The organism is Blautia stercoris, assembly GCF_054657695.1.
The window spans coordinates 115,172-172,842 of sequence record NZ_BAAHYF010000002.1 but is presented as its reverse complement, the minus strand read 5'-3'; the positions used below and the strand labels follow the sequence as shown (position 1 = coordinate 172,842).

General features: G+C 38.2%; 60 protein-coding genes, 1 pseudogene and 1 other annotated feature (2 of these 62 running past the window's edge). Of the genes and pseudogenes, 6 read left to right on the top strand and 55 right to left on the bottom strand.

What is annotated here, in order from left to right; all coding sequences use genetic code 11:
* Positions 1–949: the 5' portion of a DUF4367 domain-containing protein gene (locus tag ACYQ2D_RS10605; RefSeq protein ID WP_459785392.1), read on the bottom strand. The gene continues 512 nt to the left of window position 1, outside the view; 949 of the gene's 1,461 nt are visible here — the first part of the coding sequence; the start codon lies at positions 947–949; the stop codon falls past the left edge of the window.
* A complete protein-coding gene (locus ACYQ2D_RS10600) occupies positions 946–1,428 on the bottom strand; it encodes a sigma-70 family RNA polymerase sigma factor (RefSeq protein ID WP_459785391.1) in 483 nt (160 codons plus the stop codon). The genes ACYQ2D_RS10605 and ACYQ2D_RS10600 overlap by 4 nt, the downstream gene beginning before the upstream one ends.
* A 364-nt stretch (positions 1,429–1,792) precedes the next feature.
* Between ACYQ2D_RS10600 and ACYQ2D_RS10595 the strand changes: the two genes are divergently transcribed.
* Both ACYQ2D_RS10595 and ACYQ2D_RS10590 read left to right on the top strand, forming a co-directional pair.
* Positions 1,793–2,275 (top strand): RNA polymerase sigma factor, encoded by a 483-nt coding sequence (locus ACYQ2D_RS10595; protein ID WP_459785390.1) that lies wholly within the window; start codon positions 1,793–1,795, stop codon positions 2,273–2,275.
* Positions 2,265–2,855, top strand: a complete 591-nt coding sequence (locus ACYQ2D_RS10590; RefSeq protein WP_459785389.1) for a hypothetical protein — start codon at positions 2,265–2,267, stop codon at positions 2,853–2,855. Before ACYQ2D_RS10595 ends, ACYQ2D_RS10590 begins: the two co-directional genes overlap by 11 nt.
* 114 nt (positions 2,856–2,969) lie before the next feature.
* Here the strand turns inward: ACYQ2D_RS10590 and ACYQ2D_RS10585 are convergent, their stop codons facing one another.
* On the bottom strand, positions 2,970–3,830 hold the full coding sequence (locus tag ACYQ2D_RS10585; protein WP_459785388.1) for an FKBP-type peptidyl-prolyl cis-trans isomerase: 861 nt from the start codon (positions 3,828–3,830) through the stop codon (positions 2,970–2,972).
* A gap of 311 nt (positions 3,831–4,141) precedes the next feature.
* Here ACYQ2D_RS10585 and ACYQ2D_RS10580 point away from each other — a divergent pair, with 311 nt between their 5' ends.
* Complete coding sequence (locus ACYQ2D_RS10580; RefSeq protein ID WP_459785387.1) at positions 4,142–4,792, top strand: YczE/YyaS/YitT family protein; 651 nt, start codon at positions 4,142–4,144, stop codon at positions 4,790–4,792.
* Between the two features lie 222 nt (positions 4,793–5,014).
* The gene (locus tag ACYQ2D_RS10575; RefSeq protein ID WP_459785386.1) at positions 5,015–6,175 is read left to right on the top strand and encodes a class I SAM-dependent methyltransferase; all 1,161 of its coding nucleotides are present in this window, start codon (positions 5,015–5,017) and stop codon (positions 6,173–6,175) included.
* Between the two features lie 131 nt (positions 6,176–6,306).
* Here the strand turns inward: ACYQ2D_RS10575 and ACYQ2D_RS10570 are convergent, their stop codons facing one another.
* The 33 genes and pseudogenes from ACYQ2D_RS10570 to ACYQ2D_RS10410 all read right to left on the bottom strand — a co-directional run bounded on the left by ACYQ2D_RS10570 (position 6,307) and on the right by ACYQ2D_RS10410 (position 33,195).
* On the bottom strand, positions 6,307–6,618 hold the full coding sequence (locus ACYQ2D_RS10570) for a YbjQ family protein (protein WP_022302632.1): 312 nt from the start codon (positions 6,616–6,618) through the stop codon (positions 6,307–6,309).
* A complete protein-coding gene (locus tag ACYQ2D_RS10565; RefSeq protein WP_459785385.1) occupies positions 6,599–7,240 on the bottom strand; it encodes a MerR family transcriptional regulator in 642 nt (213 codons plus the stop codon). The genes ACYQ2D_RS10570 and ACYQ2D_RS10565 overlap by 20 nt, the downstream gene beginning before the upstream one ends.
* Before the next feature lie 181 nt (positions 7,241–7,421).
* Positions 7,422–8,726, bottom strand: coding sequence for a Na+/H+ antiporter NhaC family protein (locus ACYQ2D_RS10560; protein WP_022302630.1), 1,305 nt, complete (start codon positions 8,724–8,726; stop codon positions 7,422–7,424).
* A gap of 113 nt (positions 8,727–8,839) precedes the next feature.
* Positions 8,840–9,826: a bile acid:sodium symporter family protein gene (locus ACYQ2D_RS10555; RefSeq protein WP_117457577.1), complete on the bottom strand. Its 987-nt coding sequence runs from the start codon at positions 9,824–9,826 to the stop codon at positions 8,840–8,842.
* A gap of 3 nt (positions 9,827–9,829) precedes the next feature.
* Entirely contained in the window at positions 9,830–10,669 is an 840-nt protein-coding gene (gene panC, locus ACYQ2D_RS10550; protein ID WP_459785383.1) for a pantoate--beta-alanine ligase, read from the bottom strand.
* Positions 10,670–10,805: 136 nt separating this feature from the next.
* Positions 10,806–11,201, bottom strand: a complete 396-nt coding sequence (gene panD, locus ACYQ2D_RS10545) for an aspartate 1-decarboxylase (RefSeq protein ID WP_117457603.1) — start codon at positions 11,199–11,201, stop codon at positions 10,806–10,808.
* 671 nt (positions 11,202–11,872) lie between these two features.
* On the bottom strand, positions 11,873–12,331 hold the full coding sequence (locus ACYQ2D_RS10540; RefSeq protein ID WP_117457575.1) for an NUDIX hydrolase: 459 nt from the start codon (positions 12,329–12,331) through the stop codon (positions 11,873–11,875).
* Between the two features lie 271 nt (positions 12,332–12,602).
* On the bottom strand, positions 12,603–13,457 hold the full coding sequence (locus tag ACYQ2D_RS10535; protein ID WP_117457574.1) for a YitT family protein: 855 nt from the start codon (positions 13,455–13,457) through the stop codon (positions 12,603–12,605).
* An 807-nt stretch (positions 13,458–14,264) separates the two neighbouring features.
* Complete coding sequence (locus tag ACYQ2D_RS10530) at positions 14,265–14,435, bottom strand: putative signal transducing protein (RefSeq protein ID WP_243182792.1); 171 nt, start codon at positions 14,433–14,435, stop codon at positions 14,265–14,267.
* 119 nt (positions 14,436–14,554) lie between these two features.
* On the bottom strand, positions 14,555–15,322 hold the full coding sequence (locus ACYQ2D_RS10525) for a nucleoside phosphorylase (RefSeq protein ID WP_022302619.1): 768 nt from the start codon (positions 15,320–15,322) through the stop codon (positions 14,555–14,557).
* An 81-nt stretch (positions 15,323–15,403) separates the two neighbouring features.
* On the bottom strand, positions 15,404–15,820 hold the full coding sequence (locus ACYQ2D_RS10520) for a YjdF family protein (protein ID WP_117457573.1): 417 nt from the start codon (positions 15,818–15,820) through the stop codon (positions 15,404–15,406).
* Positions 15,821–16,164: 344 nt separating this feature from the next.
* Positions 16,165–16,263: a TnpV protein gene (locus ACYQ2D_RS10515; protein WP_443651268.1), complete on the bottom strand. Its 99-nt coding sequence runs from the start codon at positions 16,261–16,263 to the stop codon at positions 16,165–16,167.
* Positions 16,264–17,383: 1,120 nt separating this feature from the next.
* On the bottom strand, positions 17,384–18,109 hold the full coding sequence (locus ACYQ2D_RS10510; RefSeq protein ID WP_459785381.1) for a putative signal transducing protein: 726 nt from the start codon (positions 18,107–18,109) through the stop codon (positions 17,384–17,386).
* Positions 18,110–18,239: 130 nt separating this feature from the next.
* A complete protein-coding gene (locus tag ACYQ2D_RS10505) occupies positions 18,240–19,853 on the bottom strand; it encodes a recombinase family protein (protein ID WP_002303255.1) in 1,614 nt (537 codons plus the stop codon).
* A 111-nt stretch (positions 19,854–19,964) separates the two neighbouring features.
* Positions 19,965–20,174 carry a hypothetical protein gene (locus ACYQ2D_RS10500; protein WP_002303258.1) on the bottom strand — a complete coding sequence of 70 codons (210 nt, stop codon included), beginning with the start codon at positions 20,172–20,174 and terminating at the stop codon, positions 19,965–19,967.
* A gap of 988 nt (positions 20,175–21,162) precedes the next feature.
* A complete protein-coding gene (locus ACYQ2D_RS10495; RefSeq protein ID WP_002303260.1) occupies positions 21,163–22,377 on the bottom strand; it encodes an XRE family transcriptional regulator in 1,215 nt (404 codons plus the stop codon).
* Positions 22,378–22,504: 127 nt separating this feature from the next.
* Positions 22,505–22,975, bottom strand: a complete 471-nt coding sequence (locus ACYQ2D_RS10490) for a GyrI-like domain-containing protein (protein ID WP_002303261.1) — start codon at positions 22,973–22,975, stop codon at positions 22,505–22,507.
* Complete coding sequence (locus tag ACYQ2D_RS10485; RefSeq protein WP_002303262.1) at positions 22,972–23,214, bottom strand: DUF3781 domain-containing protein; 243 nt, start codon at positions 23,212–23,214, stop codon at positions 22,972–22,974. Before ACYQ2D_RS10485 ends, ACYQ2D_RS10490 begins: the two co-directional genes overlap by 4 nt.
* A 545-nt stretch (positions 23,215–23,759) precedes the next feature.
* Positions 23,760–24,290 carry a dihydrofolate reductase family protein gene (locus ACYQ2D_RS10480; protein ID WP_002303421.1) on the bottom strand — a complete coding sequence of 177 codons (531 nt, stop codon included), beginning with the start codon at positions 24,288–24,290 and terminating at the stop codon, positions 23,760–23,762.
* Between the two features lie 181 nt (positions 24,291–24,471).
* Positions 24,472–25,128, bottom strand: a complete 657-nt coding sequence (locus ACYQ2D_RS10475; RefSeq protein WP_002303420.1) for a hypothetical protein — start codon at positions 25,126–25,128, stop codon at positions 24,472–24,474.
* A gap of 104 nt (positions 25,129–25,232) precedes the next feature.
* A pseudogene (gene dfrF / locus ACYQ2D_RS10470) lies at positions 25,233–25,728 on the bottom strand (trimethoprim-resistant dihydrofolate reductase DfrF).
* Positions 25,729–26,122: 394 nt separating this feature from the next.
* The gene (locus ACYQ2D_RS10465) at positions 26,123–26,269 is read right to left on the bottom strand and encodes a helix-turn-helix domain-containing protein (RefSeq protein WP_330422841.1); all 147 of its coding nucleotides are present in this window, start codon (positions 26,267–26,269) and stop codon (positions 26,123–26,125) included.
* Positions 26,270–26,419: 150 nt separating this feature from the next.
* Positions 26,420–26,740 carry a DUF3784 domain-containing protein gene (locus ACYQ2D_RS10460; RefSeq protein ID WP_008373564.1) on the bottom strand — a complete coding sequence of 107 codons (321 nt, stop codon included), beginning with the start codon at positions 26,738–26,740 and terminating at the stop codon, positions 26,420–26,422.
* A 41-nt stretch (positions 26,741–26,781) separates the two neighbouring features.
* Positions 26,782–27,114, bottom strand: coding sequence for a DUF3784 domain-containing protein (locus ACYQ2D_RS10455; protein WP_227209619.1), 333 nt, complete (start codon positions 27,112–27,114; stop codon positions 26,782–26,784).
* A 58-nt stretch (positions 27,115–27,172) separates the two neighbouring features.
* On the bottom strand, positions 27,173–27,370 hold the full coding sequence (locus ACYQ2D_RS10450; protein ID WP_459785380.1) for a hypothetical protein: 198 nt from the start codon (positions 27,368–27,370) through the stop codon (positions 27,173–27,175).
* A gap of 47 nt (positions 27,371–27,417) precedes the next feature.
* Positions 27,418–27,834 (bottom strand): YjdF family protein, encoded by a 417-nt coding sequence (locus tag ACYQ2D_RS10445; protein ID WP_349067409.1) that lies wholly within the window; start codon positions 27,832–27,834, stop codon positions 27,418–27,420.
* A gap of 240 nt (positions 27,835–28,074) precedes the next feature.
* Entirely contained in the window at positions 28,075–28,449 is a 375-nt protein-coding gene (locus tag ACYQ2D_RS10440) for a TnpV protein (RefSeq protein ID WP_118049259.1), read from the bottom strand.
* A 3-nt stretch (positions 28,450–28,452) separates the two neighbouring features.
* Positions 28,453–29,871, bottom strand: a complete 1,419-nt coding sequence (locus ACYQ2D_RS10435; protein ID WP_459785379.1) for a plasmid recombination protein — start codon at positions 29,869–29,871, stop codon at positions 28,453–28,455.
* Between the two features lie 197 nt (positions 29,872–30,068).
* A complete protein-coding gene (locus tag ACYQ2D_RS10430; protein ID WP_008373529.1) occupies positions 30,069–30,296 on the bottom strand; it encodes a DUF5348 domain-containing protein in 228 nt (75 codons plus the stop codon).
* 150 nt (positions 30,297–30,446) lie between these two features.
* On the bottom strand, positions 30,447–30,680 hold the full coding sequence (locus tag ACYQ2D_RS10425) for a complexin-2 (RefSeq protein WP_330412578.1): 234 nt from the start codon (positions 30,678–30,680) through the stop codon (positions 30,447–30,449).
* A gap of 115 nt (positions 30,681–30,795) precedes the next feature.
* Positions 30,796–31,797 (bottom strand): AAA family ATPase, encoded by a 1,002-nt coding sequence (locus ACYQ2D_RS10420; protein ID WP_459785378.1) that lies wholly within the window; start codon positions 31,795–31,797, stop codon positions 30,796–30,798.
* Complete coding sequence (locus tag ACYQ2D_RS10415) at positions 31,769–32,986, bottom strand: site-specific integrase (protein WP_117598188.1); 1,218 nt, start codon at positions 32,984–32,986, stop codon at positions 31,769–31,771. Before ACYQ2D_RS10415 ends, ACYQ2D_RS10420 begins: the two co-directional genes overlap by 29 nt.
* A 14-nt stretch (positions 32,987–33,000) precedes the next feature.
* Positions 33,001–33,195 carry a helix-turn-helix domain-containing protein gene (locus tag ACYQ2D_RS10410; protein WP_008373524.1) on the bottom strand — a complete coding sequence of 65 codons (195 nt, stop codon included), beginning with the start codon at positions 33,193–33,195 and terminating at the stop codon, positions 33,001–33,003.
* A gap of 159 nt (positions 33,196–33,354) precedes the next feature.
* Between ACYQ2D_RS10410 and ACYQ2D_RS10405 the strand changes: the two genes are divergently transcribed.
* Entirely contained in the window at positions 33,355–33,969 is a 615-nt protein-coding gene (locus ACYQ2D_RS10405; protein WP_242998900.1) for a helix-turn-helix domain-containing protein, read from the top strand.
* Positions 33,970–34,820: 851 nt separating this feature from the next.
* Here the strand turns inward: ACYQ2D_RS10405 and ACYQ2D_RS10400 are convergent.
* The 10 genes from ACYQ2D_RS10400 to ACYQ2D_RS10355 form a co-directional block, all read right to left on the bottom strand.
* On the bottom strand, positions 34,821–35,876 hold the full coding sequence (locus ACYQ2D_RS10400; protein WP_055281939.1) for a helix-turn-helix domain-containing protein: 1,056 nt from the start codon (positions 35,874–35,876) through the stop codon (positions 34,821–34,823).
* 220 nt (positions 35,877–36,096) lie between these two features.
* Positions 36,097–36,684: a DUF2812 domain-containing protein gene (locus ACYQ2D_RS10395; protein WP_055056226.1), complete on the bottom strand. Its 588-nt coding sequence runs from the start codon at positions 36,682–36,684 to the stop codon at positions 36,097–36,099.
* Positions 36,681–37,004, bottom strand: a complete 324-nt coding sequence (locus ACYQ2D_RS10390) for a PadR family transcriptional regulator (protein WP_055056227.1) — start codon at positions 37,002–37,004, stop codon at positions 36,681–36,683. Before ACYQ2D_RS10390 ends, ACYQ2D_RS10395 begins: the two co-directional genes overlap by 4 nt.
* A 132-nt stretch (positions 37,005–37,136) precedes the next feature.
* Positions 37,137–37,511, bottom strand: a complete 375-nt coding sequence (locus tag ACYQ2D_RS10385) for a TnpV protein (protein ID WP_055258600.1) — start codon at positions 37,509–37,511, stop codon at positions 37,137–37,139.
* 4 nt (positions 37,512–37,515) lie between these two features.
* Positions 37,516–38,934, bottom strand: a complete 1,419-nt coding sequence (locus tag ACYQ2D_RS10380) for a plasmid recombination protein (RefSeq protein ID WP_117854834.1) — start codon at positions 38,932–38,934, stop codon at positions 37,516–37,518.
* A 235-nt stretch (positions 38,935–39,169) separates the two neighbouring features.
* Positions 39,170–39,397: a DUF5348 domain-containing protein gene (locus ACYQ2D_RS10375; protein WP_055258605.1), complete on the bottom strand. Its 228-nt coding sequence runs from the start codon at positions 39,395–39,397 to the stop codon at positions 39,170–39,172.
* Positions 39,398–39,571: 174 nt separating this feature from the next.
* Entirely contained in the window at positions 39,572–39,811 is a 240-nt protein-coding gene (locus ACYQ2D_RS10370) for a hypothetical protein (protein WP_055258607.1), read from the bottom strand.
* 67 nt (positions 39,812–39,878) lie between these two features.
* Positions 39,879–40,955 (bottom strand): AAA family ATPase, encoded by a 1,077-nt coding sequence (locus ACYQ2D_RS10365; RefSeq protein WP_055258609.1) that lies wholly within the window; start codon positions 40,953–40,955, stop codon positions 39,879–39,881.
* 169 nt (positions 40,956–41,124) lie between these two features.
* Positions 41,125–42,210: a site-specific integrase gene (locus tag ACYQ2D_RS10360; protein ID WP_270227535.1), complete on the bottom strand. Its 1,086-nt coding sequence runs from the start codon at positions 42,208–42,210 to the stop codon at positions 41,125–41,127.
* An 11-nt stretch (positions 42,211–42,221) separates the two neighbouring features.
* Positions 42,222–42,416, bottom strand: coding sequence for a hypothetical protein (locus ACYQ2D_RS10355; protein ID WP_055258613.1), 195 nt, complete (start codon positions 42,414–42,416; stop codon positions 42,222–42,224).
* 232 nt (positions 42,417–42,648) lie between these two features.
* On the opposite strand from ACYQ2D_RS10355, the gene ACYQ2D_RS10350 reads away from it, so the two are divergent.
* A complete protein-coding gene (locus ACYQ2D_RS10350; protein ID WP_015541737.1) occupies positions 42,649–43,131 on the top strand; it encodes a helix-turn-helix domain-containing protein in 483 nt (160 codons plus the stop codon).
* A gap of 258 nt (positions 43,132–43,389) precedes the next feature.
* Here ACYQ2D_RS10350 and tuf read toward each other — a convergent pair whose 3' ends face one another.
* The 9 genes from tuf to rplA form a co-directional block, all read right to left on the bottom strand.
* Entirely contained in the window at positions 43,390–44,583 is a 1,194-nt protein-coding gene (gene tuf / locus ACYQ2D_RS10345; RefSeq protein WP_117457572.1) for an elongation factor Tu, read from the bottom strand.
* Between the two features lie 175 nt (positions 44,584–44,758).
* A complete protein-coding gene (fusA, locus tag ACYQ2D_RS10340) occupies positions 44,759–46,879 on the bottom strand; it encodes an elongation factor G (protein ID WP_117457571.1) in 2,121 nt (706 codons plus the stop codon).
* 20 nt (positions 46,880–46,899) lie between these two features.
* Positions 46,900–47,370, bottom strand: coding sequence for a 30S ribosomal protein S7 (gene rpsG / locus ACYQ2D_RS10335; protein ID WP_022302580.1), 471 nt, complete (start codon positions 47,368–47,370; stop codon positions 46,900–46,902).
* Between the two features lie 246 nt (positions 47,371–47,616).
* Complete coding sequence (gene rpsL, locus ACYQ2D_RS10330; protein ID WP_018596937.1) at positions 47,617–48,030, bottom strand: 30S ribosomal protein S12; 414 nt, start codon at positions 48,028–48,030, stop codon at positions 47,617–47,619.
* Between the two features lie 302 nt (positions 48,031–48,332).
* Positions 48,333–52,037 (bottom strand): DNA-directed RNA polymerase subunit beta', encoded by a 3,705-nt coding sequence (rpoC, locus tag ACYQ2D_RS10325; RefSeq protein WP_187559139.1) that lies wholly within the window; start codon positions 52,035–52,037, stop codon positions 48,333–48,335.
* Positions 52,038–52,052: 15 nt separating this feature from the next.
* Positions 52,053–55,889, bottom strand: a complete 3,837-nt coding sequence (gene rpoB, locus ACYQ2D_RS10320) for a DNA-directed RNA polymerase subunit beta (RefSeq protein ID WP_022302582.1) — start codon at positions 55,887–55,889, stop codon at positions 52,053–52,055.
* Positions 55,890–56,149: 260 nt separating this feature from the next.
* Positions 56,150–56,524 (bottom strand): 50S ribosomal protein L7/L12, encoded by a 375-nt coding sequence (gene rplL, locus ACYQ2D_RS10315; RefSeq protein WP_022302583.1) that lies wholly within the window; start codon positions 56,522–56,524, stop codon positions 56,150–56,152.
* An 80-nt stretch (positions 56,525–56,604) separates the two neighbouring features.
* Positions 56,605–57,105 (bottom strand): 50S ribosomal protein L10, encoded by a 501-nt coding sequence (gene rplJ / locus ACYQ2D_RS10310; protein ID WP_117457569.1) that lies wholly within the window; start codon positions 57,103–57,105, stop codon positions 56,605–56,607.
* Positions 57,106–57,169: 64 nt separating this feature from the next.
* Positions 57,170–57,311 (bottom strand) — a sequence feature (ribosomal protein L10 leader region).
* A 113-nt stretch (positions 57,312–57,424) separates the two neighbouring features.
* On the bottom strand, positions 57,425–57,671 hold the 3' end of the coding sequence (rplA, locus tag ACYQ2D_RS10305) for a 50S ribosomal protein L1 (protein ID WP_022302585.1). Its footprint extends 449 nt past the window's final position; the window shows 247 of its 696 coding nt (coding positions 450–696); the start codon falls outside the window, past its right edge; it ends in the stop codon at positions 57,425–57,427.

Sequence of the window (57,671 nt, the reverse complement as noted above, 5' to 3'; positions counted from 1 at the left end):
ATTCTTCCGGAATCTTATTTTCATCTAACAAACTTAAATCATCTGAAATTTGAACCGAATCCACTTTTACCGATACATCTGCCGATTCGATTGAATTGCCATTTTCATCTTCTGCAGAAACATATGGGGAAATCTTAAATTCTTCTCCTGTTTTCCAGAGTTTCAATTCATCCGATGACACACTCGTTACCATTTCTCTGGTTTCTGTTTCCGGCTCCGTTGATACAAAATCACTCCAGCTGTACATATCTTTTGTCGCAATCATCTTATTTGTTTCAACAAGAGAAATATTTTCAGCAAATTTCACTGCTTCCTCCTTTGACATATCATCTCCCACATAAATGACTGCCATCCGGTATTCATCCGGACACATCAGATAAATCCTCTGGTTATACGAACCACTCTGCTCCAAATCCTGATACCGAAGATAAACACCCTCGTATTTCCCAAAATTCCTTTCTTCACTTTCTACCACATGATTGTCCGTTAATACGCTTTCAAAATCCTGTTTATCCAACAGCATCAGGCTCATTGAAAACCCACCCTGATACGGTGTTTCCAAATTAGAAAATTTTCCTTCTTCTACCTCTTCCATCCCATCCGGAAGGTAGTCTGCCTGAATTTTTACGTCTGGAATCTCATCCGGAATTGCGGTCATCTTGCTCTGTTCATTGGCTGAAATCTTTGTTGCCACCTGATAAGTTCCCTGTTTTTCCAAATGCATCGCATACCATTTGGAACCGGCATAAACACTTGTCGATACGCCTAAAATACAAACTGCGGCGACTGCTGCCACACGAGTTCTTCTCCATTTTGTTTTCTTAGCATTTTTTGTTGGAAATACCGCAATCTGCTCATTTTCCATCTGTTTTTTTATTTCATCCTGAATCCGATTATGAATCATTTCCGGAGTTTTTGGCATTTCTTTCTTGATATCTTCTAATTTCATACGAACACCTCCTTATGTTCAAATGCTTTTTTTAACTTTCCACGGGCTCTTGCCAGACGCTTTTGCACTGCACCTTCTGTTATTTCTAAAATCTCTGCAATTTCTCTGATACTAAAATCTTCCGCATAATATAAAATAACCGGAAGTTTTAACTCATCCTTTAGTTCAGAAACCGCCTGATACAATTCACTGTAATCTTGCTTTTCAGGCTGTTTTTTCTCCTTCACTTGCACCGTTTCAAGTGCCACATATTTCTTTTGCCTTCGAAGCAGACTATAACACTCATTAATCAAAATCCGAATCAGCCAGGTCTTCGCATAGTTTTCTTTTTTCAGCGTTTCCCTCTTTTCAAATGCCTTCACAATGGTTTCTGAAATTGCATCTGCACAATCCTCATCATTTCCAAGAATGATTTTTGCAGTAGCATATAATTGATTTTCTGAATTTAAAATCAACTCTCCTAAATTTTCTTTCGTCAAAATATCACCACCCTTTTCTCGCCGGCTGTTCAATTTCAAGTCGAACACTCGTGAGACTTGGCGCGCGATTCTAGTCAGCACAAGCTGACAAATTCTTCTTAGAATCGCTGCGGTCTACACTTCGTTACGGTCCGCGCAGAACCATTGTCCATTGGACAATGTGCGCCCCACAGAGTGTTTATCTCAGTCGTAGTCTTATCGACTGAGATAAATTTGAATGCAATGTTTTCTTACATAGATTAGACGTTTATGAAAAGAAAATATCCCTTTTATTCTATTATTTTTTTATTTTGTAACCTTTTTCCTTTCTCATTTGTGTTATAAATGAAAGGACCTTTCAAAATATAATAGGAGTAAAAAACTCATGAGACAATCCATTCAGGAATTGATTGAACGTTATCAGAATAATCTTTATGCAATTGCATTTAACATCTGCAAAAATCCATCCGATGCGCAGGATGTCGTTCAAGATACGTTCATTCAATATTATACAAGCAAAAAAGAATTTGAAGACGAACAACATCTGCGAGCATGGCTGATTCGCGTTGCAATTAATAAAGCGAAAAATATGACTCTTACTTTCTGGCATCAGCATAAAGTTTCTTTGGAAGAATACATGGAAACTTTAACTTTTGAAACACCGGAATCAGAAAATCTTTTTGAAGAAGTCATGAAGCTTCCAAAAAAATATCGAATCGTCATTCATTTATTTTATTACGAGGATTATTCCATTAAGGAAATCGCAGAAATTTTAAATCTGTCGCAAAGCAATGTAAAAGTTCGTTTATCACGCGCAAGAGCACTGCTCAAAGAATCATTAAAGGGGGAATGGAATTATGACGAATAAAGAAAAATATAAACAGGCTTTTTCTGGATTGCATCCCTTAGAACCAATTTCTCTGGAGGTAACACAAATGGTAAAAATGCAAAAGAAACACAAATTTCAAGTCGCTGCTGCAATCCTTACCGCATTCATTTTAGTCGGAGGCACCGGAACTGTATACGCAGCAAATGTTGGCGGAATCCAGCGTACCATTCAGCTCTGGATTCACGGAGACCAGACTGATTCCACACTCGATATAAAAGAAGATGGCTCTTATAGCTTGAATTATTCTGATGAAAATGGAAATACAGTAGAGCAGGGCGGTGGCGGAGTCGCATTTGATGCCGACGGAACAGAACGCCCGCTTACAGAAGATGAAATCATGGAACAGATTAATATGCCTGAAGTAGAATACGAAGAAGATGGAAGTGTCTGGGTTTATTACGAAAATCAAAAAATCGAAATCACCGATAAATTTGATAATGATAAAATCTGCTATGTGAAAATTAAAGGCAAAGAAAAGACTCTTTATTTAACTGTAAAATACCAGAATGGCTACTGCATTTCAGAAGATAAATACCCAAACCCTGCTTCTTTTAACTGATTTTTCATTTTTCACACAAAGCAAGAGCAGTTCAGAAAAATCATTCTGAACTGCTCTGCTTTATTTTTACAAGCTCTCTGTAAGAGACTGTAAATTAATTCACCAATTTTTTTCTTAGCAGATTTCTACTAATTCAATCTTAAAGTTTAATTCTTTTCCTGCCATTTCATGGTTCGCATCAAAAGTAATCACACCATTTTCTTTTGAAACAACTTTAACCGGGAATGGCTGTCCCATTGCGTTCTGAAGATAAACCTGCTGGCCTGCTTCTAATTCTTCAGAACCTGGAAGTTCACTGATCTGAACACTGAAAACTGCATCCGGATTTGCCATTCCATAAGCCTCTTCCGGCATCAGATGAATGTCTACGACATCGCCAACTTCCATATCTACAACCGCTTTATCAAATCCTTTAATCATCATTCCAGCTCCGCTGATAAATTCAAGCGGTTCACCACGGTCATAAGAAGAATCAAATTTTGTTCCATCATTAAAAGTACCTGTATAATGTACTCTTACTGTTTTTCCTGCATTTTTTCCCTCTAAAATAATCTGCGGAGTTCCACATCCATGGCATCCGCCACCGCAATCTCCACCACAGCTATGACCTTCTTCATGGTCTCCACAGCTGTGACCTTCTTCGTGATGATGATCACAAGTTACACCGGCATCTTCCAGAGTTCCATCTAAATAATCCTGAACTGCTTTATCTGTGTCACCTGCTGCACCTGCACACACTTCAATTCCTGCTTCTGCAAGAGCAGTCTGCGCTCCACCTCCAAGACCTCCGCAGATTAAAACATCTACACCATAATCAGCCAATACGCCTGCAAGTGCACCGTGTCCGCTTCCATTTGAGCTAACTACTTCACTGGAAATGATTTTGTTGTCTTCTACTTCATAAACTTTAAAGTTTTCTGTTTTGCCAAAATGCTGAAATACTTCTCCGTTATCATAAGTTACTGCGATTTTCATTATTTGTATTCCTTTCATTCTCATATAATTCTGATATTTTTTCTATAGTTTATATGATAACATAGATTGTAAGGAAAAGCTATTTGTTATTTACATTTCAATATGTTTCTATTATTCTTCAATATATTAATTGTAACAAACTCATCATATCGCTTTTTTCTTTTCACAAAAACAACAATTTTCACTATAATCTCCCTTCCCATTTTCCCTCACATTTTTCACTATCTCCCTCACACATATCCATAGATTTTTTGCTACTACTCATTATAATGAAACTGATATTAAAAGTATTTTTTATTGGGGGAAAATCAATGAATTCATCTACTATAAAACGAATCATTATGACTTTTGTTGGAATTTTTCTTACTAGCATTAGTGTTTCTATCTTTAAAGCGTCCCTGTTTGGAACTGACCCTTTTTCCTGTTTTGCAATTGGAATCTGGAATCTTTCTCAAATTAAATTCAGTATTTCCTATATGATTACGAATGCTGTCCTTTTACTTGGGGTTTTTATTTTTGACAAGCATTATATTGGTCTTGGAACTCTTTTGAATCTATTTCTTGCTGGATATGTTGTTGAAAAAGGAATGCAGCTTCTTGATTTTTATCTTCCACAGAGAACCCTGACCGTACGAATTTTATTACTGATTGTCGCAATTGTTCTGATGTGTTTTGCATCTTCCCTTTATTTTACGGCTGACATGGGGGTTTCTCCTTACGATGCCTGTGCACTCATTATTACAAAGAAAACTAAATTTCCATTCAGAGCATGCCGAATTGGAACTGACCTTCTCGTCACAACACTGGGATTCTTCATGGGAGCAACTGTCGGTATTGGAACACTTGTCACAGCTTTTGGCATGGGTCCTTTAATTGAATTTTTCAATCGTACCTGTGCAAGACCGATTCTTTATCACAAAACATCAGAAATTTCATTATTAAAACGCTCTGCAATGCATTAAGCTTTTTACACCATATCAAAATCCGTGTGCCTCTTTTTTGGGAGACACACGGATTTTTTTACTCTTTTTTTGACATTACCATTTGACTTTTTGGTATTACCAGTGGTAGAATACATAAAAAATAAAGGAACCTCATATCCTATATGCTGCCTGCGACATATACCATACAATATTCCCTTATCATTTATAAAACAGCAAAACATAGATAGGAGACTTTTTAGAATGTTTGAACAACAATTTATTAACTTCATGGAAAAATTTGACTCTGTACCTTTTACAATCAAAACACAAGATCACACCTATCAAATTGGAAAAGGAGAGCCTACATTTTCTGTTTTCTTTCACAAAGTGCCAAGCATGTCTGATTTGCTTACCAGCACTTCTATTGCCTTAGGCGAAGCGTATATGAACGGTGATATTGAAATCGAGGGTGATTTATATAATGCCCTAAATATGTTCTTAGGTCAGCTTGGAAAATTTTCAACTGACTCTAAAAAATTAAAACGCCTTATTTTTCCTTCTCTTTCTAAAAAAACACAAAAAGAAGAAGTTTCTTCCCACTACGATTTGGGAAATGATTTCTATAAGTTATGGCTAGATGATACTTTGAGCTATTCCTGCGGCTATTTTGCCAAAGATAGCGATACCCTATACGACGCGCAGTGCAACAAAGTTGACCGAATTTTGGAGAAATTATATTTAAAAGAAGGAATGACGCTCTGTGATATTGGATGTGGATGGGGCTTCTTATTAATTGAAGCCGCCAAAAAATACCATATTCACGGTGTGGGAATCACATTGAGCCAGGAACAAAAGAAAAAATTTGAGGAACGAATTCATGAAGAACATTTAGAAAATCTGCTGGAAGTTCATTTACTTGACTATCGTGATCTTCCAAAATCTAAAAGAAAATTTGACCGAATTGTCAGCGTCGGTATGCTGGAACACGTTGGACGTGGCAACTATGAAGAATTTATGTCCTGTGTAAAAAGTGTTTTAAAACCAGGCGGTTTATTCCTGCTTCATTATATCAGCGCCCTGCAGGAACATCCTGGAGATGCATGGATCAAAAAATACATTTTCCCGGGCGGAGTTATTCCAAGTCTTCGTGAAATTATTCAGATTGCCGGTGACATGCGTTTTTATACAATTGATGTAGAAAGTCTCCGCAGACACTATAATAAAACGCTTCTTGAATGGAATAAAAACTTCCAGGCTCATAGAGCAGAAGTTGTAGAAATGTTCGATGAAAAATTTGCCCGTATGTGGGAATTGTATTTATGCGCCTGCGCTGCTACTTTCCAAAATGGCATTATTGATTTGAGCCAGATTTTATTTACCAATGATGTGAATAATGATTTGCCAATGACAAGATGGTATTAAATTTTCAAAAAATCCCTAAAGAGAAATGCTATTCTTTCTCTTCAGGGATTTCTTTTTACTTAAAAAACACAGCATCATTATAGGTGGTATCGTATATGGTGTCAATTAATTTATTATTTTAATTGCACTATTTACTTATATTTCACAGCCGTTCCATAAGCAATCACTTCTGCTGCTCCAGCCATAACCTGTGAAGAACCATATTTCACACCGATAACCGCATCGGCATCCATCTCTTTTGCTTCATCCACCATACGCTTCGTTGCAATCTGTCTTGCTTCGTTGAGCATTTCCGTATAACCTACGATTTCTCCACCGACAAGAGTTTTCATTCCTGCCATAAAATCTCTTCCCACATTTTTTGTCTGTACAACAGTTCCTTTTACGATTCCCAGCGCTTCAAATTCCACTCCCGGAATATATTCAATACTTAGAAGCTTCATCTTCTTCTCCTCCTTCAATCTCTTTCATTCTGCCTGCAAGTGCAATCCAAAGTCCAATTATCAATGCCACAGGTATTGCAATTAAAAATACCAGAAGCCCAAATGGTATTGGGTCCTGCGAATTTCCCCACAGCATAAATCCAATGGTAAGTGCCATAAGTACAGTCATAACCACTGCCCCAATGATTGCACCTTTTCTTTTTTTCTTATGAACATCCATTTTGTTTACGCTCATAAACTTTGCACCCTCTTTCTCCATCTGTTCAATTTCTTCCAGACATTCTTCCGCATTTAGAGTTTCCAAAGATTGATGTTCCGAGATGAGGCGTTCACAGATATCCTGCATTTTCGTAAGTCCTTCTTTGCGATATTCCAGTTCTTTTAAATGCTGTTCAAGGCAAATCTGCAGGCTTTTCTTCTTTTCAAAAAGAGCTTTCATTTCTTCAATAGAGAGATCCATTTTCCGAAATAACTTAATTTCCTGAAGTCTGGCAATATCTTCTTTATGATATTCCCGATATCCGTTTTCTGCACGTTCCACATCAAGAAGTCCCTGTGATTCATAAAAACGAATATTCTTTTTTGTAATCCCTACCAGTTCTTCCACCTGTTTGATTTTCATTTTTATTCCGTCCCTTCTCTTCCGACATTTTTTGAAAATCTGTCTGCGTTGTTTCTTTGTCTGTACCTTGTTTATACGACTTCCATAAGGTGGAAGGTCAAGTATTTTTTGAGAAAATTTTGAAAAATAAAACATTCCAGTCAGCGTACACTTAGAAATCTATGCGGTTTCACATTTTACTTCACACTTTTTTACTTCTCATAATTGCAAAAATAGAACTAAGCAGAAGTAACATCGGATAAAACAATTTCGGCATAATCTGAAATGCAGAAATTTCTCCACCCAGTTCATTTACCGCTGAAATTGCCACAAGCATCTGCGCACCGTAAGGAATGACTCCCTGAAAAATACAGGAAAACGTATCCAGAATCGAAGCTGTCTTTCTTGGAGTAATTCCATATTCCTCTGCCATCTCTTTTGCGATTGGATTTGCCATGACAATCGCTACGGTATTATTTGCCGTTGCAATATCCATCGTTCCAACCAAAAGTCCCATTCCAATCTGACCGCCTTTTTTTCCTCGGAAAATTTTATGAATCCAGCTAAGCAGAGCATCAAATCCGCCATATTCTCGGATTAATGCACACATTGCAGCCACTAAAATCGCTACCATGCAGGTTTCAAACATTCCGGATACTCCAGAACCCATGTTGGTAAGTAAATCAACCGGCGTCGTATGTCCGCCTATCAGCATAATAAATGCCCCGGAAACAATACCTGTCAAAAGCACGACAAATACATTAATTCCAATAATTCCTCCAATTAATACCAGTACATAAGGCAATACCTGAACCAGATGATAAGACTGGCTGACATGCCCCTGAATTTCTGTCTGAAAAGATAAAACCAAAATCAAAATCAGTGTTGCTACTGCTGCCGGAAATGCAATCCAGAAATTTTCACGGAATTTATCTTTCATTTCACAGCCCTGTCCATTACAGGCGGCAATCGTTGTATCGGAAATAAATGAAAGATTGTCTCCAAACATTGCTCCTCCCATAACGGACGCCACACAAAATGCCAGATTAAATCCTGACGCCTGCGAAACTGCTGCCGCAATCGGAGTCAACAAAGTAATCGTTCCAACCGAAGTTCCCATTGCCACTGATACAAAACAGGCAACTACAAATAATACGGCTACTGAGAACCTTGCCGGAATCAGACTCAACATAAAATATGCCACACTCTCCGCACTGCTTCTTCCGACAACACCGACAAAAGAACCTGCTGCCAGAAAAATCAAAAGCATCGTGATAATATTTTTATCTCCGACTCCCTGTGCCATAACTTCCAGTTTCTTATCAAAACTCAACTCCCGATTTTGCAGACATGCTACAAGAATTGCAGCAAGAAATGCAACTACAATCGGCACATTATAAAATCCCATCGGAATTTTCATCACATACTCAAATAAAATTCCAAGACCGAGATATAATACAAGAAATACACCGATTGGCAATAACGCAATTCCTTTTCCTTTTTTCATCTACTCTCTCCTTCTCTTTTTTCTTAATCTTGTCTTATTGTACCACATCAAAGAAAACTCTTCAGCAAAAAAAGAAAAACCCATAGAACAAAAATTCTACAGGTTTTCCAAATTTATACAAAATCTATTTTTCTACTCCCTACTGCTTTCTCTCTTCTCTCTGCACCTGAGCGTCTGATACTTGCAAAAATCGAACCGGAAATATTATGCCATACACTAAAAATTGCTCCCGGAAGTGTTGCCAGTGGATTTCCTGCAAAATTTGCAGCAGCAAGTGACACCGCAAGTCCACTGTTCTGCATTCCCACTTCAATTGCAATCGCAGTCGTTCTTGAGTATTCCACATGAAAAATCTTTGCGACAAGAAGTCCAAGCATCATTCCAAAGAAATTATGAATTGCCACTACAACAAGTACAAGCACTCCACAGCTTAAGATTTTCTCTGCATTTACCGCTACGATTCCTCCAATAATCATTACAATAGCGATAACAGAAATAAGCGGCATAACATCAGACACCTTATCTACATGCTCCCCAGCAAGACTTCTCAGTAAAATTCCAAGCAATACCGGCACAAGAATAACTTTAATCACGGACAATACCATTGCCCAGAAAGAAACTTCTACCCATGCTCCTGCCAGTACATAGACCAGAAATGGTGTCATAAGCGGTGCTGCCAGAGTGGACACAATCGTCATTCCCACAGAAAGTGCCACATCTCCCCCTGCAATATAGGTAATGACATTGCTTGCTGTTCCGCCCGGGCAGCAGCCCACCAAAATTACTCCCAATGCCAAATCTGCCGGAAGATGCATCACTTTGCAAAGCACCCATGCAGCCAATGGCATAATTGTATACTGCGCTACCGCACCAATAATCACTTCTTTTGGTCTGGAAAATACCACTTTGAAATCATTCATCCGTATCGTAAGACCCATTCCAAACATAATGACGCCTAAAAATACTGATGTATAATTTGTCATCCATGCAAATCCATCCCGCCAGAAAAATGCAAGGCAGGAAAATGCAATAATAATAATTCCAATATATCTGGATGCAAAACTACTGACTTTTCCGATTTTATTTAAAATATTTTTCATGCATTATACCTCGTAGCTGAAGTTGTCAATCAATCTGGTTTTTCCAATATATACTGCCATTGCTACGAGTACATTTTTGTCAATTTTTTCTACCGGCTGCATTGTCAGTGCATCTACAACAGAAACATAATCAATTTTTGAAAGTGGTTCTGCTTCGATTACTGCACGCATTTTTCCAAGAAGTTCTTCTGCCATCATTCCTGTCTGAATGATTTCCTGCCCTGCTTTTACTGCTCTCGACAGGCAAAGAGCTGCTTTTCTTTCCTCTTTACTTAAATAAGTATTTCTGGAAGATTTCGCAAGTCCATCCTCTTCACGGATGATCGGGCAGCCCACAATTTCAATGTCAAAATTTAAATCTTCTACCATTTTGCGGATAATTGCCAGCTGCTGTGCATCTTTCTGTCCGAAATATGCCTTGTCCGGTGCTACGATATGAAATAACTTAGACACAACCGTGCAAACACCTTTAAAATGAATCGGTCTGGTTTTTCCACAAAGGGTTTCAGATAATGTATCGATACTTACAAAAGCATGCGGGTCATGGTACATTTCCGATGGTTCCGGACAGAAAATCATATCTGCACCAAGGCTTTCACAAAGTTTACTGTCACGCTCAAAATCTCTTGGGTATGCCTCTAAATCTTCTGTCGGTCCAAACTGGGTTGGATTTACAAAATCTGATACAACTACGATATCATTTTCTTCTCTGCATTTTTTAATCAGACTTGCATGTCCCTCATGAAGAAATCCCATTGTCGGAACAAGTCCCACGGTCTTTCCTTCTTTTTTCCATGCTTTAATTTGTTTTCTTGTTTCTTCTACTGTTTTTGTTACCTGCATAGTTTGCTCCTCTTTCTTCAGTTACATTTCACTGATGTCCTGATTTTATAAACTCAGAGATAGCCTCTTTTCTGAAATTCACTTTCCTCTTACTTGCAATACTGTTAATCCTATTGCTTCTGCTGACTTCTCAGCCTTACTCTTCCATGTCTTTTAATAAGCCATGTTTCTCATAATTGGTTACTCTACTGATTTTATTCTCTTCATTTACAAATACAACTGCAGGTTTATGTGTACGTGCCTCTTCCGGCTCATACTGTGCATATGCCATGATAATAATCTTATCACCTGTACTTACACATCTTGCTGCTGCTCCATTCAGACAGATCATACCGCTCCCGCGTTCCCCGCTTATGGTGTATGTCTCGAATCTGCTGCCATTGTTTACATCTACAATCTGGACTTTTTCATATTCCAGTATGTTTGCAGCTTCAAGCAGTTCTTCATCCACAGTAATACTTCCTACATAGTCCAGTTCCGCCTGAACAACGGTTGCTCTGTGGATTTTTCCTTTTAACATTTCTATTGTCATCTTATATAATCCTTTCCCATAAGGAAATAAAAAAAGCATTTAAGGACGCACTCCGACCCCAAACACTTCTGATTGATTTCCTGTATATCCGAGTCCTGTTTTCCTTAAATACACAATACAGGCTCTTATCTTTTTATACTTTTGACATTTACGTCATAAATTATAAATTCTATATAAGATTCCAGTGATTTCAGCCAGAGTATAGTTTTGAGTTCAAATACTATCTCTGGCGTTATTATCACATTTAAAGATTTGTTTGTCAAGAGGTTCATTTAGGACGATAGCCCCACAAGTCTACACAGCTAGTTGTAATTCCAGAAAAGCCTTCTTTAATAATAAAAAGCTCCTGTTCTTCTGATTCATCAGGAGTATGTTCAGAATCAGGGTTCATGGAATAAGTTGGCCAGACTTCTTTTTTTAAGCAAAAAAATATGCGACTAAAAAACTATAGTTTTCACTATAATTCTTTAATCGCATTCCATTCACCATACAATTTATTATTTTGTTGTTGTAGAGTTTTACAACTCTATTATGATTATGTACAGATAATACCATTTTATTTCATATTAGTCAATTATTCTTTATTTATTTATTTTTTTTGTGAACATTTCACATTTTTCTAATTTTACATTTAGCATTTATTACAGATAGCTTTAGATAAATTTGAATGATTATCTCCACACTCCTATCGTTTTTTCAAAAAAATCTTGAATTGCCTGCTCATGTTGTGGATGAAAAATTTCGGGCAGATTTCTTTCGTCAAAAAATTTCACCTCTACGGTTTCTTCTTGATCTATTTTCACTTCTCCGCCAACCATCTTTCCTCTAAAAAAAATACTACACATCTGAATAGTATCACCATTTTCGTATTTATGAAAATATTTGCTGTAAACTCCTAGCATATCTATAATAGCAACATCTACTCCTGTTTCTTCATGTACTTCTCTGATTGCCGCCTCTTCAGCAGACTCTCCGTAATCTAACATTCCCCCAGGTATTCCCCATTTATTTGAATCTGATCTTTTTTGCAATAAAATTTCTCCTGCTTTATTCTGTATAATTACACCTGCTGCCATTAACATAATTGGCATGTTCCCTACTTTATCTCTTAACATTTTCCAATATTCCATACTTGTTCTCCTTTTATCTTGCACAAATAAAAAGATGCGATTAACAAACAGTTTCCTCAACTGTTTTTCTTAATCGCATCTTGTACTCTTCGCCTAAAAATATTTTGTTGTTTTTTCTTAACTTAAATTATAACTTCTTATTTAACTGATTGCAATATTTTCTTTTAGAAAAAGTCAGGGCTTTTTTTACGAAAACTCAGTTTCAGTATTTTATTTTTTGAACTAGGTATTTTGCCCAATCAACCTTTTTTAGTTACAACACACTAATAATCTACATTTTCGGCTGATATCTCATATTCGATACATTATATACCGTCACAAATGCTTTTGGATCTTCTCGATTAATAAAGTTCATCAATTTTTGATATTCTGTCTTATCTACAATTGTGATAATTTCATTTCTTTTTTGCATCTTATATGCACCGGTCGCCTCGTAGATAGTTGCTCCACTATGCAAATCTTCAATAATAAATCTACGTAACTCTTCTTCTTTGTTTGTAATCACACAAACTCGACGCTTGATATTATGATCAAAGATAAAATGATCTAACACCATTCCATTAAAATAAGTTCCCAGAATACTTAAAACTACTGTTTTTTTATCATACACTAACGCAGCTGAAAGTGCTACGCACATTCCGGATAAAGACATTGCCCTTCCAAGTTCCATATTCAGATACTTATTCATAATTTTTGCTACAATATCAAGTCCACCGGAAGAGGCATTTCGATTAAATAAAATGCTAAGTCCTATGCTTACCACTAAAATATAACAAAGGACATCTAATTCCTGACTATTGGTCATCGAACCGAAATTTGGCGCAATTTTTTCAAACAAGCCAATAAACAGCGGTAAGACAACACTGGTATAAACCGTCTTTGCTCCAAATTCTCGACCACAAGTGAAAAAGCCAATTATCAAGAGCACTACATTTAAAATCATTGTAATGGCAGATAACGGCAATGGCACAAAGTTTGATATTACAATTCCAAGACCGGAAATACTACTCACTGAGGTGTGACTTGGCACTAAAAAGAAATAAACCGCTGCTGCAATAATGGCAACTGCCCAGGTTAAAATGATGATTTCTTTTATGAAATTTTTGTAATTTAATTTTTCTTTCATAGCTTCTTTGTTCCTCCAATAATCAAAACTCGAATCCTCAAAATAATACCCAACAGAAAAACCCCGGAAACCTTATGGTTCCGGAGTATCTTACGTTTGGGCACAACATTATCTTGCGATAACAGATCTATATTCAGTAGTCGACTAAACTCAAACTGCGTCTTATGACTTGCTTTCGTTAAGTTCTCTGCCTAATTACTCGATGATTATAGCAACACGACCTGCTCCTACAATACGTCCACCTTCACGTTTGTGAGGTTCTTAAAATCTCATTATTTTCTGTGATTTTCGTGTCTTTATTGTCCTGTGTTATAGGATTTCTACGCTATATTTCTGTTCTCTTCATTTTTTAGTATCAAAACGGTATCACAGCCAGATTTTCATGAGCTGTCAACTTTCCGGTTGCAGATTCCTGTCCTGACTTTTATAATCGAAACATGGGTGTTACCATAACGGTAGGCGGTTAGTCCTTCTCCAGATGGTTGCAGAGTGCCAATGGCACTCGTTTTGCAACGACCGAAGTGAAACGGAGACCTGTGACCCTCTGATTACATAGAAACTCGAAAGAGAATCCACTGGAAAGGAGGGCTAAGCCATGAGTATTGTTGATTTTATAGCAGTAGTGAGCTTCGGCTTAACCTGCTTTGGTCTTGGATATACCTTTGGCAAGGATAATAATAAACCACAAAAATAGCCGCCCTGGTCTGGTAAACTAAGCGGCAATTTTTGTCAAAACATATATCGGACTAAGCGTCTATCGGTAACACTCTTTTTCTATAATTATATTAGCACGCATCTGTGGAAATGTCAAAAATTTTCTTCTTTCTCTTGGTTATTAATCTCCTTGATCAACTTTACTGCCTTCTCTACATCATCGGTTTTCACGAATATATCCACACCATATATTTCAGCCCCATGCATTGCAACATTAGCACCTGATTCCTGCGAAAAAACTGCTATTCCATTTTGCTTCAACATTTCTACGAGTTGTTCTGTCTCTACTATATTCTGTGCATTATAATTTGATTTTTGTATTGCAAACTACCTTTAACTAATTTTAATGCCATGAATTTACTCCCTCCAAATTCCACTAGAAGCTATATTTCTAATACAGCGTCAAGACATAATGTAAGGGCATACTCATCTGCATTACCACCCCAATGTCGTTCATCATATCTTTCAACATCCGCTAGACTATCTGCAGTATACAGTATCATTCCCCATATTACTTTTCTGAAAGCTGCACACGCTGAAAGTGCTGAACACTCCATTTCCACAACAGCACAGCCTTCTTTTTTACGATATTCAACTTTTTCTTTTGTTTCACGAAAGAAACCGTCTGTCGACCATGTAATAACCTCTTGATATTTCATGTTGTGTTGAACTAACGTTTTCTCAATAGCCATTCTGGCTCTTTCGTTGGTTTCCATAAAACGGGATGGAGGAGCATAATGATATGAAGTCCCTTCATCACGCAATGCTTTGGCTGGCACAAGAAATGTACCTTCTTCAAAATATTCAAGTGCACCACAACTACCGGCTGAGATAATCTCACAAACACCATAACCAATTAGCCAATCAAGGATTTGCGTAGCAGCAGCCGCACCGACAGGTGCCTGACAAAGAACAATTTTCTCTCCTTTATATTTTGTTACATAAATAGGGTAACTCTTTGTTACACTGATAAAAGAAGATACTTGTTTAGTATCAGATTTGTCCGCATACTCATCTATACAATTACCAAGAAATGCGAATACACACTTTTTCGGAAGATTGAGTTGTAAATTTTCATGTACAGGACTTATGACAGCTGTCTGTTCTGTATCAAACTCCAATATTGGTATAGCATTTTTTATAATTCCCATATTCTTACCTCACGCATATTTCATTAAGACCAAAATCAATCACATCAATAAAGCCCGATTTAAGAAAAAGCCCAAGGAGTTTTAATGCCCCTTATGCTTTTCTCTTTTCTTTCGCTGTTTCAGTTCAAACATTCGCTGTTCTTCCGCCTCTTTTTTCTTTCGGCTTCTCTCTTTACGCTCCTGCTTGTTCTGTTCCTGCTGTAATTTCAATGCCTGTTGAGATTTTGTTCCAATGCCAGTTTCCAGTATCTGTTTTTTTGCTGCACGCTGCATCCGTTTCGTATTTCTTTTTATATTCTTTACAATAGCTTCAACAGCTGGACTGAATTTCAAACCGAAATAGTATTTTTGAATATATTCCTGCACTTCATAATCTTTTGTTTCTACGCCAAATGTTACCTTTGCCACAGATAATTTACCATCTTCAATATGCTCAAATATGCCTACCCAAAATGGTTCTTCAAAATATACCGTCAATCTTCCATTTACTTTGTCCATAATTTCTCCACTCCGTTCCGGTCGGCTCAGAGCAATCGTCCACTGGACGATTTGAGCCCCTCCTAAAATTTATTGAACAAAGAATGGACAACCCGGAGGGGCAGGTTACTTACCCTATTTATATAGGACGGCCGGGCTACCTACCGGCTCTAGCACATCAAAGATGTACGTTGCGTTTTTATCTTTGTTTTGATAATCAAGCCATACGGCACGATTAACTTAATTCGGTAACTTTCGATTCACCTTCACTTTATTTTACCATAGTGCTTTCTAAAGTGCTATTCTAATCTATACAAAAAATGTTAAAAATGTAAAAGAGCGATCTTATCAACCGTCCATCACAATTACACATATACCATGTTTTTCAATACAATTTCTTCTGCACTGGCTTTTATATTATTCATTAATCTGATCCACTTCATCTGATTCTGTTCCTTTAAAATCTGAATATCTTCCCTAGATTCTGCAATTTGTGCTGTTAATTCTTCTTTTTCTGCAGTTAGATACTCTTTCTCCTACTCCAATTCCTGTACTTCCTTTTTCCGTTCTTTTTTCTTGAAGTTATAGACATCCAGATGTTCCTCATGAGTACCTTTCTGTTCCCATTCAATATTCTATCAGCTTAATGATGAAATCAGACCGGAAGTTGTGGAAACAATCCGTCTGAAACTACAATATCATCGTGATCCGAAACGTGCTGAACAGATCAAACAAATCAAAGGCTGGTAAAAAAATCACTCCTGTGAATAGCAAACATTCGCAGGAGTTTTTTTTTTGCACCGTTTTGGCACCGCTGGTCTTATTTTTCAATTTTAAATTTATCTTTACTTAGTCTTATTGATAAATTTCCTTTAATCTCCGCATTGAAAATTCATAGGTGATTTTACTTTCCGCCCAACAGAAAAACCCCGGAAACCTTACGGTTCCGGGGTATCTTACGTTTGGACACAATGTACCTTGCGGTACTCAATATATATTAATCAGTGATTACTCGATGATTGTAGCAACACGTCCTGATCCTACAGTACGTCCACCTTCACGTTTGTGAGGTTTTTAAAATCTCATTATTTTCTGTGATTTTCGTGTCTTTATTGTCCTGTGTTATAGGATTTCTACGCTATATTTCTGTTCTCTTCATTTTTTAGTATCAAAACGGTATCACAGCCAGATTTTCATGAGCTGTCAACTTTCCGGTTGCAGATTCCCACCTTGACTGTTATAATCGAAACATGGGTGCTATCATAACGGTAGGCGGTTAGTCCTTCAGCAGAGGGACTGTGACCCTCTGATTACATAGAAACTCGAAAGAGAATCCACTGGAAAGGAGGGCTAAGCCAATGAGTATTGTGGACTTTATTGCAGTCGTGAGCTTCGGCATCACCTGCTTTTGTGCCGGATACACATTCGGCAAAGATAATAACAAGACACAAAAATAACCGCCCCAGCCTCGCAAACTGAACGGTTATTTTTAATCAATTAAGTATGTGGACTAACCGTCTATCGGTAGCACTCTTTTTCTATAATCATATTAGCACGCATGTATGAAAATGTCAAAAATTTTCTTCATTCTTGGTTATTAATCTCCTTGATCAACTGTACTGTCTTCTCTGCATCATCGATTTTCACAAATATATCCACACCATATATTCCAAATCCTGGTGCCCCATGCATTGCAACATTCGCACCTGCTTCCTGAGAAAAAGCTGCTATTCCATTTTGCTTTAACATTTCTACAAGTTGTTCTGTCTCTACTATATTCTGTGCATTATAAATCTTTGTCCATTCTGTCTTAGATTGGGAAGTTTCTTTTCTCTCCTGAACATTTGGTGAATTCTGATTTCTTTTTCGATTAATAAATGCTAAGGTCCTAAGAATAATAAATGACACAATAGTAATACCTATCAGAAATCCCAATGCCAATCGTGTTATCTGTGTTTCTGTAGCTCCCATTCTAAATAAACATATACCATAGATGACTGTAAAAATTCCTGCACATATTACACTGGTGAGAAAATTTCGCCATATAGCAGCACTTTTGGGCAGACATTTATCCCATATTCCATTATACACCATAATAGCTACATATAGGATTCCTCCTACTAAGACAGTTACTATTTCTCCCAAAACCAAACGAGTATCCACCATTAATAGCATCTGAATAATAATCGCTAACACACCAATCACAAACATTGATGCAAATGCAAGATTTCCAGCCTTTAATGCTTTTTGTTTCACCCATTCTTCATACACCGCAACTTTGTCCAGTGTTTCTTTCATCTCTTTATTCATAGTCTGGCTCCTTTCTCCATCCAGGAGCTCTCTTAGCTCAACATCGTAATATTCAGCAAGTTGAACAAGTATACTGAGATCTGGCATATTTATTCCGGTTTCCCTTAGTTAAAAATATTACTCTTGTTGATTACTCAACTCTTCCAATAAATCGGTAATATATCTCAATTTCCTGTATTCTTTCGTTATCCTCATTCGTTGTTGCTTCATGTATGAGGATTTTTTCTATCATGGCATTTAATAATGGTGCTGTCAGTTCCTTTGGTACGGAATATTCCTTGATTAACTCAATCCACTTTTCAGCACCTATCATATCCTGTTCCATTTTACTTAGTTCTTCTCTTAGGCTTGTTATCTGCTGTTCCAGTTCTATCTGTTCTTTTTGGTACTTGCTGGACAACATCACAAAATTTCGCTCTGTTATCTTCTCACAGGCTCTATCTTCATACATTTTCGCAAATAAACGGTCAATCTCATTTTGTCTGTTCTCGGCTTTCTTCAATGTACTTGCCTTTTTCTTCTTTTCCCGTATTCTCTCTGCATTGCCAGCTTTCTGTATCTTGTTCAATACCTTTTCTTCGTCCTGCTGTACTGCCTTAGCCCAATACTGCAAGCGTTCCAATACGGCTTGATACAGCACATCATAACGAATGTAGTGCATAGAACAATTACCTTTGCCAAACTGCCCGTAGTAACTGCAAGCATAATAACTGTAAGGCGTTTTATTTGTCTTATTCGTTCCAAATCTCATAGACCAACCACAATCCGCACACTTGACAAGCCCTGCAAAAATCGGCGTTGCCTTTTCCTTTGTCTGTCTGCGTCTTGATTTTATCTGCTCCTGCACACGATAGAACACTTCCTTGTCAATAATCGGCTCGTGAGTGTTTTCTACTCGAAACCATTCACTTTCGGGCTTACGCACTTTCTTTTTGCTCTTGAACGATACCGTAGACTGCATATTGTGAACACTGTTTCCGATATAAACCTCACTTTTCAATATCGCCTTGACATGAGCAATCGTCCACTCATAACGCTTACTTTCGGGTTTTCCCTCAAAGATATGTGCAAAAGTACCGTATCTTGTAAAATTTAGCCATGACGCTGTCGGAACTTTTTCTGCTCTTAACTGCTTTGTGATTTTTGCACTTCCGTAACCTTGATAGGCTAGGGAAAAGATTTTTTCAATAATCCATTTTGTTTCATCATCAACCAACAGTTTTCCTTTGATGTCAGGGTGTTTCTTATATCCTAACGGAGCATAAGCACCGTAATGAGCCCCCTCCGCAAACTTTGTCTTAAATGCTGATTTGACTTTACGGCTTGTATCTCTTGCCACCCATTCATTGATGATGTTCTTAAATGGTGCAATCTCACTTTCGCCTTTTTCGCTGTCTACACCGTCATCAATCGCTATGTAGCGGACATTATGACTAGGGAAATACAATTCTGTATATTGTCCTGTCATAATATAATTTCTGCCAAGACGGGAAAGGTCTTTCGTTACAACACAGTTGATTTTTCCTGCCTCTATATCCTCAATCATTCTTTGAAAACTCGGTCTGTCAAAATTTGTTCCCGACCAGCCGTCATCAATATATTCATCAATGACATTCAAATGATGTTCTTTTGCATATAAACGCAACATACTTCTCTGTGTGGTAATGCTGGAACTTTCGCCCTGTAATTCATCATCTCGGCTTAACCTAAGATAAAGTGCAGTATTGTAAATCTGTTGTTTCATTGTCAGTTATCCTCCTTTATAACTAACCCGTGTTTACAATACCTGCTTGCAAGTAAAGTATAACACGGGTACTTTTTGTCATTCAATCTATTTCTTACAACTGCACCGATTTTATGCGATTGTCTGCTTTGCTTTTTCCAGCATGACATCAGTTAGAAGTTCTTCCATTGTTTTGCCCTTTTCGGAAAAATGCTCTTTTACTACAATCTTTGTCTTTCCTCTGTTGCCAATGCCACACTTGCCATTTTTCTTTTGAATTGTTTTTACAGCATTATCAATAACACATACCCCCTTTCTGTAAAATCTTTCTAAGCAATTCAACGGCTTTTGTCATAGCCCACAGGAGTTCCACCTCTGCATAGTTCTTATGTAGCCGTACCCATTGCGTGCGACGCTCTTAATGCTCAAGCTGTGGCTGTACGGGAGTATCATTATCTGACAGTACAGGTCATGGCGATAAAAGAGGACAAATCTTTTACAAGAACACAAATAGGTTTTCGCTCGCTCTTGCAGGGGAAAGGTCGTGGCGTATTTGTTTCAACGGCTAGCTGTCTGTCAAACGTATTGAATAGCTTTATTCAGTTGTCAAAGAACGATTGAAAGAAAAAAATCGTCTTTCCTATATATCGCGTTGGAAAAGAGGAGAAACGTAACCAAAATCCAAAACTTTTTCCATTATTAGTACAAATGGAACGGTTCATTTTGGCAATCAACGGTTGATTTTCTCCTTTTTCACTACTATCTGTACAGCAAACGTCCATTTGCTAAGTTTAAATGGAAAAATTTTAACTTCTTTTCATGCACCATATAGGGATAGAAAATGTCATTTTGCTAAGTTGATGATGAAAAAAGAATATTTTCCTTTTCACACCCTAACTACCCAAACCATACCGTTACTGCCAACAATAGAATGAAATATTTTCTTTGCACCATATAGGGAACGGAAACCTTAAATTGTTAAGTTGAGAACAAAGTATTTTCATCTTTTCACATCAACACTCAACTGCTAATGCCTGTTTGAATACAAAATGATGATGTTTTTCCTCTTTTCACAGAAGACTGTCCACTAATCACGAATTTCCGTCATTTTTTCAAAACTTTTTTCTTCTTTCACTTCATATAGGGACAGCAAGCCCCGATTTAATGACCTATTTTCAAAAAAAGTTTAGATTTCCTTTTCTCGCACCATATCTGTACGCAAGTAGCCATTTTGTTGCAGATTTAATAAAAAATTTATTTTTCTTCTTTCACTTCACATAGGGAATGAAAACAGCTCTTTGCTGACTAAATCTGAAATTTTTCAATTACATTAAAAAATACCGTCATTCTCTTGTGGAACAGCGGTATCTATACGTTCTTCTATGGTTGATTTCTCTAATTGTAATAAATGTTTATGCTTGTCTTTTAGTTCTGCCTGCTCAATCATATCTTTCAGTATCGTTGTACGATTTTCTCTGTCTAATGCCTGTACCATTTTTATGGTTGGTGCGACTTGTCTTTGTAGCCAATGCAACGCTTTTTGTAAAGTGTAAGGCTCTGGCTTTGTGGTTAAGCGTATCGGCTCTCTGTTTTCCCCTACAAACCATGCCCAATCATCATTTGTTATCCATTGACTTTTTGGCTTGTCGTCCTCTCTGTCAACAAAGCGGACATAATGATTGATGATAGAAAAAGCGGTGCGTTCAGCGTCCCGATAGGTCAGTAAATCTACAACCGCATAATAGGCTCGTTCGTTCTTCATGCGTATTTCAAAACGGTTCTTAATCTCCGTATCTTCAATTTCTGTGCCATTCTTGACATACTGCTCATAATTTTTCTGATAAGCACACATATATAATTCGCTACTTGTTGAACCGAGATATAAGGTTTCTCCTGTATTCTTTGGTAAATCGCTACCGCATTTTTCTGTACCGCTGTAATCTTTCTGCATACGGAAGTAGGACATACATTCGCCAGCCTTGTATTTTTCCTTTAACTTTGGAATATCCAATATTCCTGCTTTATCATTGATAGCCAAATCAAGCCGTTTCATCACACCACCAGCCGTCATACAATCCAGCATGAAGTCATACCATGAGCGTTCCTGTGCCAGCAGATAACATTCCATTTGCCGACAGCCTTTGCCTTTCAGTTCCAATAAAACACCTAAATGCTCCTGCATGGAACACATGATATTGATGTCGCCAAGTACATATTTGCTTTCATATCCGTATTTTCCATAATCTTCATAAAGCATGTAATTAGATTTCAGTTGTAATACATCACGGATAATCGCCAATGCGTCCGTAGTAGGAAAGCGGACACGAAAGTAATCAATCAATAAGAATAGTGGTTCTTGCGGATTGAAACGCTCAATCTGTTTTTCTATGATTTCTCTTAATTCGTCATTCAATGGCTGTTTTCCTTTTTCAATGCGGTTGTAATATTCACGGCTGATACCACAGGCAACAGCAAGCCTTGTTTGTGTTACTCCGTATTCCTCACGCTTTTGTCTTAGTTCTTCAATAAAGTTTTTATCATTCATTCTTCAATTCCTCCAATCAAAAAAGGCAACTACCATAATTGATAATTGCCTGTCATTAAAAATCTGTATAGAAAAAGCAGTCAATCCTAAGACTAACTGCTTTGTGTGTATGGATATAAAATTGCTTCTAATCTTGAATAGGTATCCAAATTTCAATAACTGAATTATCACTATTCCAATGAAAACGATAATCGTATTTTTCAAAGTGTAGGATAATATCTTTTATAGGAATATACGATGTACTAGGAATAATTTCTTCATAAATCTTGCCATAAGTTTCATATATTTTATCCATAGCACCAATATGCTCCACAACCAAATATTTATAAGACGGTATTTCTTTATACAGAAAGCCCTCTGGGGTAATGGTTCTTTGGGGAATAGAACAGAAATAATAAAGTTTTCCATTTCTTCTTTCCATAAAAGCATATTTTACCCAATTTCCTGATTGTGAAAGATACGCTTTTTTCAAACTACTGTTAAACTTTCTCCAAAACTGTGTACTAATCTGAATATTCTTTTTTTGATAATTAGTCAGTTCTACTTCCTGCCCAATAACTGCAAATGCGTTTAATTCCTTTATAGAAAAATTTATCATTTTACCTTGTGAGCAGTGATAACGGTATAACTGTACGCATTTACCGTTATAATACAATTATCAATCGTTATATACCAGTTTTTTCCTTTTCTTGTGATTTCCGCATTAGAAAGGCTAATTTTTTCTTTGCACCATTCAATTACATTTTCTACATTCAAAGATAAGTTCTTTTTAATTCTAATAACGCCAAGTTCAGTTGTGTGAAGTCTTCCTAAGTTTTCCAGTAATTCATTTTCCATATTTTGATACCTCATTTTTCAGCAAATTTATTTGTATGTTTTATACCCCAATTATAACATTCTCATATCAGCACTACAATAAAAATAATTAAGCACCAATAATCTTATTGAACATCTCCAACCGTAAATCTTTCACACCATCAGTGATAAACACTGAGCTGACAGCAATTACGACAACTACCATAATTGCCTGCACTTAAATTTCTGCAAAAGAAAACGACAATCAATTTCTTATTTTTTGAAATCAACTGTCTTTCTCATATTTACTATTCAATTTTCATAGTGATATAGGTACAATTTATATCACTACTGTAAAAATGGGGTTTTGCCTTATAAATACAGCGTTTTCCGCTTGTTAGTGTATAGTGTTTCTTGTTTTTTGTGCCCCCCTTGTTAGATAACGGGGGCTTTGAACGGCTCGCAAGCTCGCCGAACCGCCGAAGCGAACCGCCCCCTTGCAAGCATGGCGGAAAAATCTTAAGGATTTTCCCGCCAACGTGGTCGGATCGCTCCGTCGGTTTAACAGCTTTTCTGTTTCTCTCTAGTTATCTACGCATATAAATCAAATCGGTTATTCCGTTATAAGTCTGTGTTTTACAAAGCCTTAACTTTATTTCCCTGTCTATGTTGCCCAAAAGACGAACCCCATTTCCTAACAGAGTAGGAATAACAGAAATGTAATATTTATCAATCATATTTTTGCTTACCAACTGCTGAACAAGATTTGCTCCGCCACAAATCCAAATATCCTTTCCTGCTTCTTGTTTTAGCCGTTCCAATAATAAAACAGGATTTTCACTTGTAAAATGAATTTGTTGGGAAGAATTGCACTCTTTATGTGTTAATACATAAGTTGTAAATTTATTATATACCCATTCTTGCGGAGAAAGTTCAGTAACAACCTGATGAGAAGTATTCCACCCCATTAAGACAGTATCTATATCTTTGGTAAATTCTGTATAAGTGTCGATGTTTTCATTGTCATTTCCATGACCATTTAGCCAAGCTACTCCACCATTACCGTCCGCAATATATCCGTCAAGGCTCATGGCAATAAATAAAACTACTTTTCTCATTTTTTCTCTTTTATAAATACAAACAGGAATTTATTTCTCTTTTTTACTCATAAGGGAACAACTGATTGCTACAAATAAACCCATTAAAATCCATGGAAATGCTGCTCTTATAAAATCACTAACCATACTTTATTCCTCCTTAAATTCCAATTTCCTTAGTTCTACAAACTGAAATTTTTGCCTATGAATGTATCTTGTTCTTTATACGCAAACAGGCTTCTGTGTGCATAATCCAATGTCTTGAAAACGGCATTTGAATTAGTCCACAAATATCTTTATTACACCAATAATCAATCAGCCAAATTGCTTTTTCATTGTCGTTTACTACATTCAACGATTCTAAGTATCCTTTTCTTTCTTTCGGTATTTTTCTTTTCAATTCATCATAAGATAACCGTTCAAGCATTTTCTCAGTGCTTTCCCATACTTCGAAAATATATAAATATAATTCTTCCAGATTAAGCTGTTTTGAAAAGTCTGCAATCTGCTGTTTCATGAGTTCATTTCCTGTTGTAATGATAGGTGAATTGATACGCTCTTGATAATTGCCTGCAAAAAATACTTGTTCATCTTCATTTATCACTGTATGCACAACTATATCTTCAATGCGGAAAATATGCCAAATAGAATAAGCAATCGTCTTACTATGATAACCATCAGCGTTTATGAAGGGGATTGAGTTAAAATCTTCTCTGCATAATTCTTCTTTGAAAGATACTAAGGTTTGTATTAACTGACTTCGTAAAGTAAGTAAAGTATCAATACCCCTCTTATAAGTATCTTTCTTTTTTATTTGTGCCTGCATTGTTTTATTAAGTTCAGACCATTCCTTATTCATATTCAATCCTCTCTCAAATTCTGATTTTATCGCCCCATACAAACTGGAATTTGTCTTACAACAATTTATATATGCATAAAAAGCAATATATTTATGAAAACACCCTAAATCCAAAATTTACTCAATTCATTTTTTCCTTACATAAAATGTTCTCGTATATTTCACTTCCTCACCAAGTGTTTCCCCTATCAAAACTTCAAAATCATTGATATCAAATTCTGGAAAGAATGTATCTCCATCTTCAATATTTAAATCTACTTCTGTGATATACATTTTATCTACTATTTGCAAAGCTTCCTTAAATAGTCCATATCCACCAGATATGTATACATCTCGTCCTTTAGCCAATAATAATGCATCTTCTAATGATTTAACTGAAACTAAATTATCTCCTTGATACTCTGTTGTGGTGGAAACAACAATATTCATTCTATTAGGCAACGGATGACCGATTTCTTCATAAGACTTTCGCCCCATAATAACCACATTACCCGTTGTTAACTCTCTAAATTGCTTTTGTTCTCCCTTTATTTTCCATGGTATATTACCATTCTTGCCTATAACATTATTCTTTGACCTCGCAACAATCAAACCTATCATCTATTTCATCCTCCATAATATGATGTCGTACCTGTGATTCCATCAAGTGCACCACATCTTAACAAACTCAAAATTATCTCGAACTAACCAGCTCGACAAATTCCTTTTTTGTCTTCATCTGCATTATATCATATTGTTATAAGCATTGCCATTTCTTTTCTGCTTTTGAAAAGTTACTTATCAGCCTATGTTTTGTAAAGGGTGATATTCAGCATTTCTCACGCAACAAGCCCTTGACAAACCATAGACTAATAAGTTTTAAGGTAATCAAGCAGAAATGAAATAGTCTGCTGTTTCACGGCAACAAAAAAGAGATACCAACACACTTATGTAGTATCTCTTAGTCTAGTAGCAATATTCTTTTGTTTGCAAGCAGGTAAACATGGGCTGTTTCTTAATATCTTTTTGTTTGGGAAACACCTGTTTCCCATCTGGAAACTGTTCTTGCAGATACTCCAAACTTTTCAGCAAGCTGCTCTTGTGTAAGATTCTTTTCTTTACGACATTGCTTTAAAAAAGCTCCAATCTTTTTTGTGTCCATGTCTCTACCTCTCTTCCACTTACAGCTTACCAATATGTATCAAAATTACCACGACATAAAACGAGAATCCGCTAATTTTCAACCAGACATCGTATGTCTAAAACAAATAAACGGTATTTTCACCCCAAAAGCATTCTATTCCTCTATAAATTAACCTTCTCTTTTATGTCTATCCATAAGTAGCAGAATAAACATAACAAACCATATCACCCATGCAATTAAACAACCGATTCCTATATGCCAAATATCTATAATCATTCCAGCAATAAAAGGAATTGACATAAACATCATTCTCTTCCCATATGCCTTACACATAGCATTTTCATCATATTTTTTTCGTTCTTCTGCTGATTTCATATTATAACCAGACAAGAATTTGGATGCTTGTCCTTTTGACCTATAAAACCATATTCCAAATAAAAGCATAATCACTGCCATTGCAAAGTCAAAAATAATATAAATATAGAACATATAATGCCTTCCTTTCAGTCAATTCCTCAAACCAGAAGTTATTACTTTTTGCATAGTGTGTTTTCTAAAATGATAATTACCACGACATCAATCAAAATAATCCCCAATGCAATATATACAAAAAATGCAGGCAAAATATTTTCAAGCAAGCCCATAATTAATGCAAGAATTGCTATAATAGACATTCCAACTCCCATTGTCCTGCATAACTTCTTTTCATCATATTTTTTCTTTTCTTCTTTTGAAGCTGTATTATATCCAGAAATAAACCAGCTTCCGTGTCCAGAAAGTAAAACTATAGAAAGTACAGCAAATATTACAAAGACAATCCACACTATCCAATCAGAACCTGTTGCTAAATCTGCTAATTTCAATTATAGACCCCTCCCTAAATTCCGTTTTTCTTAATTCTAAAAATCTGAAAGTTGTCTTTTAAGATTTCAATTTCGTTAAATCCTCTAAATACATTTCTGTATAACCACATTCTGGGCAGACTGCAACTCTAACATCATCTATAGTTGTCGCCTTTTGTTTTTCATCTACACGAACAACCATCCCATAGCCACCGCCATTAACTTTAAGTCTTAAATCTAATTTCATACTTGCTCCACACTTTTCATATTTCCTCATTGTTTATACCTCCAAATCCCGAATTTGAGAAAAAGCTCAAAGGACTTTTAATGTCCCTTATGCTTTTCTCTTTTCTTTAGCTGTTTTAGTTCAAACATTCGCTGTTCTTCCGCTTCTTTTTTCTTTCGGCTTCTCTCTTTACGCTCATGCTTGTTCTGTTCCTGTTGTAATTTCAACGCCTGTTGCGATTTTGTGCCAATGCCAGTTTCCAGCATCTGCTTTTTTGCTGAACGCTGCATCCGTTTCGGATTTCTTTTTATATCCTTTACAATAGCTTCAACAGCTGGACTGAATTTCAAACCGAAATAGTATTTTTGAATATATTCCTGCACTTCATAATCTTTTGGTTCTACGCCAAATGTTACCTTTGCCACAGATAATTTACCATCTTCAATATGCTCAAATATGCCTACCCAAAATGGTTCTTCAAAATATACCGTCAATCTTCCATTTACTTTGTCCATAAAAATCCCTCCTAAAATTTATTGAACAAAGAATGGACAACCCGGAGGGGCAGGTTACTTACCCTATTTATATAGGACGGCCGGGCTACCTACCGGCTCTGGCACATCAAAGATGCACGTTGCGTTTTTATCTTTGTTTTGATAACTTTCAATTTACCTTCACTTTATTTTACCATAGTGCTTTCTAAAGTTCTATTCTAATATACAAAAATGTAAAAAAGCGTTCTTATCCCCTCGCAATCACACATATATCATGTTTTTCAATACAATTTCTTCTGCACTAGCTTTTATATTATTCATCAGCCTGACCCACTCCATCTGATCCTGTGCCTTTAATTCTTCAGTTACACCCTGTTTTTCTGTCATCTGTTTCATAAGCGTTTCCACCTGTTCTCTAGCTTCCTGATCAGTCTGATTCAGATGTTCATTCAGCTTTCCAGTCAATAACAAATACTGATACCTTGCTGATCTGTGTTCTTTTAAGAACTGCTTTCGTAACATTCCATATTTTCCATATGTCGGTTCTTCTTCTCTTAAAACCAGATCCGGCAAATAGTAATCTCCATGCAACGTATAGCTCATTCCATTTTTTTCATCATAAATTTGTTTTTTCATAGTCTAAATCTCCAATCCTTTGTATTTTGTTCTATTTTTCTTACGTTGTTGGTTTTCAATCTGACTCTTTTGAGTCGCCCATTTCAACTGTTTCAGAACGCTTCCCTTTGGCATTTGCTCCATTCGCCGTTTTTCTTCCAGTGCCCTTTGTTCTTTAATGTCCTGCTGCACCACATCCTCTACAGTTTCCATTCCCAGAATACGCACCACTCTGTCATATCTGTCCGAAATCTCTTGTAAACGTTGATTATCATTTGATAATTTTCCATTTTCTTTACGCACATCATCTAACTGCGTTTGGATATCATCACATTTCTCCGTAGATTTTTGATATTTGTTTTTCCAGCTTTCTATCGTTTTGTTAAGTTCTACAACCTTTCCAGCTAATGTAGCAATCTGATTCTTCATCTTGATAAACAATGGCTTGATTTTATTTTCTCTGTAAGGTACTGCACGTTCAAATGTTCCTGCCTCCGGTAAAAACGTCTTAATCATTCCATATTCTTTTATTTCTTTACTGGCATTATCCATAATCGGCTGCAGCACATCTCGACGCTCTTCCAGACTTTTTACTTCTTTTTCTGCGTCCTCTGCCCTTTGTTCTGCTTCTTGTTTCTCCCTGTTTGCCTGTTCCTTATCGTCTTTTAAAATCTGGATATCTGCTCTGAATTCCGCAATTTGTGCTGTCAGTTCTTCGTTTTCTGCAGTTAGATACTCTTTCTCCTGCTCCAGCTCCTGTACTTCCTTTTTTCGCTCTTTCTTCTTGAAGTTATAAACATCCAAATGTTCCTCATGAGTACCTTTCTGTTCCCATTCAATGCCATGCTGTTTTGCAATCTCTGCCAGGACCTTTTTTTCATGGTTCATCCACTGGTTCAACTCTGTATCATGCTTATTTCCACCTTGAAATCCAAGACTTTTTAATGCCTGTTTCAACGAAACTCTGGTGTCCATTCCTTTTCCTTTCCAATCAGTCACATAAGGAATAAAATCAATATGTAAATGTGGAGTAGACTCATCCTGATGTAGATAACACCCAAATACCCGTAACGTTGCATTCCGCTTCTGGAAGTCCTTTACATATTCATCCAGTATTTTTACAGCCAGATCTCCTTCTGCTGTTCCGACAGCCATATCTTCTCGATTTCCAATTTGAAAAATTACTTCGTGGAACAACTTCTCTTGTTTTCCCTGCCGAATTTTTTCATAGTAATTTGTAATCTGCCGATCTTTTCTTTTTCCGATGTTGTATCTCCCCACAGCATCATCAAATAACTCTTTATAGACTTCCTTCAGATTTTCATTCTGGTAACAAATATTTAATTGTACTCTGTCCGGTTCTACATTCTCTGCGAAAAACTCTCTCCTGTTATGGGCCAAAGAACCTTTCCCTATCATACCGCTAATTGTTCGTTTTATCATAATGTTTCTCACCTCTTTTCTGAGCAAGTGCCAGATAGCACATAATTTTTATTTACGCCAGTCATGGCGATATTAAGAAATTTTCGCCGGATACGGCGGTTTTGTTACTTTTGTCAAAAGTAACGCAAAAGCACTTTCGACAGCCGTACCGTCCATCAAAAGTACCCTTGCGCCCTGCCGGGGGCTATCCAATCAAATTATTCCGGTATTCTTGCCTGTACATATTCCAGATCTCCGCAATATGATGTTCCCACCAGATACCATTCTCTTGCCGGATTCATCTCCATTCTTGTCCGTACCCACTTATCATCAACCAGCACCTCAAGACCTTCTCCACAGTGAAATCCCGTATCAATCCATAAGTCTGATGCCAACAATCCATATCTGTCATTACTGCTGTTATATCCTAATCTTCCCTGTTTCATTGTATCTTTCTCCCTTCTTCACAACTATCAAATTTACAGTAATCTCACATTCCAGCCATAGTTTTCCGTCTGCACCTTACCAACTTTCTTCTTGTTTACTTCTCACAGGGGCGTGACACGCTCCTGTAAAAAGGTAATCAACACGAACTGTTACCATCGAAAGCTCTCTTGCATTCCTTTTCTGTCCAGATACTCCTGCCGGAACTTTTCCCGTTCTTCTTCTGTTGGTGCAGTTTTGGATTTACTGTATACCTCACGATTTACCATTGCATCCAGCTTTTTCTCCAAACCTTTTCTTATATCATCTGCTTCCTGTTCCTGATCCAGTAAATGATATTTTATAATCTTTCCAAATAACTCCTCTGGAATCATAACGTTTTTCAAGTTCTCACCTTCTTACAATTTATGTAAGGACGCAACACTGCAATGTCTTTACAGATTGCAACCTTGCATTTTAATTCCGCATTTTCTATATACTCTGCAATGTTGCACCCTTAATTTATTCCGGCTTAACTTTATCTAAATCCCAATACCAGGAATTACCGATTCGTCTTGCCTTAATTCCAAGTTCCTTTTTTGCATTTTCCAGTGTTCTTTTAGAAATATTCAAATCTTCTGCCATATCAAAGATTTCTCTGCTTTGTACAGAAGTTGATGTTTCTGCCAGTTCCCTCAGCATCTTTTTTGCCTGTTCCAGTTTATTTACCTTTGGAGCAATTCCACCAAGCACCTCATCTGCTGTGATTTCATAGTCACCTATCCACTCAAATCCGGTTTCTGTCAGGCGAAATGCTTTGGAATGTCCAAATGCAGCCAGATTATTTTTAATCTGAACCACTGCTCTTAAGTCCGGTTCTCCCTCTATTCTTCCTACCAGTAATACGCTTCTGGCTACTGCAAAAAAGTCAATCGAACCCATTCCTCTATATGCAGCTTTATTTCCACCAGCTTTATTCATATGTCCGATTAATAAAATTGCACATTTATACTTTTCTGCCAGCAAGCTCAATCTTTTTGTCATATCCCTTGCTTCATTTGCCCGGTTCATATCCATTGTTCCTCCAAGGTATGCCTGAATCGGATCTAAAATAAGCACTCTCGCACCAGTCCGTTTGATAGCAGTTTCCAGTCTCTCATCTATCATGGAAAGTGATTTTTCTGTTTCATCTATAACCATGATTCTTTCACAGACCGCTTCTGCCAGCTCCAGTCTGGGTTTTACCGTATCTGCCAGCCCATCTTCCGCTGTCTGATAAATAATATTTACTGGTTCTGTTACTTTCATATCGTTATCCAGACCTTCTCCTTTAGACAATCTCGCTGCAATATTTAATATCAGCGTAGTTTTTCCATCGCCCGGATCACCCTGAATGATTGTTAATTTCCCATAAGGGATAAATGGATACCAGAGCCAGTCCACTGTCTGGGACTGGACATCTGACATCTTTATCATTTTCAATTCTGTTTTATTCTCATTTCTCTGTTCCATCAATTCCTCCATTTTCCCAACTGTTCTCGCCAATTCTCTGTTGTTCTCTGGAAGAATCCCTGCTATAATCAACTTGTCTAGGGTTGACATTTGTGGATTCGTCCCCATTTGTCACATTGCTCCGGTTGTTCGTACTTCCGGAGCTTTTTATATTTTCATCATCCAGCATATCTGCCACCACTTTCTGCTGATCTGGATATAAGTGCCCATAAGTATTCAATGTAATGCGAATGTCCGTATGTCCAAACCTTTCTTTAATCATCAATGGTTGCACTCCCTTATTAATCAGAAATGCCGCATGACTGTGACGAATGTCGTGTACTCTTATCTTTTTTACTCCGGTCTTTTGAACCACCTGTTTTAACTTATGCTGTACCGCTTCATGAACCATTGGAAAAATCCGTTCATCTTCGGGCAACTCATACAGTCTGCTAATATAGTCCTGAATCTCTTTTTTCAGAAATTCCGGTATGGAAATCGTACGGTTCGATTCTTCTGTTTTGGGAGATGTAATCACGTCCTCTCCATGCATACGGTAGTAAGTTTTATTGATATGAAGTAGATTCCTTTCAAAATCAATGTCAGCAGGTGTAATGCTGAGTGCTTCGCCTTCTCTCGCTCCTGTCCAGAATAATAATTCAAACAGCACATAATATTTGCTTCCCGGTTCTATTCCGGTCATAAACTGCCGATATTCTTCAATTGTCCAAAACTTCATTTTCTTTTTTGAAGTCTTTCCCATACGTTTTACTTTGTCACAGGGATTATCTGCCAGATTGTAGATATTCTTCGCATGATTGAACAATGCCGTCATCTGATTCTGTATTGTTTTCAGATAATCATCTGAATATCCTTTTTCAATAATCGTATTCTGCCACTGGATAATCTCTGCTGGTGTGATACTGTTCATCGGTCTGTCCTTAAAATACGGTAACAGTTGAGCATTCATCGTATCTCTTTTATTCTTGATACTCCTGTCCTTCAATGACTGAGCCTTGTCTCGGAAGTAAACTTCTACAAACTCTCCCATTGTCATATCCATGTCTGCTTTCGCTGTTCTTTTATACTCCGCTTCAAAATTTAATGCTTCTTTCTTAGTGCGGAATCCTCTTTTTACTTTTCGCTTTTTGGCTCCTGTCCAGTCCTCATAATAAAATGAAACATACCAGGTTCCTCTTTCTTCATCTTTGTATGCTGCCATACTTTCTCACCCCCTTACATTGCAATCTGGGAATATCCATAAAATTTCTTTTCCCAGAATGCCCTCGGTATCTTGCCCGAAACGGTTACATATCCCTGATCTGCAAGCTCTTTGTTCAGTTTGCGAAGCAGTTTGTAAGCATATCCAAGTGAAATCCCCATGCTCTCTGCAACTTCTTCCGCTGTAATCATATAGTTCTGTCTCTGCATATCATTTCCTCCTTATCTATAATTATCATTTTCACTGATACTATATCATTTTAAATAATTATTGTCAATAATTTTTATCTGTATGAATGATATTTTTCTATATTGTTGATTTTTATCATTTGTGATATACTAATCATAGCTTTTAAGGAGGTGGATAATATGCAGGAATCATCTATTTCAGAAAAAATAAAAGAGCTGCGAACTGATCTGAAGATGAATCAAAAAAACTTTTCCGCAGCTATCGGTATACGTCAGTCAACTTTATCCAGTTATGAAAATGGTGTAGTTACTCCCTCCAATGATGTGTTATTGACTATTGCTCAGAAATTTCATGTCTCTTTGGACTGGTTATTTGGATTATCTGAAAATAAAGTACAGATTTCTACTCTCAGCGATATTATTTGGGTTTTATTGCAGATGAATGAATCCAATGAACTCCGGTATGAACTGGATATAAATAATAAACTTCCCGGTGATATAGAAACAGAAACACAGAAATGGTATGCCGGACTTCGCTTTTATGGAAATGATCCGGAACATTCTTTAAACGCAGATATGTGTAATTTTCTTGCTGATCTGCAGGAGAACAGAGAAAGCCTGGAATCTTATTTCACAGGCAAAGATATGTTTGATATGTGGAAAAAGCAGACGTTGGAATACTACACTTCCAAACCTGTCACCCATAAAGAAATTGAAGAACTGGATTTTGAGACACGAATCCGTAAACGAGATGAACTTTTAACACAGAAATTTTCCAATAACGAACAGAAATAGTATCATAACAGTATCACAGGCAGATATGCGAAGGTTTTCATTTTCTTCCCATACCTGCCTGTTTTTAATTTATTCGCTATTCTTTACAGCCTTATTTTAAACTTTTACACAACAGAAAAACCCCGGAAACCTTACGGTTCCGGGGTATCTTACGTTTGGACGCAACGTTATCTTGCGATAACAAATCTATATTCAGATTGTATTACTCGATGATTGTAGCAACACGTCCTGATCCTACAGTACGTCCACCTTCACGATACTTTAATCCCGTTTTACCTCATATTTTTTATGGTTTTCTCTCCAAAATACAGTGAAAAACGGCTGAATTGCACCACCTATTTTGATTTGCCTGATTTCTTGGCACCGTTTTGGCACCGGAGAATACTCAAACCGATTTTCTTCTGTAGATACTAGATACTTCTCTACCAACTTTATATTGCACCGGTAATTTTTAACTGTTATAATCGAAACATGGGTGCTACCATAACGGTAGGCGGTTAGTCCTTCTCCAGAGGGACTGTGACCCTCTGATTACATAGAAACCTGTAAAGGAATCCATTGGAAAGGAGGGCTAAGCCAATGAGTATTATTGACTTCATAGCAGTAGTGAGCTTCGGCTTAACCTGCTTTAGTATCGGATATACATTAGGCAAAGATAATCATAAACCACAAAAATAACCGCCCTGGTCTGGTAAACTAAGCGGTTATCTTTGATGATATTCTAAATAGTAAAACGGACTAACCGTCTATCGGTAGCACTCTTTTTCTATAATCATATTAGCACGCATCTGTGGAAATGTCAAAAATTTTCTTCTTTCTCAACTATATCTATTTCCATACATTTTTACAACCTATTTCAAGTGTTCCTCAAAAATTAATTCGAGTTCCTTATTCCCTCTCAAGAATTCATACTCTTTCTTATTTTCAATTTCCGAATACAATTCACGAACAAAATTTTTTCCAACTCCCGAAAAGGCTTTTCCCTGTGCAGTATCTTCATACCTGTAATACAAAGGGGATTGTGTCATATTCCAAGGCTTCTGTGATTCACTTAATAATTGCTTAATTAACTGAACACATTTTTCTACATCTTTTCGATATCCAGCAATCAGCAGATATGGCACTGTGTTGCCGTAATTCCATAGTCCAAACAACGATATCATGTGATCTGTAATCTCAGCAATTCTCTCTGCTTTATCATGATTTCCTGTTTCTTCTTCCATTTCAATTAACTTATACAAGTAGCTTTGAATATTGACAACTGCCTGTAGCAGTTTCCCTTCCAGGAATAACGCAGCAGTGTCTGTTCCTTCCTGATGTGCTAATACACTTGTTTTCATAATCGTTGCATCAATTACAGTATCAGGAATTTTTTTCAAAAGGGCATTTGCTTCTTCATATTTCTCCATTTGGACATATTTTGTTGCAAGTATAAAAACGCTTGAATTTCTCACTCTTTCATCCTGACTGTCTGCTGTTCGTTCCAGCCACTCAATAATAGCTGTATTATATTCCATTCGTTCTTCGCCATTAAGATCTGACAAAGTCAAAGATCCGTTCAGAACGGTTGCGATCGTATATATTAATAAGTCGCAATGAGGATACTCCTGTATTTTACGAGATGCCATCTCGAAAGCCTCTGTAAAGCTGTCCAATGAAACTTCCGAAAGTTCATTCACAAATTGTCCAATCTCTTTTTCGGTCAATTCTTCACGAAACGAAAACAATTCATTCATATCAATTTTCAATAATCGTGCCAAAGCTGGAAGTAATGAGATATCCGGATATGTATTTCCCTTTTCCCATTTATTTACCGCAGGAGTAGAAACACCCAGATAATTTGCCACCTGTTCTTGTGTTAATCCCTCAGTTTTTCGATAGTTTTTTATCTGCTCACCAATACGCATTGTTCGCACCTCCTGTCCTTATTTCCATTATAGCGTTCCCAATACATGTTTACAATTGAGCCTTTGTTTACTTATTACTTTCTTTTTTTAACTTTCAATTAATTTTCTCTAATATTTATATCATCAGCAACAAACTGCCCACAAATTTAAGAACGGGCTACTAACCCTCAAACGACAGTGCATTACATTGCATCAGCTAAACCAACCTTGTTATCCTGAATCACCACTCCTTCATCTTCGCTTCATGCCTATTTTTCATAATTTGCAACTGGTATATAATGACAGGGATTAGAAAAATCACAGCAACTATGCCTAAAATAACAGACCGATTTACGGTAGCAAATGCCACGAGCATAAGCATTAATAAAAGCCAGGGATTTCGCAAATTACTGTAATAATTTGCCCTATCTTCATAGGACGTATGAAGTTCAAAAGGTTTTCCATCATTTTCTTTTTCTACAATCAGCAATTCCCTGTTAAATGTTGTAGTGTTTGTTGCAATACGACCGCCAATTTCAGCCCACGGACGCCAGCGAACTTTACCAACAGAATAATTAAGATTGATATTTTTATAGAATACGGAATATCCCATTTCTTCCAAGAAATCATGGTAATCTTCAGCATTAGCTTTTGATTTTTGTCCTATAAACTCCACGCAATATTGAACTTGACCTGGCTTACATTTTTCAAATTCATAGAGTAATTTTCCCGTTCGAATAAGGCGATAACCTTTTTCAGCCATCTTATTCAGCCAGTTTTTCTGTACCGTCAATAGCCCGCCAAAAAAACGATAACACTTTTTGCTCATAATGTACCTCCTACAATTCCGCTTGCAATACCTACAAGTTCACGAAGTCTGATAAGTTCTTTTTCAGCTATCTCCTTTCCTTTTACAGTGATAAGATACTCTTTTTTTCTACCTTCACTATCTCCGAAAAGCTCAATCCATCCCTTTTCCTGCATTGAATTTAATGCACCATATAAAGTGCCTGCTCCCAATGAAAGCCGCCCACCTGTTTTTTCTTCAATGAACTGCATGACAGCATATCCGTGTTTAGGTGAATAGAGTGAAAGCAAAATATAGAATGTCACTTCTGTGAGTGCACCACTTTTCACATTATCCCTCATAGCATCCCCTCCTTATTACGGTTACTGTAATAACTATATCAGTAACCGTAATAAAAATCAAGAGATGTGAAATAAATCTTAATAAGCCGGATAGTATTATACTTTTCCTGTTCAGTCCTTTACAACCAATACTTATATATAAAGTATTTCTCTCAACACCATTTCTTCTGCACTGGCTTTTATATTATTCATCAGCCTAACCCACTTCGTCTGGTTCTGTACCTTTAATTCTTCAGTTACACCCTGTTTTTCTGCCATCTGTTCCATAAGCATTTCCACCTGTTCTCTGCTCTCCTGATCAATCTGATTCAGGTGTTCCGTCAGCTTTCCAGTCAACAACAAATATTGATATTTTGCTAATCTGTGTTCCTTCAGAAACTGTTTTCGCAGCATTCCATATTTCCCATATATCGGTTTTTCTTCATTCAATACCAAATTCGGCAAATAATAATCTCCATGCAAAGTATAGCTTAATCCGTTCTTTTCATCATAAATGTGTGTTTCCATAATCTTATCTCTCCATTTCTCTGTTTTTTGATTTAGTTTTCTTACGCTGCTGATTCTCCATCTCGCTTTTTTTCATTCCCCATGCCAATCTTTCATGAATATTTCCCTTCGGCATTTGCTCCATCCGTCGCTTTTCTTCCAGGACTTTCTCGTTTTGAATATCCTGCTGTACTGCTGTATCTACAGTTTCTATTCCAAGAACACGCACAACACGATCATACCTATCAGAAACACCTTGCAATATATCTTTTTCTTCTGACAATTTCTGATTGTCTTTACGTATATCATCCAGTTCTCTCTGAATAGCATTATATTTCTGTTTCACCTTTTGATATTTTTTCTTCCACCCTTCCACCTCTTTCGTGAGTTCTTTAACCTGAGCCGCCATTACAGCAACCTTATTCTTTATTTGAAGAAACAGTGGTTTAATTTTTTTGTCTCGATAGGTTACTGCCCGTTCTAGCGTGCCCGCCTCCGGCAGTAACATTTTAACTGTTCCATATTCTTTGATTTCTTTGCTCACACTATCCATAATCGGTTGTAGCTGTTCTCTGCGATCTTCCAGGCTTTTTAGTTCTTTTTCTGCGCTCCCTGCCTTTTGTTCTGCTTCTTGCTTCGCCTTGATTGCCTGTTCCTTATCGTCTTTTAAATTCTGGATATCTGCTCTGGATTCTGCAATTTGTGCTGTTAATTCTTCTTTTTCAGCAGTTAGATGCTCTTTTTCCTGCTCCAATTCCTGTACTTCCTTTTTCCGTTCTTTTTTCTTGAAGTTATAGACATCCAGATGTTCCTCATGAGTACCTTTCTGTTCCCATTCAATTCCATACTGCCTTGCAATCTCTGCCAGTACTTCTTTTTCATGATTTATCCACTGATTCAGCTCCGTATCATGCTTATTTCCACCTTGAAATCCAAGACCTTTTAATGCCTGTTTCAGCGAAACTCTGGTATCCATTCCTTTTCCTTTCCAGCCCGTCACATAAGGAATAAAGTCAATATGAAGATGTGGAGTAGCCTCATCCTGATGCAAATAGCAACTAAATACCCGAAGTGTCGGATTCCGTTTCTGGAAATCTTTTACATACTCATCCAGTACGTTTACAGCCAGATTTCCTGCTTCTGTTCCAACAGCCATATCTTCTCGGTTTCCAATCTGGAAAATCACTTCATGGAACAACTTTTCCTGTTTTCCCTGCCGGATTTTTTCATAGTAATTTGTAATCTTCCGGTCTTTTCTTTTCCCGGTATTGTATCTCTCCACAGCATCATCAAATAACTCTTTGTAAACTTCTTTCAGATTTTCATTCTGGTAACAAATATTTAATTGTACTCTGTCTGGGTCTACATTCTCTGCGAAAAACTCTCTCCTGTTATGAGCCAGAGAACCTTTCCCAATCATACCGCTAATTGTTCGTTTTATCATAATGTTTCTCACCTCTTTTCTAATCAAGTGCTAGATATGGCACATAATTTTTATTCACGCCAGTAATAGCGATATTAAGAAACTTTCGCCGGATACGGCGGTTTTGTTACTTTTGTCAAAAGTAACGCAAAAGCACTTTCGACAGCCGTACCGTCCATCAAAAGTACCCTTGCGCCCTGCCGGGGGCTATTCCTCCCGTTGGTCGGTTCACTCCTGCGTTACTTGTATGGCTGAATTATCCCGGTATCCTTGCCCGGATATATTCCAGATCACCACAATACGGTGTTCCTACAAGATACCATTCTCTTGCAGGATTCATTTCCATTCTAGTCTGAACCCATTCATCATCAAGCAACACTTCCAGGCATTCTCCACAGTGAAATCCTGTATCAATCCATAGATCTGATGATAATAATCCATATCTTTTGTTATAACTGTTATATCCTAATCTTCCTTCTCGCATTATGCCATTCTCCTTTCATTTAGCGTTTCCGCAGGGACGCCCTGAATCAGGGCTCCCTTTTGAAAATTCTCTTCTCCACCAACAAACTCCCGGCTACATCTTACCAGCTTTCTACTTGTCTGCTATCTACAGGTGCGTGACACGCTCCTGTAATAAAGTAGTCAGAAAGAACCTTTACCATCGAAAGTTCTCCGGTATTCCCCGTCTGTCCAGATATTCCTGCCGGAACTTTTCCCTTTCTTCTTCCGTTGGTGCTGTTTTGGATTTGCTATACACTTCACGATTCACCATTGCATCCAGTTTTTTCTCCAATCCCAACCGGATTATTTCTTCGCCATCGTAGTTATCCATCAAAAAATATTGCAGGAGTTGAAAAAATAACTCGTATGGAATCTGTACATTTTTATTTTGCATCTGTTCTCCTTTCAAGGTGGCAAGATTCCCTCTTCTTAAGAAATGGTAATCTTGCCATCTTCCATTTTTATTCTGGCAGCATCCAATACCATTGCTTTCCACGTTTTACAGAATCAATTTCAAGTTCCCGTTTGGCATTCCATAACGTTTTACTTTTTATTCCTCTGGTTTCGGCTTCTTCTGCAATTTTCTTTTGAGTCATTCCTCCATTTGCCAGTATTTCAAGGAGAAATTCTTTTGCTTTCCGACTTTTCTGCCCTCTGCCGTCTCCATTAAGAAGTTCATCGGCACTGATATCATATTCTCCAATCCATTCAAAGCCATTATTCTTATCCAGTCTGAATGCAATGGACGTTCCTTCCGGTGCAAGAGAACTCTTCGTATGACATACCACTCTTACTTCTGGTTCATCTTTCACTCGCCCGACAATCAGGACACTTCTTGCAGCAGCCTGAAAATCAATGGAGCCAAGTCCTCGATAAGAAGATTTGCCGTTACTGTTTTTGTTCATATGACCGATTAAAATGACTGCACAGTGATATTTTTCTGCCAGCACTGCGACACGCTTCATCAATGGCCTGATCTCATTTGCCCTGTGCATGTCTACCTCTGCTCCCAGGAATCCCTGAATCGGATCAAGAACAACCATTTTGGCTTTTGTCTGCACGATTGCTTCTTCTAATCTGGCATCTGCCATTGTCAGTGGCTGGTCACTGTCATCAATCACCAGCACCCTCGAACAATCTGCACCTGCAGCAAGTAATCTGGGTTTGATAGTATCTCCTAGACCATCTTCCGCTGTCTGATAAATCACATTTACAGGTGACATAGAAGACTGTTCCTGAATATTATCTTTGGCATCTAGATCTTCATTCTCACTACCGACTTCATCACTTCGTTTTTCTTTTGTTGTATCAGTAACAGGAAGAATCGGCTCTCCTCTGGTCAGTTTTGCAATAATCTGAAGTACCATTGTTGTCTTTCCTTCTCCTGGATCTCCCTGTATAATGGTCACTTTTCCATAAGGAATAAACGGATAAAGCAGCCATTCTACCTGTTCCACCTCTACTGAATCCATATTGATCAGTTTCAGTTTTGGTTCTATTCTGCAATTCTTAATTTTGTTTTTTTCATTCATATTCATTCCATCATCTCCTCCTGCCCTTCCGGGCAAGTCTCTGATGAACAGATATTCGGGAATTGTCGTATTTCTCGATTCGTGATATACTGAATCTGCCAAGATGGTATATCAGTTAATCTGATTATCAGAGAACTTGCTCAGATTATTTATCTGGGCTTTTTCTTTTGCCTTTTCAACATTCATCTCTTTCTTCTCCCAATCCGGTAACTGCATTTTCATTATCCAGCAGATTTGCAATCTTCCTCTGCTGATTTGGATAAAGATGTCCATAAGTATTCAATGTGATACGAATATCTTTATGACCCAATCTGTCCCGGATCAGTAACGGTTCTACACCTTTCTCAATGAGATAAGCCACATGACTGTGTCTGAGATCATGCACTCGGATTTTCTTTACTCCTGCCAGTTCAATCTGCCGTTTCATCTTATGCTGTACCGATTCCTGAACAACTGGAAACAATCTTTCTGTATCCGGCATTCCGTAGTGACCATCTACAAATTCCTTAATTTCCTCTTTCAAAAATTCTGGAATTTCGATTGTTCGAAAGGACTGTTTTGTTTTTGGTTCTGTGATAATATCCTGCATTCCTGTTCGGTAATAAGTCTTATTGATACTAAGCTGATTCTTTTCAAAATTGATATCAGCTTTTGTAATCGCAAGCAGCTCCCCAATCCTGCACCCAGTCCAGAACAGCATCTCAAATATAAGATAATATCTTGTTCCCGGCTCCATTGTCTGTATAAACTGTTTGTACTCGTCCAGTGTCCAGAAGTTCAAACTTCTCGAATCCGAATTTCCCATTCGTTTCACTTTCTTGCATGGATTAACTGGCAAATCATATATTTTAGCTGCATGTGTAAACAGACTGGTCAACTGATTCTGAATCATTCTCAGATAAGAATCTGAATATCCTTTTTTCTGAATTTCATTCTGCCACTGAATAATCTGTGAAGCCTTGATCTCACTCATCATCTGATTTCCAAAGTATGGAACGATATGCTGTTGCATCATATATCTTTTATTTTTGATTGTTCGATCTTTTAGGTCATTCTGTTTGTCTGAAAAATAAATCTCAATAAAATCGCTCAGTTTCATATCCATACTTCGCTCAGTGCTCAACTTTTTACTTCGTTCAAACTCCAATGCTTCTCGCTTTGTTTCAAATCCACGCTTTCTGCGTTTTTTCTTCTCACCCATAACATTTGTCTCAAACCACTGGGCTGTCCATTTTTTTGTGTCTTTTTCTCTGTAAGCCATATTAATCCTCCTTAATTTCCTGCTATTTCATAGCCATACATCTTTTTTGCCCAAAACGCCTTTGGTATTCTTCCAGCCATCGTAATATATCCCTGTGCAGCCAGTTCCTTATTCATAGCTTTCACTAGTTTATAAGCATAAGATTTTGAGCAGTTTAATTCCTGTGCCACTTCATCAGCACTCATCATATAATTGTAGCTTGCCATACTGCATCCTCCTTTCCTCTCCAGATACAGAATACGTTTACTGTATTTCTATATCTGTACGAATATCGTAAATTGATAATATCATGTATTTATTTCATTGTCAATATTTCGTAAACATATTTTTACGAACTTCGTATATTATTTTCTCTTTATTTTATTCCAGGTCTGTGCTATGATATTCTATAGATTTATGTTTTTCGTAATTTTGCAATATATGAAAAAGGAGGATTCTATGGGTGACGGTAAAAATTTAAAGAAATATCTTGATGAAAAAGGCACAAATGTCCGTAAAATTGCAAAGGCAACCGGAATCAGTGCCACAACCTTATATTCAATTATTCAAAAAGATTCCAATATTCGATTTGATTTTGCATTAAGACTTGCGAATGAATTGCAAATTGATGTGAATGAGATATGTTCTGCCAGTCCATTTTCTGGCACAATTAAGGAAGAAGAGATTTATCCTACACTTCCAGACGGTTTGAACGGAGCATTAGACGCAAGCCGTGTAAAGACTTATTTAAAAAATTCTATGTACCCGTTGATGTATCTTTTCGGTAAGAACAGTATGCCTGATGTAGATAATCTGCTCACATCGTTCTATCAGCTTGATGATGAAGCCAGACAGGAAGTTGTGGAAACGATCCGTCTGAAACTGCAATATCATCGTGATCCGGAACGTGCTGAACAGATCAAACAGATCAAAGGCTGGTAAAAAAATTACTCCTGTGAATAGCAAATATTCGCAGGAGTTTCTTTTTGGCACCGTTTTGGCACCGCTAGACTGATTTTTCAATTTTAAATTTATCCGTATTTCATCTTTCTGATAAACGTTTCACTGTTTCTAATCTGATAATTTTACAAACAATCCTTTTCTTAGAGTACAGAAAAACCCCAGAAACACAAGGTTTCTGGGGTATCTTACGTTTGGACACAAGTTATCTTGCGATAACAAATCTATTTTCAGATTGTATTACTCGATGATTGTAGCAACACGTCCTGATCCAACAGTACGTCCACCTTCACGGATAGCGAATGTAAGACCCTGGCTCATAGCGATTGGGTGAATCAGTTCGATTGTCATTTCTACGTTATCACCAGGCATGCACATTTCTGTACCTTCTGGTAAGTTACAAACACCTGTTACGTCTGTTGTTCTGAAGTAGAACTGTGGACGATAGTTGTTGAAGAACGGTGTATGACGACCACCTTCATCTTTTGTCAGAACGTAAACCTGAGCTGTGAATTTTGTATGGCATGTGATTGTTCCTGGTTTAGCAAGAACCTGTCCTCTTTCGATTTCGTTTCTCTGAACACCACGAAGAAGTGCACCGATGTTATCACCAGCCTGAGCTTCGTCTAACAGTTTACGGAACATTTCAATACCAGTTACAACAACTTTACGTGTTTCTTCTTTCAGACCAACGATTTCAACTTCTTCAGATACGTGAAGAACACCAGCTTCTACTCTACCAGTAGCAACTGTACCACGACCTGTGATAGAGAATACGTCTTCTACAGGCATGATGAATGGTTTGTCTGTGTCACGCTGTGGGTCTGGAATGTAGCTGTCTACAGCATCCATAAGTTCCATGATTTTGTCGCCCCATTCGCTTGCTGGATCTTCCAGAGCTTTCAGAGCAGAACCTTTGATGATTGGAGTATCATCGCCTGGGAAATCATATTCGTCTAACAGTTCACGAACTTCCATTTCTACCAGTTCAAGAAGTTCTTCGTCATCAACCATATCACATTTGTTCAGGAATACAACGATGTAAGGAACACCTACCTGACGAGACAGAAGGATATGTTCTTTTGTCTGAGCCATAACACCATCAGTTGCAGCTACAACTAAGATAGCACCATCCATCTGAGCAGCACCTGTGATCATGTTTTTAACGTAATCGGCATGTCCTGGGCAGTCAACGTGTGCATAGTGACGATGTTCTGTTTCATATTCAACGTGTGCTGTAGAAATTGTGATACCACGTTCTCTTTCTTCTGGAGCTTTATCAATGTTCTCGAAATCTGTAGCTGAGTTACCAGCAACTCTTTCAGCCAGAACTTTTGTGATTGCAGCTGTTAATGTTGTTTTACCATGGTCAACGTGTCCGATGGTACCAATGTTACAATGCGGTTTGCTTCTTTCAAATTTAGCTTTTGCCATTTTGAATGTCCTCCTTGTTTATGCGCCCCGTACGGGCAATTTTTGTTTGCTTACTGCCTCATTACGAGACGTCGGAATATACCAATATTATATTAAAATATATTCAACCTGCTATCCTTGATTATATTGCAAATCAAGGATATTTGCAAGTTTTTTTATCAATAAATACGACTGATTATTTTGTAGCTTTACCAGCGAGTACTTTTTCCTGTACGGATTTTGGTACTGGCTCGTATTTTTCAAAGAACATGGAGTAGTTACCACGACCCTGTGTTCTGGAACGCAGGTCTGTTGCATATCCGAACATTTCGGAAAGCGGAACATATCCACGAATCATTTTACCACCGCCGATATCGTCCATACCTTCGATACGTCCACGACGAGAGTTAATATCACCAATAACATCACCCATGTAATCTTCCGGTGTTGTTACTTCGACTTTCATGATTGGCTCAAGAAGTACTGGTGCTGCTTTCTGCATAGCATCTTTGAATGCTAAAGAACCAGCAATGTGGAATGCCATTTCAGAGGAGTCGACTTCATGGTAAGAACCATCGTATACATTTGCATGTACACCAACAACTGGGAATCCTCCAAGGATACCAGCTTTCATAGCTTCTTCGATACCTTCGCCTACTGCCGGGATGTATTCCTTCGGAATAGCACCACCAACAACTGTGGATTCAAACTTGTACAGTTCTTCACCGTTGGCATCCATAGGCTCGAATTTAACTTTACAGTGACCGTACTGACCACGTCCACCGGACTGTTTTGCATATTTGCTGTCAACGTCAACTGCTTTTGTGATGGTTTCTTTGTAAGCAACCTGAGGAGCACCAACGTTAGCTTCTACTTTGAATTCACGAAGCAGACGGTCAACGATGATATCCAGATGAAGCTCACCCATACCAGCGATAATTGTCTGACCAGTTTCCTGATCTGTATGAGCACGGAATGTCGGGTCTTCTTCAGCAAGTTTTACTAAAGCTTCACCCAGTTTACCCTGACCAGCTTTTGTCTTAGGCTCGATAGCAAGCTCGATAACTGGTTCTGGGAATTCCATGGATTCCAGGATTACCGGATGCTGTTCATCACAGATTGTATCACCTGTTGTTGTGTTTTTGAAACCAACAGCAGCTGCGATATCACCTGAATAAACTTTATCAAGTTCCTGTCTCTTGTTAGCGTGCATCTGAAGGATACGACCAACACGCTCTTTTTTACCTTTTGTAGCGTTCAGTACGTAAGAACCGGAGTTCATTGTACCTGAATATACACGGAAGAATGCAAGCTTACCAACGAATGGGTCAGCCATAATCTTGAATGCTAAAGCTGAGAATGGTTCTTCATCAGAAGAATGTCTCTCAATTTCATTTCCGTCCATATCAACACCCTTGATAGCCGGGATGTCTGTAGGAGCTGGCATGAATTCAAGAATTGCATCCAGTAATTTCTGAACACCTTTGTTTCTGTATGCAGAACCACAGCAAACCGGAACAGCTGCACATTCACATGTACCTTTTCTCAGAGCTGCTTTTAATGCATCGATAGAAGGTTCTTCACCTTCAAGGTATTCCATCATTAAATCATCGTCTAATTCACAGATTTTTTCGATGAGTTCTGTATGATACAGTTCTGCATCTTCCTGCATATCTTCAGGAATGTCTGTGATTGTGATATCCTCACCCTTATCATCATTGTAGATGTAAGCTTTCATTTCGAATAAGTCGATGATTCCTTTGAACTCGTCTTCTTTACCGATTGGTAACTGAAGGCAAATTGCGTTTTTACCTAAACGAGTCTTAATCTGATCTACTGCATTGTAGAAGTTTGCACCTAAGATATCCATCTTATTGATGAATGCCATACGTGGTACATTGTAGGTATCTGCCTGACGCCATACATTTTCAGACTGAGGCTCAACGCCGCCTTTTGCACAGAATACACCAACTGCACCGTCAAGTACACGTAAGGAACGTTCAACTTCTACTGTGAAGTCTACGTGTCCTGGAGTATCAATGATATTGATACGATGTTCCAGTGCACCTGGTTTTGCTTTACAGTTTTCCTGTAAAGTCCAGTGACAAGTTGTTGCGGCTGAAGTAATTGTGATACCTCTTTCCTGTTCCTGTTCCATCCAGTCCATGGTAGCAGTACCTTCATGAGTATCACCGATTTTATAGTTAACACCGGTATAGTATAAGATACGCTCTGTAAGAGTAGTCTTACCGGCATCGATATGTGCCATAATACCAATGTTTCTGGTTCTCTCTAACGGATATTCTCTTCCAGCCAATGGATTTTCCTCCTATTGAATTAGAATCGATAGTGAGCAAATGCTTTATTTGCCTCAGCCATCTTATGCATGTCTTCTTTCTTCTTAACAGATGCGCCTGTATTGTTCATTGCATCTAATAATTCATTTGCCAGTCTGTCTTCCATTGTTTTCTCTCCTCTTTTACGAGAGTAGAGAGTAATCCAGCGAAGAGCTAAAGCCTGACGTCTTTCCGGTCTAACCTCGATTGGTACCTGATATGTTGCACCACCGATACGTCTTGCTTTTACTTCCAGAACAGGCATAATGTTGTTCATTGCTTCTTCGAATACTTCGATTGCCGGTTTTCCGGCTTTTTCCTCACATTTAGCGAATGCACCGTATACGATTTTCTGAGCAACACCTTTCTTACCATCTAACATAATGTTATTGATAAGTTTTGTTACCACTTTGTTTCCGTATAACGGGTCAGCTAAAACGTCTCTTTTCTGAGTATGTCCTTTACGTGGCACGTTACTTCCCTCCTTAATCATTTTCATTGTTAATAGACAAATGACATTGTCCCAAAGATTAAATCATCGGTACTCACACAACTATAAGCGTATGTCCGTACGCGGTAAATTCTCTATATAAACCCGCAGCCACTCCGTTGGGCTTATGGAATCCCCGTACAAAATCAATAGTTATATCTGTGATTTCAAATGATAATTTCTACTATAATAAATCAAGCGGAAATTTTTACCGCCTGGCCGAATTTATTATTTTTTCGGTCTTTTAGCACCGTATTTAGAACGGGCCTGACGTCTGTTTGCAACGCCTGCGGTATCTAATGTACCACGGATGATGTGGTATCTTGTACCTGGTAAGTCTTTTACTCTACCACCACGGATAAGAACAACGCTATGTTCCTGTAAGTTATGTCCTTCACCTGGGATATAGCTTGTTACCTCGATTCCGTTTGAGAGACGAACTCTGGCGATTTTTCTAAGAGCAGAGTTAGGTTTTTTAGGTGTAGCAGTTTTAACCGCTGTACACACACCTCTTTTCTGTGGAGAAGACATATCTGTTGTCTTCTTCTGTAAAGAGTTGAAGCTCTTCTGCAGTGCCGGAGCTGTAGACTTTTTAACGGAAGTCTGACGTCCTTTTCTTACTAACTGATTGAATGTTGGCATTCCTTTCACCTCCTGTATTATTTTTCTTCTGCCATATTATATAGAAGAAATAAGTGGCTGCCAGTTATTCATTCTTATGAATAAACTTTTTTTATCGCGCACAAAAAATACGCAGTCCTGTGCACGCCTCCTCATTATATCTGTGGAAAAAGTTGCTGTCAAGGTATTTTTTTGTTTTTTTTATTTTTCTTTCAAAAATCCGACCCTCACACTCATTTATCCGTCTATGAAAGAGAAAAACAAAAGACTATTTTGCCAGTTATCTGACAAAACAGTCTTTTGCATTTATTTTCTTACTATTATTACTCTTCTGTTAATTCTGCTTCTTCTTCCTCTTCGGAAAGTTCTACTTCATCAACAGCACCTGTAAGTGTTTCTTCTGTATCCTCTGTGGTTTCCTCACCAACTGTTACGTCTTCATTTTCTTCCATTTCGTCAAACTCAACTTCTTCTTCATCAGTATCAAGCTTAATATTGGAATACTGTTTCATACCTGTACCAGCCGGAATCAGTTTACCAATGATAACATTTTCTTTCAGACCAATCAACGGGTCAATCTTACCTTTGATTGCTGCTTCTGTCAGAACTTTTGTTGTTTCCTGGAAGGAAGCTGCTGACAGGAAGGAGTTTGTAGCAAGAGATGCTTTTGTAATACCAAGCATAACCTGTTTTCCTTCTGCCGGTTCTTTGCCTTCTTCAATCAGTCTTTCGTTCTCTTCTTCAAAGTCAAGAACGTCAACTAATGTTCCCGGAAGGAATTCTGTATCTCCGTTATCTTCGATACGAATCTTCTTCAGCATCTGACGAACGATAACTTCGATATGTTTATCATTGATTTCTACACCCTGCAGACGATATACTCGCTGTACTTCCTGAATCATGTAATCCTGAACGGCACGTACTCCTTTAATCTTCAGAATATCATGTGGATTTACAGAACCTTCTGTCAGTTCATCACCTGCTTCAAGTACCTGTCCATCCTGAATCTTAATACGGGAGCCATAAGGAATCAGGTAAGTCTTGGAGTTTCCATCTTCGTTGTCTGTAACAATGATTTCACGTTTCTTCTTAGTATCTTTAATGGTAGCAATACCTTTGATTTCTGTGATAATCGCAAGACCTTTTGGCTTTCTTGCTTCAAAAAGCTCCTCGACACGAGGAAGACCCTGTGTAATATCTCCACCGGCAACACCACCGTTATGGAAGGTACGCATGGTCAGCTGTGTACCAGGTTCACCGATAGACTGAGCAGCAATGATACCTACAGATTCACCAACCTGTACTGCTTCACCTGTTGCCATGTTTGCACCATAGCATTTTGCGCAGACACCAATATGACATTTACAGGTAAGAATGGTACGGATTTTTACTGCATCGTAGCCAGTTCCATCTGCTTTTACACCGTCATTTACGATTCTTGCAGCACGTTTTGGTGTAATCATATGATTTGCTTTTACGATTACTTCACCATTTTTATCTTTAATTGTCTCACAGGAGAAACGACCTGTGATACGTTCCTGAAGACTTTCGATTTCTTCTCTTCCATCCATGAAGGCTTTTACCCACATACCCGGAATTTCGTTTCTGTTTTCACTACAGTCAACTTCACGAACGATTAAGTCCTGAGAAACATCTACCAGACGTCTTGTCAGGTAACCGGAATCGGCTGTACGAAGAGCAGTATCGGACATACCTTTTCGAGCTCCATGCGCTGACATGAAGTATTCCAGTACATCAAGACCTTCACGGAAGTTTGATTTGATAGGCAACTCGATTGTATGACCGGTTGTATCAGCCATCAGACCACGCATACCGGCAAGCTGTTTAATCTGCTTGTCAGAACCACGGGCTCCGGAGTCAGCCATCATAAAGATGTTGTTGTACTTATCCAGACCGGACAGCAGTACACGTGTCAGCTCATCATCGGTCTTTTTCCATGTTTCAACAACTTCTTTGTATCTTTCTTCTTCTGTGATAAGACCACGTTTGAAGTTCTTTGTAATTAAGTCTACGGTATCCTGTGCTTTCTGAATCATTTCCGGTTTCTGAGGCGGCACAGTCATATCAGAAATTGATACGGTCATCGCAGCTCTTGTTGAATATTTATAACCGGTTGCTTTAATCTTATCCAGCACTTCTGCTGTTCTTGTAGCACCGTGTGTATTGATAACTTTTTCAAGAATCTGTTTTAACTGTTTCTTACCTACCAGGAAGTCAACTTCCGGTTTTAATTCATTTCCCGGAATTGTACGGTCTACAAAACCTAAATCCTGAGGAATGATTTCATTAAATAAGAAACGTCCAAGTGTAGATTCTACTGTACCGGAAAGAACAGTTCCATCCGGCATTGTTTTTTCCATGTGTACATGGATTTTTGTCTGAAGCGTAATAACCTGGTTTTCATAAGCCAGAATTGCTTCGTTTACGCTCTTGAAGTATTTTCCTTCTCCCTTAACACCAGGTCTTTCCTGTGTCAGATAATAAATACCAAGAACCATATCCTGTGAAGGAACGGCTACCGGACCACCATCGGATGGTTTTAACAGGTTGTTTGGTGAGAGAAGCAGGAAACGGCACTCTGCCTGTGCTTCAACGGACAGTGGAAGATGAACCGCCATCTGGTCACCATCGAAATCGGCATTGAATGCAGTACAAACAAGCGGATGCAGCTTGATAGCCTTACCTTCTACAAGGATTGGCTCGAATGCCTGAATACCAAGACGGTGCAGTGTAGGGGCACGGTTTAACATAACCGGATGCTCTTTAATTACTTCTTCGAGAACGTCCCATACTTCCGGGTCGAGTTTCTCTACCATCTTTTTCGCATTTTTAATATTATGTGCATTTCCGTTGCTTACCAGTTCTTTCATAACGAAAGGTTTAAACAGCTCGATTGCCATTTCTTTTGGCAGACCACACTGATAAATCTTCAGTTCCGGTCCTACAACGATAACTGAACGTCCTGAGTAGTCAACACGTTTACCCAGAAGGTTCTGACGGAAACGTCCTGATTTACCTTTGAGCATATCAGAAAGGGATTTCAATGCTCTGTTTCCAGGTCCTGTTACCGGACGACCACGACGTCCATTATCAATCAGAGCATCGACTGCTTCCTGTAACATTCTCTTTTCATTACGAACGATAATGTCAGGAGCTCCGAGTTCAAGCAGTCTTTTCAGACGGTTATTACGGTTGATAATTCTTCTGTACAGGTCATTTAAATCAGATGTTGCAAAACGTCCGCCGTCAAGCTGAACCATTGGACGTAAGTCTGGCGGAATAACCGGAACAACTGTCATAATCATCCATTCCGGACGATTTCCTGATTCTTTAAATGCTTCTACAACTTCAAGACGTTTTACGATACGTGCACGTTTCTGACCTGTTGAATCTTTTAAACCTGCTTTTAATTCTGCTGATTCTTTTTCAAGGTCAATTGCTTCAAGCAATTCTTTGATGGATTCTGCACCCATACCTACACGGAATGCAGAATAACCATATTTTGCACAAGCTTCCTGATACTCTTTTTCTGTCAGTATCTGTTTATACTGAAGCTCTGTTTTTCCTGCATCAAGAACGATGTAGCTTGCAAAATACAGAACTTTTTCCAGAGACCTTGGTGAAAGGTCAAGAATCAGCCCCATTCTGGATGGGATTCCCTTGAAGTACCAGATATGGGATACCGGAGCTGCAAGCTCGATATGTCCCATACGTTCACGACGTACACTTGCTTTTGTAACTTCAACGCCGCATCGGTCACAAACAACGCCTTTATAGCGAATTTTCTTATATTTACCGCAATGACATTCCCAGTCTTTGCTTGGTCCAAAGATTTTCTCGCAGAAAAGACCGTCTTTTTCCGGTTTCAAGGTTCTATAATTAATAGTTTCCGGTTTTTTAACCTCGCCTCTTGACCATTCCCGAATTTTTTCAGGAGATGCCAAACCGATTTTAATAGCATCAAAGGTCATTGGCTGGTATACCTCTTTATTTGCTGTTTCTGGCATTGTGGACTCCTTTCCTTACTCTTCCAGAGTATCCTCATCTACGCTCAGTAAATCATCGTCATTGTCTTCTTCTTCCACATCGACTAATTCTTCACCTTCAAATTCCTGTTTCTGGAATCCGTAGTTGCCGTAATCTTCGTCATCTCTGTGGTGTCTGGAATCACCTTCGATAATAGAACGCATATCAGTCTCGCCATAATCGATATTTTCCATGATTTCCACTTCTGTCATATCATCTTTTAAGACTCTGACATCCAGACCCAAGGACTGTAATTCTTTGAGAAGTACTTTGAATGATTCCGGAATACCAGGCTCCGGAATATTCTCGCCCTTAATAATCGCTTCATAAGTCTTAACACGTCCGATTACATCATCGGATTTTACAGTCAGAATTTCCTGCAGAGTATAGGAAGCACCATAAGCTTCAAGTGCCCAAACCTCCATCTCTCCGAAACGCTGACCACCAAACTGAGCTTTACCACCCAGCGGCTGCTGTGTTACCAGTGAGTATGGACCGGTAGAACGTGCATGAATCTTATCGTCTACCAGGTGATGCAGTTTCAGGTAATGCATGTGTCCGATTGTTACAGGGCTGTCGAAGTATTCACCTGTACGACCGTCACGAAGTCTTACTTTACCATCACTGGAAATCGGAACACCTTTCCACAGTTTTCTGTGTTCTCTGTTGTCTGACAGATACTGCATTACTTCCGGGTTTAATGTATCTTTATGTTTTGCCTCAAACTCATCCCATTCCATGTTTACATAGTCATTTGCAAGTCTGAGGGTATCCTGAATATCAACCTCGTTTGCACCGTCGAATACCGGTGTTGCAATGTTAAATCCAAGTGCTTTTGCCGCAAGACTTAAATGAATCTCGAGGACCTGTCCGATATTCATTCGGGAAGGTACACCCAGAGGATTCAGTACGATATCCAGCGGACGGCCGTTTGGTAAGAATGGCATATCTTCTACAGGAAGGACACGGGAAACAACACCCTTGTTACCGTGACGTCCGGCCATCTTATCACCAACGGAAATTTTTCTCTTCTGAGCAATATAAATACGTACTGCCTGATTTACACCAGGAGACAGTTCGTCACCATTTTCTCTTGTGAATACTTTTGCATCTACGATAATACCGTATTCACCATGCGGTACTTTTAAGGAAGTGTCACGAACTTCACGTGCTTTTTCACCGAAAATCGCACGAAGCAGCCTTTCTTCTGCTGTCAGTTCTGTTTCTCCTTTTGGAGTTACTTTACCAACAAGAATATCTCCGGCACGTACTTCTGCACCGATACGGATGATACCACGTTCATCCAAATCTTTTAATGCATCATCACCAACGCCTGGAACGTCTCTTGTGATTTCTTCCGGTCCGAGTTTTGTATCTCTGGCTTCTGCTTCATATTCTTCAATATGAACAGAAGTATAAACGTCATCCTGAACCAGTCTTTCACTAAGCAGAACGGCATCCTCGTAGTTATAACCTTCCCAGGTCATGAATCCGATTAATGGATTCTTACCTAATGCAAGTTCACCATTTGATGTAGAAGGACCATCTGCAATAACCTGTCCGGCTTCCACTCTCTCACCTTTGAACACAATCGGTCTCTGGTTGTAACAGTTACTCTGGTTACTACGCATAAATTTTGTCAGATGATAAACGTCTTTCTTTCCATCATCTGTACGGATAATGATTTCTTTGGAAGCTGCACACTCTACAACACCGGAATTTTTTGCAACAACGCAGACACCGGAGTCAACTGCTGCTTTTGCTTCCATACCGGTACCTACTACAGGAGCTTCTGTTGTAAGAAGCGGAACGGCCTGACGCTGCATGTTGGAACCCATCAGCGCACGGTTCGCATCATCGTTCTGTAAGAACGGAATCAGCGCTGTAGCAACGGAGAATACCATCTTAGGAGATACGTCCATGTAATCAAACATATGGCGTTCATATTCCTGAGTTTCTTCTCTGTAACGACCGGATACGTTTTTATGAATGAAATGACCCTCTGCATCCAACGGCTCATTCGCCTGTGCTACATGGTAATTATCTTCTTCGTCAGCTGTCATATAAACAACTTCATCTGTAACACGAGGATTTTTCGGATCAGATTTATCGATTTTACGATATGGAGCCTCAACGAATCCATAATTATTAATTCTTGCATAAGATGCAAGGGAGTTAATCAGACCGATGTTCGGACCTTCAGGGGTTTCAATCGGGCACATTCTTCCATAATGAGAATAGTGAACGTCTCGAACCTCGAAACCTGCACGGTCACGGGACAGACCACCAGGACCGAGTGCGGATAAACGTCTCTTATGAGTTAACTCACCAAGAGGGTTGTTCTGATCCATGAACTGTGACAGCTGGGAAGAACCGAAAAATTCTTTCACTGCTGCAGTTACCGGTTTGATATTGATTAAGGACTGCGGAGAAATTGTGTCGCTGTCCTGTGTTGTCATTCTTTCACGAACGACTCTTTCCAGTCTGGAAAGACCGATTCTGTACTGGTTCTGAAGTAATTCACCAACTGCACGGATACGTCTGTTTCCTAAGTGGTCAATATCATCATCATTTCCCAGACCATATTCCAGATGCATATTGTAGTTGATAGAAGCAAAAATGTCTTCTTTTGTAATATGCTTCGGAATTAATTCATGAATATCACGGCGGATTGCTTCTTTGATATCTTCAATGTCTTCATTTTCTTCCAGAATCTTAGCCAGTACCGGATAGTAAACCATCTCGGAAACACCAACTTCTTCCGGGTCAATATCAACAAAGCTTGTGAGGTCTACCATCATACTGGACAGTACTTTGATTTTACGCTCTTCGCCCTGAATCCATACGAAAGGAACAGCTGCATTCTGAATCTGGTCAGCCAGTGCTTTTGTTACAACTGTACCTGCTTCTGCAATAATTTCACCTGTTGTGACATCTACAACTTCTTCAGCCAGCGGATGCCCTACAATACGGTTTCTTAATAACAGTTTTTTATTAAATTTATAACGACCTACTTTTGCCAGGTCATAACGTCTTGCGTCAAAGAACATGCCATTAATCAGACTCTCTGCGCTGTCTACTGCAAGCGGTTCACCTGGACGAATTTTCTTATACAGCTCTAAAAGACCTGTATGATAATCCTCAGATGTATCTTTACCAAAACTTGCAAGAATCTTTGGTTCTTCACCGAATAAATCTATAATTTCTGCATTTGTACCTACACCTAAAGCACGAATGAGAACTGTAATCGGGACTTTTCTTGTTCTGTCTACACGAACATAGAACACGTCATTGGAATCCGTCTCATATTCCAGCCATGCACCCCTGTTCGGAATAACTGTAGCAGAATACAAGGTCTTACCCAGTTTATCATGAGCGATTGCGTAGTAGATGCCTGGAGAACGAACCAACTGGCTGACAATTACTCGTTCAGCACCGTTAATTACAAACGTTCCTGTAGCAGTCATCAGTGGTAAATCACCCATAAAAATCTCGTGTTCACTGACTTCGTCATTTTCTTTGTTGTATAATCTTACCTTTACTTTTAAAGGTGCAGCATAAGTCGCATCTCTTTCTTTACACTCTTCGATGGAGTATTTTACTTCATCTTCGCATAAAGTAAAGTCAACAAATTCCAAGCTTAACTTACCGCTATAATCTGCGATTGGAGAGATATCTTCAAAAACTTCATTAAGACCTTCGTCCAAAAACCACTGATAAGAGTCTTTCTGAACTTCAATCAGATTCGGCATTTCCAGTACCTCTTTCTGGCGCTGGTAAGTCATTCTCATGCTCTTACCGGATTTAATGGGACGGATTCTGTTTTTCTCCATTGACGTTTCACCCCTTGTATGTTTTAATTTTATTATGGATTATGATTCAGATCCTGTTTTCTTCCTGTAAATTTATAAATAAATAGAATAACAGGCATAAGTTTCCATAATAGTGCATTTTTCACTTTATCACATTCTATAATGCATGTCAAGCATTTTTTCAACTAAATTTTTTCATTAAAATTTTTCATTCTTGGATAAACAAAACCCCGACATCCAAAGATGTCGGGGTCAAAAGTTCTGGCAAGTTTACACTTAAATTATTTAAGAGTAACTTTAGCGCCTTCGCCTTCAAGTTTTGTTTTGATTTCTTCAGCTTCTGCTTTAGATGCGCCTTCTTTAACAACTTTAGGAGCTCCGTCAACAACTTCTTTCGCTTCTTTTAAGCCTAATCCAGTTACTTCACGAACTACTTTGATAACTTTAACTTTGTTAGGGCCAACTTCTGTCAGTTCTACGTCAAATTCATCTTTTTCTTCTGCTGCGCCTGCTGCATCTCCTGCTGCTGCAACTACAACACCTGCTGCTGCGGATACACCGAATTCTTCTTCACAAGCTTTTACTAATTCGTTTAATTCTAATACAGATAATTCTTTGATAGCTTCAATAAATTCTGCTGTTGTTAATTTTGCCATTTTAAATTTACCTCCATTTTTTCGTTTTTCAATTTTAGAGTACCGGATAACCGGTCATATTTCTTATTTTCTACCGCACATTATTCTGCTGCTGCGCCACCCTGCTGTTCAGCAATCTGGTTAAGCACACGAGCGAAGTTTGTAATCGGAGACTGGATACTTCCAAGCAATTTTCCAAGAAGTTCTTCTCTTGATGGTACTTTTGCAAGAGCTTCGATTCCAGCTTTATCATAGTAAGTGTCTTCAACAACACCTGCTACTAATTCCAGAGTCGGAACGTCTTTTGCATATTTAGCAAGAATTCTTGCCGGTGCAGTTGCGTCTTCTGCGCATACTGCTAATGCATTTGTTCCTTCTAAGTGCTGGCATAATTCTTCACAAGGAGTTCCTTTGAATGCAAAGTTCATCATTGTGTTTTTGTATACTTTATAAGTAACACCAGCTTCTCTTAATTCCTTACGCATCTTTGTATCCTGTTCAACAGTGATACCTTTGTAGCTAACTAATACTACGCTTGCTGCACCATTGATGCTGTTAGCGATTTCTTCTACGACAGGCTTTTTAAGTTCTACTTTTGCCATGAATTAGTGCACCTCCTTATTTTTTTAGGCTGCGCTGCTCCTTTACGAAAGGTACTTCAATATTAGTACTTACAAAAAGACCTCTCCGCACAAGACAGAGAGGTTTTATCAATCCTAAACTTTGTAAGAATGAATCTTTCCTCGGCAGGCGTTTTAACCTTATGCCTAACGGCACCTGCTGTCTTCGGCAGCTATTCCTCTAGCAGAATACCAAACCTATAGAGGTTTGTCAAGAACTTTTTTTATTTTTTTTATTTTACAACACAAAAAAGACGCCATATCTCTCTTGCTTAGATACGACGTCTTTTTCTAAAATCTATTACTGAGCTAATTTTACCGGGTTAACCTTAACACTTGGTCCCATTGTAGAAGCAAGTGTTACACTCTTCAGGTACTGACCTTTCAGTGTGCTTGGTTTAGCCTTTGCAATAGCTCCCATAAGAGTCTGGAAGTTGTCTGCTAACTGCTCCTCTGTGAAAGAAGCTTTTCCGATTGGCACGTGAATGATGTTTGTTTTATCAAGACGATATTCAATCTTACCAGCTTTGATTTCCTGAACAGCTTTT

Bases quoted from the DNA above. Each gene is read 5' to 3' on its own strand.
- ACYQ2D_RS10395 (WP_055056226.1), bottom strand. From the start codon at position 36,684: ATGAGCAAAAAGTGTTATCGTTTTTTTGGCGGGCTATTGACGGTACAG.
- ACYQ2D_RS10460 (WP_008373564.1), bottom strand. From the start codon at position 26,740: ATGTTCTATATTTATATTATTTTTGACTTTGCAATGGCAGTGATTATG.
- ACYQ2D_RS10405 (WP_242998900.1), top strand. From the start codon at position 33,355: ATGCAGGAATCATCTATTTCAGAAAAAATAAAAGAGCTGCGAACTGAT.
- ACYQ2D_RS10445 (WP_349067409.1), bottom strand. From the start codon at position 27,834: ATGGACAAAGTAAATGGAAGATTGACGGTATATTTTGAAGAACCATTT.
- ACYQ2D_RS10420 (WP_459785378.1), bottom strand. From the start codon at position 31,797: ATGGAGGAATTGATGGAACAGAGAAATGAGAATAAAACAGAATTGAAA.
- ACYQ2D_RS10530 (WP_243182792.1), bottom strand. From the start codon at position 14,435: ATGTTGAAGCAAAATGGAATAGCAGTTTTTTCGCAGGAATCAGGTGCT.
- rpoC (WP_187559139.1), bottom strand. From the start codon at position 52,037: ATGCCAGAAACAGCAAATAAAGAGGTATACCAGCCAATGACCTTTGAT.
- ACYQ2D_RS10400 (WP_055281939.1), bottom strand. From the start codon at position 35,876: ATGCGTATTGGTGAGCAGATAAAAAACTATCGAAAAACTGAGGGATTA.
- ACYQ2D_RS10440 (WP_118049259.1), bottom strand. From the start codon at position 28,449: ATGAAAAAACAAATTTATGATGAAAAAAATGGAATGAGCTATACGTTG.
- ACYQ2D_RS10560 (WP_022302630.1), bottom strand. From the start codon at position 8,726: ATGAAAAAAGGAAAAGGAATTGCGTTATTGCCAATCGGTGTATTTCTT.
- ACYQ2D_RS10350 (WP_015541737.1), top strand. From the start codon at position 42,649: ATGGGTGACGGTAAAAATTTAAAGAAATATCTTGATGAAAAAGGCACA.
- ACYQ2D_RS10390 (WP_055056227.1), bottom strand. From the start codon at position 37,004: ATGAGGGATAATGTGAAAAGTGGTGCACTCACAGAAGTGACATTCTAT.
- ACYQ2D_RS10580 (WP_459785387.1), top strand. From the start codon at position 4,142: ATGAATTCATCTACTATAAAACGAATCATTATGACTTTTGTTGGAATT.
- ACYQ2D_RS10375 (WP_055258605.1), bottom strand. From the start codon at position 39,397: ATGCGAGAAGGAAGATTAGGATATAACAGTTATAACAAAAGATATGGA.
- ACYQ2D_RS10485 (WP_002303262.1), bottom strand. From the start codon at position 23,214: ATGGAAAATGAATTACTGGAAAACTTAGGAAGACTTCACACAACTGAA.
- ACYQ2D_RS10585 (WP_459785388.1), bottom strand. From the start codon at position 3,830: ATGAAAATCGCAGTAACTTATGATAACGGAGAAGTATTTCAGCATTTT.
- tuf (WP_117457572.1), bottom strand. From the start codon at position 44,583: ATGGCAAAAGCTAAATTTGAAAGAAGCAAACCGCATTGTAACATTGGT.
- ACYQ2D_RS10535 (WP_117457574.1), bottom strand. From the start codon at position 13,457: ATGAAAGAAAAATTAAATTACAAAAATTTCATAAAAGAAATCATCATT.
- ACYQ2D_RS10430 (WP_008373529.1), bottom strand. From the start codon at position 30,296: ATGAAACAGGGAAGATTAGGATATAACAGCAGTAATGACAGATATGGA.
- ACYQ2D_RS10505 (WP_002303255.1), bottom strand. From the start codon at position 19,853: ATGAAACAACAGATTTACAATACTGCACTTTATCTTAGGTTAAGCCGA.
- ACYQ2D_RS10540 (WP_117457575.1), bottom strand. From the start codon at position 12,331: ATGGAATATTGGAAAATGTTAAGAGATAAAGTAGGGAACATGCCAATT.
- ACYQ2D_RS10475 (WP_002303420.1), bottom strand. From the start codon at position 25,128: ATGAATAAGGAATGGTCTGAACTTAATAAAACAATGCAGGCACAAATA.
- ACYQ2D_RS10360 (WP_270227535.1), bottom strand. From the start codon at position 42,210: ATGGCTTACAGAGAAAAAGACACAAAAAAATGGACAGCCCAGTGGTTT.
- rpsL (WP_018596937.1), bottom strand. From the start codon at position 48,030: ATGCCAACATTCAATCAGTTAGTAAGAAAAGGACGTCAGACTTCCGTT.
- ACYQ2D_RS10490 (WP_002303261.1), bottom strand. From the start codon at position 22,975: ATGATAAATTTTTCTATAAAGGAATTAAACGCATTTGCAGTTATTGGG.
- ACYQ2D_RS10435 (WP_459785379.1), bottom strand. From the start codon at position 29,871: ATGATAAAACGAACAATTAGCGGTATGATAGGGAAAGGTTCTTTGGCC.
- ACYQ2D_RS10520 (WP_117457573.1), bottom strand. From the start codon at position 15,820: ATGGACAAAGTAAATGGAAGATTGACGGTATATTTTGAAGAACCATTT.
- ACYQ2D_RS10595 (WP_459785390.1), top strand. From the start codon at position 1,793: ATGAGACAATCCATTCAGGAATTGATTGAACGTTATCAGAATAATCTT.
- ACYQ2D_RS10465 (WP_330422841.1), bottom strand. From the start codon at position 26,269: ATGGACACAAAAAAGATTGGAGCTTTTTTAAAGCAATGTCGTAAAGAA.
- rplL (WP_022302583.1), bottom strand. From the start codon at position 56,524: ATGGCAAAATTAACAACAGCAGAATTTATTGAAGCTATCAAAGAATTA.
- ACYQ2D_RS10565 (WP_459785385.1), bottom strand. From the start codon at position 7,240: ATGAAAATCAAACAGGTGGAAGAACTGGTAGGGATTACAAAAAAGAAT.
- ACYQ2D_RS10450 (WP_459785380.1), bottom strand. From the start codon at position 27,370: ATGAGGAAATATGAAAAGTGTGGAGCAAGTATGAAATTAGATTTAAGA.
- ACYQ2D_RS10365 (WP_055258609.1), bottom strand. From the start codon at position 40,955: ATGAATATGAATGAAAAAAACAAAATTAAGAATTGCAGAATAGAACCA.
- ACYQ2D_RS10525 (WP_022302619.1), bottom strand. From the start codon at position 15,322: ATGGGAATTATAAAAAATGCTATACCAATATTGGAGTTTGATACAGAA.
- ACYQ2D_RS10590 (WP_459785389.1), top strand. From the start codon at position 2,265: ATGACGAATAAAGAAAAATATAAACAGGCTTTTTCTGGATTGCATCCC.
- rpoB (WP_022302582.1), bottom strand. From the start codon at position 55,889: ATGGAGAAAAACAGAATCCGTCCCATTAAATCCGGTAAGAGCATGAGA.
- ACYQ2D_RS10575 (WP_459785386.1), top strand. From the start codon at position 5,015: ATGTTTGAACAACAATTTATTAACTTCATGGAAAAATTTGACTCTGTA.
- ACYQ2D_RS10385 (WP_055258600.1), bottom strand. From the start codon at position 37,511: ATGGAAACACACATTTATGATGAAAAGAACGGATTAAGCTATACTTTG.
- ACYQ2D_RS10370 (WP_055258607.1), bottom strand. From the start codon at position 39,811: ATGCAAAATAAAAATGTACAGATTCCATACGAGTTATTTTTTCAACTC.
- ACYQ2D_RS10510 (WP_459785381.1), bottom strand. From the start codon at position 18,109: ATGAATAAAGAGATGAAAGAAACACTGGACAAAGTTGCGGTGTATGAA.
- panC (WP_459785383.1), bottom strand. From the start codon at position 10,669: ATGCAGGTAACAAAAACAGTAGAAGAAACAAGAAAACAAATTAAAGCA.
- ACYQ2D_RS10495 (WP_002303260.1), bottom strand. From the start codon at position 22,377: ATGAATGATAAAAACTTTATTGAAGAACTAAGACAAAAGCGTGAGGAA.
- panD (WP_117457603.1), bottom strand. From the start codon at position 11,201: ATGACAATAGAAATGTTAAAAGGAAAAATCCACAGAGCAACCGTTGTT.
- ACYQ2D_RS10480 (WP_002303421.1), bottom strand. From the start codon at position 24,290: ATGAGAAAAGTAGTTTTATTTATTGCCATGAGCCTTGACGGATATATT.
- ACYQ2D_RS10410 (WP_008373524.1), bottom strand. From the start codon at position 33,195: ATGCAGAGACAGAACTATATGATTACAGCGGAAGAAGTTGCAGAGAGC.
- ACYQ2D_RS10355 (WP_055258613.1), bottom strand. From the start codon at position 42,416: ATGGCAAGCTACAATTATATGATGAGTGCTGATGAAGTGGCACAGGAA.
- ACYQ2D_RS10380 (WP_117854834.1), bottom strand. From the start codon at position 38,934: ATGATAAAACGAACAATTAGCGGTATGATTGGGAAAGGTTCTCTGGCT.
- ACYQ2D_RS10415 (WP_117598188.1), bottom strand. From the start codon at position 32,986: ATGGCAGCATACAAAGATGAAGAAAGAGGAACCTGGTATGTTTCATTT.
- ACYQ2D_RS10555 (WP_117457577.1), bottom strand. From the start codon at position 9,826: ATGAAAAATATTTTAAATAAAATCGGAAAAGTCAGTAGTTTTGCATCC.
- ACYQ2D_RS10570 (WP_022302632.1), bottom strand. From the start codon at position 6,618: ATGAAGCTTCTAAGTATTGAATATATTCCGGGAGTGGAATTTGAAGCG.
- rplJ (WP_117457569.1), bottom strand. From the start codon at position 57,105: ATGGCAAAAGTAGAACTTAAAAAGCCTGTCGTAGAAGAAATCGCTAAC.